Annotated in this window: 63 protein-coding genes and 6 pseudogenes (2 of these 69 running past the window's edge); 20 read left to right on the top strand and 49 right to left on the bottom strand. The window is 34.2% G+C overall.

Annotated elements, in window-relative coordinates:
• The 10 genes from PSA_RS06590 to PSA_RS06540 all read right to left on the bottom strand — a co-directional run.
• Positions 1–556 carry the start of a zonular occludens toxin family protein gene (locus PSA_RS06590; protein WP_052380156.1) on the bottom strand. It extends 824 nt beyond the left edge of the window, so only the first 556 of its 1,380 coding nucleotides appear in the window; it begins with the start codon at positions 554–556; its stop codon lies beyond the left edge, outside the window.
• On the bottom strand, positions 557–949 hold the full coding sequence (locus PSA_RS06585) for a hypothetical protein (RefSeq protein ID WP_042149489.1): 393 nt from the start codon (positions 947–949) through the stop codon (positions 557–559).
• Between the two features lies 1 nt (position 950).
• Entirely contained in the window at positions 951–2,903 is a 1,953-nt protein-coding gene (locus PSA_RS06580) for a collagen-like protein (protein WP_059364813.1), read from the bottom strand.
• A 270-nt stretch (positions 2,904–3,173) separates the two neighbouring features.
• A complete protein-coding gene (locus PSA_RS06570; protein WP_042149676.1) occupies positions 3,174–3,389 on the bottom strand; it encodes a hypothetical protein in 216 nt (71 codons plus the stop codon).
• Between the two features lie 23 nt (positions 3,390–3,412).
• Positions 3,413–3,670: a hypothetical protein gene (locus tag PSA_RS06565; RefSeq protein WP_042149483.1), complete on the bottom strand. Its 258-nt coding sequence runs from the start codon at positions 3,668–3,670 to the stop codon at positions 3,413–3,415.
• Positions 3,670–3,921 (bottom strand): hypothetical protein, encoded by a 252-nt coding sequence (locus PSA_RS06560; RefSeq protein WP_042149479.1) that lies wholly within the window; start codon positions 3,919–3,921, stop codon positions 3,670–3,672. Before PSA_RS06560 ends, PSA_RS06565 begins: the two co-directional genes overlap by 1 nt.
• Before the next feature lie 12 nt (positions 3,922–3,933).
• Positions 3,934–4,242, bottom strand: a complete 309-nt coding sequence (locus PSA_RS06555; protein ID WP_042149476.1) for a hypothetical protein — start codon at positions 4,240–4,242, stop codon at positions 3,934–3,936.
• Positions 4,243–4,325: 83 nt separating this feature from the next.
• Complete coding sequence (locus tag PSA_RS06550; protein WP_052380153.1) at positions 4,326–6,368, bottom strand: replication endonuclease; 2,043 nt, start codon at positions 6,366–6,368, stop codon at positions 4,326–4,328.
• Positions 6,361–6,675: a hypothetical protein gene (locus PSA_RS06545; RefSeq protein WP_042149473.1), complete on the bottom strand. Its 315-nt coding sequence runs from the start codon at positions 6,673–6,675 to the stop codon at positions 6,361–6,363. Before PSA_RS06545 ends, PSA_RS06550 begins: the two co-directional genes overlap by 8 nt.
• A 25-nt stretch (positions 6,676–6,700) precedes the next feature.
• The gene (locus tag PSA_RS06540; RefSeq protein WP_042149470.1) at positions 6,701–6,946 is read right to left on the bottom strand and encodes a hypothetical protein; all 246 of its coding nucleotides are present in this window, start codon (positions 6,944–6,946) and stop codon (positions 6,701–6,703) included.
• 111 nt (positions 6,947–7,057) lie between these two features.
• On the opposite strand from PSA_RS06540, the gene PSA_RS06535 reads away from it, so the two are divergent.
• Positions 7,058–7,471 carry a helix-turn-helix domain-containing protein gene (locus PSA_RS06535; RefSeq protein ID WP_042149467.1) on the top strand — a complete coding sequence of 138 codons (414 nt, stop codon included), beginning with the start codon at positions 7,058–7,060 and terminating at the stop codon, positions 7,469–7,471.
• A 129-nt stretch (positions 7,472–7,600) separates the two neighbouring features.
• Here the strand turns inward: PSA_RS06535 and PSA_RS06530 are convergent, their stop codons facing one another.
• The 9 genes from PSA_RS06530 to PSA_RS06490 all read right to left on the bottom strand — a co-directional run bounded on the left by PSA_RS06530 (position 7,601) and on the right by PSA_RS06490 (position 14,855).
• On the bottom strand, positions 7,601–8,407 hold the full coding sequence (locus PSA_RS06530; RefSeq protein ID WP_042149463.1) for a DUF4238 domain-containing protein: 807 nt from the start codon (positions 8,405–8,407) through the stop codon (positions 7,601–7,603).
• Positions 8,408–8,677: 270 nt separating this feature from the next.
• Positions 8,678–9,724, bottom strand: a complete 1,047-nt coding sequence (locus PSA_RS06525; RefSeq protein WP_042149461.1) for a DUF262 domain-containing protein — start codon at positions 9,722–9,724, stop codon at positions 8,678–8,680.
• Positions 9,725–9,726: 2 nt separating this feature from the next.
• Positions 9,727–10,728 (bottom strand): hypothetical protein, encoded by a 1,002-nt coding sequence (locus PSA_RS06520; protein WP_052380152.1) that lies wholly within the window; start codon positions 10,726–10,728, stop codon positions 9,727–9,729.
• 266 nt (positions 10,729–10,994) lie between these two features.
• Complete coding sequence (locus PSA_RS06515) at positions 10,995–11,759, bottom strand: hypothetical protein (protein WP_052380151.1); 765 nt, start codon at positions 11,757–11,759, stop codon at positions 10,995–10,997.
• 176 nt (positions 11,760–11,935) lie between these two features.
• Positions 11,936–12,829 carry a hypothetical protein gene (locus tag PSA_RS06510; RefSeq protein WP_145987705.1) on the bottom strand — a complete coding sequence of 298 codons (894 nt, stop codon included), beginning with the start codon at positions 12,827–12,829 and terminating at the stop codon, positions 11,936–11,938.
• A 96-nt stretch (positions 12,830–12,925) separates the two neighbouring features.
• Positions 12,926–13,534 (bottom strand): DUF5677 domain-containing protein, encoded by a 609-nt coding sequence (locus PSA_RS06505; protein ID WP_042149455.1) that lies wholly within the window; start codon positions 13,532–13,534, stop codon positions 12,926–12,928.
• Positions 13,535–13,882: 348 nt separating this feature from the next.
• Positions 13,883–14,068, bottom strand: coding sequence for a hypothetical protein (locus PSA_RS06500; protein WP_042149452.1), 186 nt, complete (start codon positions 14,066–14,068; stop codon positions 13,883–13,885).
• 68 nt (positions 14,069–14,136) lie between these two features.
• Complete coding sequence (locus PSA_RS06495) at positions 14,137–14,661, bottom strand: hypothetical protein (protein WP_042149450.1); 525 nt, start codon at positions 14,659–14,661, stop codon at positions 14,137–14,139.
• Positions 14,658–14,855: a hypothetical protein gene (locus PSA_RS06490; protein WP_042149446.1), complete on the bottom strand. Its 198-nt coding sequence runs from the start codon at positions 14,853–14,855 to the stop codon at positions 14,658–14,660. The genes PSA_RS06495 and PSA_RS06490 overlap by 4 nt, the downstream gene beginning before the upstream one ends.
• 199 nt (positions 14,856–15,054) lie before the next feature.
• Between PSA_RS06490 and PSA_RS06485 the strand changes: the two genes are divergently transcribed.
• Positions 15,055–16,062 carry a tyrosine-type recombinase/integrase gene (locus tag PSA_RS06485; RefSeq protein ID WP_042149443.1) on the top strand — a complete coding sequence of 336 codons (1,008 nt, stop codon included), beginning with the start codon at positions 15,055–15,057 and terminating at the stop codon, positions 16,060–16,062.
• Between the two features lie 319 nt (positions 16,063–16,381).
• Here the strand turns inward: PSA_RS06485 and PSA_RS06480 are convergent, their stop codons facing one another.
• Complete coding sequence (locus tag PSA_RS06480; protein ID WP_052380150.1) at positions 16,382–17,353, bottom strand: hypothetical protein; 972 nt, start codon at positions 17,351–17,353, stop codon at positions 16,382–16,384.
• Between the two features lie 142 nt (positions 17,354–17,495).
• Positions 17,496–17,864: a hypothetical protein gene (locus PSA_RS06475; protein ID WP_042149439.1), complete on the bottom strand. Its 369-nt coding sequence runs from the start codon at positions 17,862–17,864 to the stop codon at positions 17,496–17,498.
• Between the two features lie 273 nt (positions 17,865–18,137).
• Here PSA_RS06475 and PSA_RS06470 point away from each other — a divergent pair, with 273 nt between their 5' ends.
• The 3 genes from PSA_RS06470 (at position 18,138) to PSA_RS06460 (ending at position 21,307) form a co-directional block, all read left to right on the top strand.
• Positions 18,138–18,857, top strand: a complete 720-nt coding sequence (locus PSA_RS06470) for an SDR family NAD(P)-dependent oxidoreductase (RefSeq protein WP_042149436.1) — start codon at positions 18,138–18,140, stop codon at positions 18,855–18,857.
• Positions 18,858–19,449: 592 nt separating this feature from the next.
• Positions 19,450–20,754, top strand: a complete 1,305-nt coding sequence (gene brnQ, locus PSA_RS06465; RefSeq protein WP_042149433.1) for a branched-chain amino acid transport system II carrier protein — start codon at positions 19,450–19,452, stop codon at positions 20,752–20,754.
• A gap of 148 nt (positions 20,755–20,902) precedes the next feature.
• Entirely contained in the window at positions 20,903–21,307 is a 405-nt protein-coding gene (locus PSA_RS06460) for a biopolymer transporter ExbD (protein ID WP_042149430.1), read from the top strand.
• 78 nt (positions 21,308–21,385) lie between these two features.
• Here PSA_RS06460 and PSA_RS06455 read toward each other — a convergent pair whose 3' ends face one another.
• Complete coding sequence (locus tag PSA_RS06455) at positions 21,386–22,204, bottom strand: hypothetical protein (RefSeq protein WP_127924188.1); 819 nt, start codon at positions 22,202–22,204, stop codon at positions 21,386–21,388.
• A gap of 231 nt (positions 22,205–22,435) precedes the next feature.
• Between PSA_RS06455 and PSA_RS06450 the strand changes: the two genes are divergently transcribed.
• On the top strand, positions 22,436–23,404 hold the full coding sequence (locus PSA_RS06450; RefSeq protein ID WP_042149424.1) for a sensor domain-containing diguanylate cyclase: 969 nt from the start codon (positions 22,436–22,438) through the stop codon (positions 23,402–23,404).
• Positions 23,405–23,483: 79 nt separating this feature from the next.
• A complete protein-coding gene (locus PSA_RS06445; RefSeq protein ID WP_042149420.1) occupies positions 23,484–23,765 on the top strand; it encodes a peptidylprolyl isomerase in 282 nt (93 codons plus the stop codon).
• A 192-nt stretch (positions 23,766–23,957) separates the two neighbouring features.
• On the opposite strand, the gene PSA_RS06440 is transcribed toward PSA_RS06445, so the two are convergent.
• From PSA_RS06440 to PSA_RS06430, 3 genes are all read right to left on the bottom strand, one after another.
• A complete protein-coding gene (locus tag PSA_RS06440) occupies positions 23,958–24,206 on the bottom strand; it encodes a hypothetical protein (protein ID WP_042149418.1) in 249 nt (82 codons plus the stop codon).
• Between the two features lie 216 nt (positions 24,207–24,422).
• On the bottom strand, positions 24,423–25,706 hold the full coding sequence (gene gabT / locus PSA_RS06435; protein WP_042149415.1) for a 4-aminobutyrate--2-oxoglutarate transaminase: 1,284 nt from the start codon (positions 25,704–25,706) through the stop codon (positions 24,423–24,425).
• Positions 25,707–25,758: 52 nt separating this feature from the next.
• Positions 25,759–27,231, bottom strand: coding sequence for an NAD-dependent succinate-semialdehyde dehydrogenase (locus tag PSA_RS06430; protein ID WP_269432777.1), 1,473 nt, complete (start codon positions 27,229–27,231; stop codon positions 25,759–25,761).
• A 109-nt stretch (positions 27,232–27,340) separates the two neighbouring features.
• Here PSA_RS06430 and PSA_RS06425 point away from each other — a divergent pair, with 109 nt between their 5' ends.
• Positions 27,341–28,267 carry a LysR family transcriptional regulator gene (locus PSA_RS06425; RefSeq protein WP_042149413.1) on the top strand — a complete coding sequence of 309 codons (927 nt, stop codon included), beginning with the start codon at positions 27,341–27,343 and terminating at the stop codon, positions 28,265–28,267.
• 74 nt (positions 28,268–28,341) lie between these two features.
• Positions 28,342–29,355: an adenosine deaminase gene (locus PSA_RS06420; RefSeq protein WP_042149411.1), complete on the top strand. Its 1,014-nt coding sequence runs from the start codon at positions 28,342–28,344 to the stop codon at positions 29,353–29,355.
• 1,547 nt (positions 29,356–30,902) lie between these two features.
• On the opposite strand, the gene PSA_RS06415 is transcribed toward PSA_RS06420, so the two are convergent.
• From PSA_RS06415 to PSA_RS06370, 10 genes and pseudogenes are all read right to left on the bottom strand, one after another.
• Positions 30,903–31,514 carry a fumarylacetoacetate hydrolase family protein gene (locus PSA_RS06415; RefSeq protein WP_042153367.1) on the bottom strand — a complete coding sequence of 204 codons (612 nt, stop codon included), beginning with the start codon at positions 31,512–31,514 and terminating at the stop codon, positions 30,903–30,905.
• Positions 31,515–31,719: 205 nt separating this feature from the next.
• A complete protein-coding gene (locus tag PSA_RS06410) occupies positions 31,720–32,307 on the bottom strand; it encodes a LysR substrate-binding domain-containing protein (protein WP_082305649.1) in 588 nt (195 codons plus the stop codon).
• Between the two features lie 171 nt (positions 32,308–32,478).
• Entirely contained in the window at positions 32,479–34,320 is a 1,842-nt protein-coding gene (locus PSA_RS06405; RefSeq protein ID WP_042153370.1) for a diguanylate cyclase, read from the bottom strand.
• 114 nt (positions 34,321–34,434) lie between these two features.
• Positions 34,435–34,617 (bottom strand): response regulator, encoded by a 183-nt coding sequence (locus tag PSA_RS06400; RefSeq protein WP_042153373.1) that lies wholly within the window; start codon positions 34,615–34,617, stop codon positions 34,435–34,437.
• A gap of 232 nt (positions 34,618–34,849) precedes the next feature.
• Positions 34,850–35,296 (bottom strand): redox-sensitive transcriptional activator SoxR, encoded by a 447-nt coding sequence (gene soxR / locus PSA_RS06395; protein WP_042153377.1) that lies wholly within the window; start codon positions 35,294–35,296, stop codon positions 34,850–34,852.
• 275 nt (positions 35,297–35,571) lie between these two features.
• On the bottom strand, positions 35,572–36,969 hold the full coding sequence (locus PSA_RS06390) for an MATE family efflux transporter (RefSeq protein WP_042153380.1): 1,398 nt from the start codon (positions 36,967–36,969) through the stop codon (positions 35,572–35,574).
• Between the two features lie 180 nt (positions 36,970–37,149).
• Complete coding sequence (locus PSA_RS06385) at positions 37,150–38,133, bottom strand: rhodanese-related sulfurtransferase (protein WP_042153382.1); 984 nt, start codon at positions 38,131–38,133, stop codon at positions 37,150–37,152.
• 372 nt (positions 38,134–38,505) lie between these two features.
• Positions 38,506–38,676 (bottom strand): annotated as a pseudogene (locus PSA_RS06380) (transposase); the annotation flags it as partial.
• A 265-nt stretch (positions 38,677–38,941) separates the two neighbouring features.
• The gene (locus PSA_RS06375) at positions 38,942–40,126 is read right to left on the bottom strand and encodes a hypothetical protein (RefSeq protein WP_042153386.1); all 1,185 of its coding nucleotides are present in this window, start codon (positions 40,124–40,126) and stop codon (positions 38,942–38,944) included.
• 11 nt (positions 40,127–40,137) lie between these two features.
• On the bottom strand, positions 40,138–40,578 hold the full coding sequence (locus PSA_RS06370; protein ID WP_042153390.1) for a phosphate ABC transporter substrate-binding protein: 441 nt from the start codon (positions 40,576–40,578) through the stop codon (positions 40,138–40,140).
• A gap of 337 nt (positions 40,579–40,915) precedes the next feature.
• On the opposite strand from PSA_RS06370, the gene PSA_RS06365 reads away from it, so the two are divergent.
• Genes PSA_RS06365 through PSA_RS27120 form a run of 3 tightly spaced genes read left to right on the top strand, consistent with a single transcriptional unit; the run spans position 40,916 to position 41,733 of the window.
• The gene (locus tag PSA_RS06365; protein ID WP_269432776.1) at positions 40,916–41,191 is read left to right on the top strand and encodes an IS630 transposase-related protein; all 276 of its coding nucleotides are present in this window, start codon (positions 40,916–40,918) and stop codon (positions 41,189–41,191) included.
• An 18-nt stretch (positions 41,192–41,209) separates the two neighbouring features.
• Positions 41,210–41,458 (top strand): transposase, encoded by a 249-nt coding sequence (locus tag PSA_RS25795; protein ID WP_197276814.1) that lies wholly within the window; start codon positions 41,210–41,212, stop codon positions 41,456–41,458.
• Entirely contained in the window at positions 41,446–41,733 is a 288-nt protein-coding gene (locus tag PSA_RS27120) for a transposase (RefSeq protein ID WP_197276843.1), read from the top strand. Before PSA_RS25795 ends, PSA_RS27120 begins: the two co-directional genes overlap by 13 nt.
• Before the next feature lie 400 nt (positions 41,734–42,133).
• On the opposite strand, the gene PSA_RS06355 is transcribed toward PSA_RS27120, so the two are convergent.
• From PSA_RS06355 to PSA_RS06345, 3 genes are read right to left on the bottom strand one after another with little or no spacing between them, the layout of a single operon-like run.
• Positions 42,134–42,928 (bottom strand): HD-GYP domain-containing protein, encoded by a 795-nt coding sequence (locus PSA_RS06355; RefSeq protein WP_052380285.1) that lies wholly within the window; start codon positions 42,926–42,928, stop codon positions 42,134–42,136.
• Positions 42,928–43,311, bottom strand: coding sequence for a DUF1987 domain-containing protein (locus PSA_RS06350; protein ID WP_042153393.1), 384 nt, complete (start codon positions 43,309–43,311; stop codon positions 42,928–42,930). Before PSA_RS06350 ends, PSA_RS06355 begins: the two co-directional genes overlap by 1 nt.
• 3 nt (positions 43,312–43,314) lie before the next feature.
• Complete coding sequence (locus PSA_RS06345; protein WP_052380286.1) at positions 43,315–43,875, bottom strand: SiaB family protein kinase; 561 nt, start codon at positions 43,873–43,875, stop codon at positions 43,315–43,317.
• Positions 43,876–44,213: 338 nt separating this feature from the next.
• Between PSA_RS06345 and PSA_RS24425 the strand changes: the two are divergent.
• A pseudogene (locus tag PSA_RS24425) lies at positions 44,214–44,711 on the top strand (ISAs1 family transposase); the annotation flags it as partial.
• Positions 44,712–44,724: 13 nt separating this feature from the next.
• Here PSA_RS24425 and PSA_RS06335 read toward each other — a convergent pair.
• Positions 44,725–45,158 (bottom strand): annotated as a pseudogene (locus PSA_RS06335) (transposase); the annotation flags it as partial.
• Between the two features lie 75 nt (positions 45,159–45,233).
• Here PSA_RS06335 and PSA_RS24420 point away from each other — a divergent pair.
• A protein-coding gene (locus tag PSA_RS24420) for an IS3 family transposase (protein ID WP_371257788.1) occupies positions 45,234–46,417 on the top strand; the annotation gives its coding sequence in 2 pieces (ribosomal slippage) (positions 45,234–45,492 and positions 45,492–46,417; 1,185 coding nt in all).
• Here the strand turns inward: PSA_RS24420 and PSA_RS26230 are convergent.
• Both PSA_RS26230 and PSA_RS06320 read right to left on the bottom strand, forming a co-directional pair.
• Positions 46,410–46,550: a hypothetical protein gene (locus tag PSA_RS26230; RefSeq protein ID WP_157575745.1), complete on the bottom strand. Its 141-nt coding sequence runs from the start codon at positions 46,548–46,550 to the stop codon at positions 46,410–46,412. The genes PSA_RS24420 and PSA_RS26230 overlap by 8 nt on opposite strands.
• A gap of 456 nt (positions 46,551–47,006) precedes the next feature.
• Positions 47,007–48,323: an HD domain-containing phosphohydrolase gene (locus PSA_RS06320; protein ID WP_042146602.1), complete on the bottom strand. Its 1,317-nt coding sequence runs from the start codon at positions 48,321–48,323 to the stop codon at positions 47,007–47,009.
• Between the two features lie 373 nt (positions 48,324–48,696).
• On the opposite strand from PSA_RS06320, the gene PSA_RS06315 reads away from it, so the two are divergent.
• Positions 48,697–48,897 carry an ISAs1 family transposase gene (locus tag PSA_RS06315; RefSeq protein ID WP_042146599.1) on the top strand — a complete coding sequence of 67 codons (201 nt, stop codon included), beginning with the start codon at positions 48,697–48,699 and terminating at the stop codon, positions 48,895–48,897.
• Here PSA_RS06315 and tnpA read toward each other — a convergent pair.
• Positions 48,894–49,148, bottom strand: a pseudogene (tnpA, locus tag PSA_RS27115) (IS200/IS605 family transposase). The gene PSA_RS06315 and the pseudogene tnpA overlap by 4 nt on opposite strands.
• Before the next feature lie 41 nt (positions 49,149–49,189).
• A complete protein-coding gene (locus PSA_RS27110) occupies positions 49,190–49,297 on the bottom strand; it encodes a transposase (protein ID WP_371257787.1) in 108 nt (35 codons plus the stop codon).
• Positions 49,298–49,377: 80 nt separating this feature from the next.
• Between PSA_RS27110 and PSA_RS06310 the strand changes: the two genes are divergently transcribed.
• Positions 49,378–49,596, top strand: a complete 219-nt coding sequence (locus PSA_RS06310; protein ID WP_052380043.1) for an ISAs1 family transposase — start codon at positions 49,378–49,380, stop codon at positions 49,594–49,596.
• Positions 49,597–50,024: 428 nt separating this feature from the next.
• On the opposite strand, the gene PSA_RS06305 is transcribed toward PSA_RS06310, so the two are convergent.
• The 6 genes and pseudogenes from PSA_RS06305 to PSA_RS27090 form a co-directional block, all read right to left on the bottom strand.
• Positions 50,025–50,435, bottom strand: a complete 411-nt coding sequence (locus PSA_RS06305) for a phosphate ABC transporter substrate-binding protein (protein WP_052380042.1) — start codon at positions 50,433–50,435, stop codon at positions 50,025–50,027.
• A gap of 9 nt (positions 50,436–50,444) precedes the next feature.
• On the bottom strand, positions 50,445–51,614 hold the full coding sequence (locus tag PSA_RS06300; RefSeq protein ID WP_042146589.1) for a hypothetical protein: 1,170 nt from the start codon (positions 51,612–51,614) through the stop codon (positions 50,445–50,447).
• A 269-nt stretch (positions 51,615–51,883) separates the two neighbouring features.
• Complete coding sequence (locus PSA_RS27105) at positions 51,884–51,970, bottom strand: hypothetical protein (protein WP_371257851.1); 87 nt, start codon at positions 51,968–51,970, stop codon at positions 51,884–51,886.
• 10 nt (positions 51,971–51,980) lie between these two features.
• The gene (locus tag PSA_RS27100) at positions 51,981–52,217 is read right to left on the bottom strand and encodes a DUF4277 domain-containing protein (RefSeq protein WP_042146587.1); all 237 of its coding nucleotides are present in this window, start codon (positions 52,215–52,217) and stop codon (positions 51,981–51,983) included.
• Positions 52,218–52,509: 292 nt separating this feature from the next.
• A complete protein-coding gene (locus tag PSA_RS27095; RefSeq protein ID WP_371257850.1) occupies positions 52,510–52,854 on the bottom strand; it encodes a transposase in 345 nt (114 codons plus the stop codon).
• A 231-nt stretch (positions 52,855–53,085) separates the two neighbouring features.
• Positions 53,086–53,328 (bottom strand): annotated as a pseudogene (locus PSA_RS27090) (IS630 transposase-related protein); the annotation flags it as partial.
• 54 nt (positions 53,329–53,382) lie between these two features.
• Between PSA_RS27090 and PSA_RS25765 the strand changes: the two are divergent.
• From PSA_RS25765 to PSA_RS26210, 4 genes and pseudogenes are all read left to right on the top strand, one after another.
• Positions 53,383–53,523: a hypothetical protein gene (locus tag PSA_RS25765; protein ID WP_193216526.1), complete on the top strand. Its 141-nt coding sequence runs from the start codon at positions 53,383–53,385 to the stop codon at positions 53,521–53,523.
• 358 nt (positions 53,524–53,881) lie between these two features.
• Positions 53,882–56,005, top strand: a complete 2,124-nt coding sequence (locus PSA_RS06280) for a SpoIIE family protein phosphatase (RefSeq protein WP_042146584.1) — start codon at positions 53,882–53,884, stop codon at positions 56,003–56,005.
• A gap of 823 nt (positions 56,006–56,828) precedes the next feature.
• Positions 56,829–57,314 (top strand): annotated as a pseudogene (locus tag PSA_RS26215) (IS5 family transposase); the annotation flags it as partial.
• A 349-nt stretch (positions 57,315–57,663) separates the two neighbouring features.
• Positions 57,664–57,671, top strand: the 5' portion of a protein-coding gene (locus tag PSA_RS26210; protein WP_231665338.1) for a transposase. The gene runs 262 nt beyond the window's last position; only the first 8 of its 270 coding nucleotides appear in the window; the start codon lies at positions 57,664–57,666; its stop codon lies off the right edge, out of view.

Below are 57,671 nucleotides of genomic sequence, written 5' to 3'. Positions count from 1 at the left end.
TTATGTCTGGCGTTGCCAGAACAACATCCCAATTAAAATGCCTATGACGCATAAATGCTTCACGTAATGTAGGCGGATATTTAATATAATCCCTATCATCAAAAAGACTTAAACCTAAGTCATCAGTGTAATCATCAACATTAACATTACTCTTAATCACCCTTTGCTCTTGATGGTATAAACTTACAACTTCAGGCGGCAATTTATCATCAAAGTACCCTTCTTCTTTATAGTCATAATCAGTAGCTTTGAATGTTTTATCATTTGGATAAATATCTTGAATTTCATCTATAAAGATAAAAGCCCCTATAGGGAGCCAATGGTAAAAATTTCGAATTAACTCTCGGCCTAAATCATTATTAGAAGAGATACGAACAAGCCTTGTAGTTTTGGGGAATACAATGTTTAACTCTCTAGATATTTCCTCAATGGTTTTGATACCTTGTAAGTTCGTAACAACTAAACGCCCCGCTTTTAAAGCCTCGAGTAATTCAAACCAACAAACAGTAGATGATTTATAAGAACCTGGCGGCCCATGAAATATTTTAGTAGCCATTTACCACCCCATCATATTTAAGATAAAACGCGTTAAACACGCTTCAATAATTAATTGTGCTGCATCGAAAAAACGAATATTGATAAGTGTTTGAACCAAATCCGAATCTAATCTACCGATAGAAGAATTTATAATTTGAGTAAGGTTTAGTGTTTGTAAAATGTCGGTTGCGATTGAGTATGCAAATTCAGTTGTATGAATAAGCGTGTTAAATTTTAAAAGCACCGTATATTTAATGATGTAAGCTAATAAACGCTCAAAAAAATAAGGTATATCTTCTGATATAAATATCCAAATAGATTCGAAAATAGACCCTATTGTTGCTATGAAATCAAAATCAGCAGCGAATACCGAAGATGAAAAAAACAGGGTAAAGATAATGAAATAACGCATTTTAAAGCCTCCCAACTAAAACAATACCAAGTGCAAAAAACCCTGCTACAGCAAAAACAATTGAGCCAATCGAGGGCATATATTCACTAAATCTAGAAATAGAAACGTCATAGGTTTTACCCTTAACATTTATCGTATTTGTTTTATAACCTGAGCCAGTAGGTCTTAATTGAAAAGCTGATAACAATTCTGATTTGTGTGTATTTATATTTTGTTGATAAGTTAATTTAGATGCTGAAATTGCATCATCTAAAGCAGAAAAAGCAGATTCATCTAGTAAGCTATTAAAAAGGGAATTATCTCTTGCTATAAATTCGCCACTAACATTTTTAGCACTGTTATTGTTAATCGCATCTACAACAGCTTGAGTATCAACATTTTGACCATCAACACCATTTATACCCGCAACACCTTGAATACCTTGAAGACCTCTTTCACCATTTAAACCATCTTCACCATTTAAACCATCTTTACCATCTGAACCATCTTTACCATCTGAACCATCTTGACCATCTTGACCATCTTGACCATCTTGACCATCAACACCATCAACACCATTTGTACCATCGATACCATCTTGACCATCTTGACCATCTTTACCATCAGAACCCGCTATTCCTTGTTCGCCTTGTTCGCCTTTTTCACCGTCTACACCATCTTGACCATCAACACCACTTTGACCGTCTGCACCTCTTTCGTGCACTTGGCGCATACCATCTGGACAATCCCAAGTTGTAACGGCTTTAATTTCATCAACATGCACAACGCGACATTGATTTGCTTTCCAATCTTCCCAAACAGGATTTAAGTCGATATCTGAGTTATTACCCTGCTTACAAGTCACATTCCAACGTAAAGAACCTGTGTTTGTAATACTACAAGATTCACCCTCTTCACCTTTTAATGACGCTTTTTCAGAACTGGTTAAATCAGAAAATTTTAATTTATCTCCCTTATCTCCTTTTATACCTTGTATGCCTTGTTCACCATTTGTTCCATCTTCACCATTTGTTCCATCTTCACCATTTGTTCCATCTTGACCATCTATTCCATCTATACCATTTGTTCCATTTCGTCCATTTGTTCCATTACTACCATCGACACCATCTTCACCATCTTGACCATCTTTTCCATCTTCTCCATCTTTTCCATCTTCTCCATCTTGACCATCTTGACCATCTTGACCATCTTGACCATCTTGACCATCTATACCATCTGTTCCATTTCGTCCGTTTGTTCCATTACTACCATCGACACCATCTTGACCATCTTGACCATCTTGACCATCTTGACCATCTTGACCATCTTGACCATCTTGACCATCTTGACCATCTTGACCATCTTTTCCATCTTTTCCATCTTTTCCATCTTCTCCATCTTCTCCATCTTCACCATCTTCACCATCAATGCCATTTGTACCATTTGCTCCATTATCGCCCTTATCTCCTTTCATATATTTCACATATTCATAAACAGGTATACCACCAGAACCACCTCCACCCGCACAATCATCACCACAATCTTTTTTCTCTGAGCATTGATATTCATAAGTATTGGCAGGACCTATATATTTGTAATTTGCAACAACTCCGCACTCTTGAGAAACATATAAAAGACATGAGTGACTATCAGTACAAGGTAAGCCGCAAACCAAAAAGCCACCTATATCAGTACAATCACTTGTGTAAGTCCACCTAACACTTAAACACGCAGTTCTTCCTGTAGAGTCGATATAACAAGGTGAACGACCTGATTTTGACAGAACACCGTAAATATGAGGCGTAGTTACATCTTTAAAGCAACCGCTATAATCTTCAGCAGAAGTAGTGCAACCTAAAGCACCACCATAAACACTAGAATCATATTGAAGCCCATAACGTCCTTGGCTTATCGTTGCACCAGATAATGTCTCAAATGATAGAAATAAAAACATAATAAATATTAAATACTTCACCTGATATACCTCATTTTTAACCATATAAGGCAATGTAATTTGATGATTAACTCTTGATATTCTTTAATATCAACTCTGTTAGGTATTGATTGAAAACACGCAATAGCCTGTCTAATTTTTATTATTTCGATTTGGATATTGGTTAAAAAAGATGTGGTATACATAAAAAAAGCTCCAAAAAAAAGCGCCATTAAGACGCTCTGATTCCAGATGTAAAACCCTCTACCATGCAATAGTAGAGGCAACATGCAAGCAGTACTGTCGTGACCATTAACGCTTAAACCAACCAAGCATTGAGCCAACACCAAAACCAAGAATAGCGATACCGATTACAGCACCAATTACAGCAAGTACATTGGTATTACCTTCAGTACTAGCCGCAGTAATTTGCGTTGTATAATCTTGAGCAAAAGCAACACTAGAAGCCGTTACAGAAGTTAAAACTAAACCTGCTTTAGCCATTTTGTTTTTTAAGATATTTTTCATAATTGTATTTCCTTGTTTCATTTTTATTTTTTGCCAAGCCATCTAACGATACGGCCCGCAAAGTGGGAGTTTAAAAACGCTAAAATTAGCGCCAGTTCTATAATTCCAAAAAGCTCATAATCAAAAGCGAATAAGAGATTTAAGGTTTCTTGCATTTGTTGTAATGAACCCGATTGAAGTTGGGTTAATTCAGTCGGTGTCATTAGTACAAAATCAGTACACGTTGTTTCAGAGGTGGCTTTTAAAAAGCCGTTAGAATCTAAAGCAACACATTTAGGCATTACAAACACTCACTAGTAAGAGCTTTGATTTGCGACTCTTTAGCAATTAACGATTCTCTAAGAAATGCAATCTCATCATTAAGTAACTCAATTTCTAGAAAATGGCTTTTTGGTACTGGTAAATACCTAGTTAGAAATTTGGCTACAGCTAAAAGTGAAGGTGTAAACACTTGAGCAAAGGCAGCACCCGCAAAAGCAGACATGCAAACAACTGTAAAAAAGTACTCAAGCTCGTTACTAGTAAGGCTCATAATATTTAATCCCTACTTAACATTCTGAGTAGCGATTGAATTAAGGCGGAAACCTTTAAAAGGATTGCCCGCAAAGTACCCCTCGTAATATTCGATATTAAGAAGTACAGGTTTTTTAGACCAAGAATCTTTAGGTGCTTCGTACTTTCTTAGTTCTTCAACTATTCCAGCTTGTACTTGTTCTGGTTTAATTTTTACGTCCCAAAATTGAGCAGGATTTTGAGTTTCAAATTTAAAAACGGCACTTTTGATAACTTCACCTTTATCATTAGGTTTATTTACAAAAGTTATTTCTGATACTGCGCCCTCAATAGATGCCATTGTCTTTTCCTTTTTCTGTGGTTGTATTGGTTGTTAATCTGTTATTTCTTCGTTAAAAATTAAATTCCGTGGGGTGGTTACACTTAATGACACAAGTCCAAGCTCGTGATTTCATCACTCGTGAAGTTAGACCCCAAAGCCTCATAGTCTAAAAACAGGCAATGATTCATTTTGTCCTCAATTGCCATTGCTTCTAAAAATTGCATATCTGATTCAGATGGGCGCATATACCAGTCGTTGTCTTCCCATTCTTCAAAGAACTCTCTTGCTCCAGTCATCATTTTTTGACGGGCTTTTAATTCTTTTTGTGAAAGTACTTCTGTATTACCTCTGCGAGTAATGACTGTGATTTGATCCCATGCAATACCTAAAACACGGTTAGATGGTGTATCACCATATTTAGTAGCGAAAAGCGGGCTTGCACCCTCAGTGCGGCTTATCTCACCTGTTATCGTGTCGACTAAATCAGGTATTTGATAATGGATTCTTACCGCTTGGTCTTTACGTTTAATTTGTACGCCACCCATTGCCAAACAAAATGCAGCCCAGTCAGAAGCATCAGCAGCTAAACGTACTTTTTCTAATGCAAAATTAGCTATCTTATCAACGGTCGTATTCATAGAATTTGCAATCTCACATTGTCCAGTTGTTCCCATACCTAAACGCCTCATTTCTCGCCACACTGTGACCGATGGCAATCCTATTGCCTCAAATTGTCTTATATTGAAAGTTGCAGCCCATGAGCGAGCGCGTTCTGCGGCATCAGCCGGAGCAATGTTTACTTTCCCCGAAATAGAATCTTCGATAGTTTTAAGGTTTGAACCCGTAACAGCTTTGGTAATGTATTTAGCGATATAACCGGCAGCGCTACCTTTTTTAGGGTTCATATAAATTGGTTTGAATCTTGTTGTATAAGTGCCAACTTCTTCTGGTGTATCTCTCATGCAAAGTTCTTTAAGGATTTTACGAATTTGTTTCGCTTCACCTTTTTGCATAAATAAAAGCATGTGCCAGTGTGGGCAACCATCATGATGTGGTTCTACAACTCTAAAGCCGTATGGTTTTAAGTTTGCTTTTGAAAAACGAGCGCGAGCTAACTTCCAAATATTATTAAAATAGTTTTGAGCATCATTAGGTGTTAGGTTTTGATATTTCTTGTTTGGAATACCTTTAGAACTGGTAGCATGAAAACGGCTTGGGCAAGTAAGGGTATAAAACTCACCAATATGACCATGCATTTTTGCAACGTCTTCAGTACCACGAATTCTAACCATTAATTCGGAGGCTTGTTGATAGCCAGAGGTATGCGACTTTTCACATACAGATTGTAAAGTTTCTAAATCATCAGAAAATGGGCTTTGGCCATCAGCTAATAGAAATAAATCAGACAGTATCTTTTGATTCTTCTGTTTTCTAATACGTCTTGTTTGAACGGTAAAGTCTGAAATATAAGGAGAAGCTTTTTTATGAACGAGTCTTAAATCACGTGCTAATTGTTCAACTGTTAAAGCTTGTTTTTTTCGTAACTGTCTACGCCACCAAAGCGGGTCAGATATACGACCAAGTGCGGCAATTAAATCAATATGAGCTTGGCGGCCTATCGAATCATTTAGTTCATCTAACTCTGCTTGCTTTTCTACTGAGTGTAAAAAGTATCTTTGGTCAAATTCAGGGGCATCAAATGTATAAAGCTTTAGGTATTCTTTTAATTCGTTATAAACTTCAAAAGTTTGACCTTTATCATTTATTTTTAATAAACAATTTCTAGCTTTAATATCAGCAATATCACAAAGGTCATTATCATCAATGCTTAAATCTATATCCCAAAGTGTTAAAACTTTATCAGCTTGTTGAATTCGCTTGTTAGCTTCATCAAAACCATAAAATCTTTCTAGCTGTTTGTAGCCATTCGCCAACATCACAGCCAAAGACGTATGCTTGCTATAAATTTCTTCTCTAAAAGTTTTAGCGTTAAACATTTTACGACTGAAATCGACCGTATTTTTATAAATGTCTTTAGCTGTTTTTGGTTCTTCAATATGAGCTGTAATATCATTAGCGACAGCAACAGGAAAAATAAATTCTTCTATTCTGCTTTGTTCTGATTTGTAAGCTAAGTTATTCATCTAAAGTACCTTGCAAAGGTTCTCTATCAAGATGACCTTTATTAACTAATTCACCAATCCAGTTCTTTAAAGATTCTTGATTTTCAGAGCTAAACTCGAAGTAAGAAACGATTTCATTTTTATTAGTTAATGTAAGATCTGAACTACCAAAACTAGGTTTTTCAAAATAGATAAAAATACAAGGAGATTTAATATCAATATCTAACTTATCCAGTGTTAGTTGGTATGAATCAAAATAACCATTTTCGTCATAGATAACTGTGAAGTGAAAAGTAAAGAAATTATCTTTTAGCGTTAAATTATTCATATCAAAAAATCCCTTAAACCAACTTTTAAGCGTTGTTTGCTATATTTAAATCAATGTCAGCTGATTTAGCTGCAATTGCATAAAGCGCCACCATGTTGATGTGCTTTTTTACATATGAGGCATTTTGCTCTGAACGGTGTGGCGGTATATAGACAGGTAATTTACCCGCAGCAATATCAGCACTTACAGCTGATGGAGTTTGACCTGTTAATTCGGCATACGCTTTAACAGTTAGAAAAGGCGCTCCGATAGATAGATTGAGTGTTTGCATGTTATGATTTCCATTAGTTATGTACCAGATAACAAAACGGATACTAGACCTATATTTCAGATAGGTCAAACACATTATTTGTTTGGTTTTTAAATTATTAGAGATGCTATTTTGAATGATGCACAGCAAGTATTTGAAAGAATTAAAGATTTATATAAATTCAAAACGTTGACAGAGCTATCAAATTATTTTGGTAAGACAGGAAATTGGGCTGCTCAAATGGGTAAAAAGGAATCTATTCCATATTCGACATGTCTAATAGCCAGTAAAGAAAGGGGAGCTAGCTTAGATTGGCTTTTATTGGGTGAGAACAACTCTGCACCCGGCACTCCTGTCACAAAAAAAGAATTTATAAACAACGTAAAAGAGTGTTTTTATGAATGCTGGGAGCTAAAACTACTACCCGACTATCCAAAAGATACTATGCCTGTAATCTCAACTTTATTCGTTAAGAACTTCAGAGATATGATAGAAATTGAAATGGATAAAGAAGATATTGAACGTAAAAAAAAGGTAATTAAATAAAGGGCTGCAAAATTAAATTTTTAATTATTCTACAGCCTCAACGACGCGTTAAAAGGACGAAAACTGTTGGTTGTAATGTGTAGCGAAGCGAAACGTTACCCACTGTTTTTGTTCAGTTTAAATGCCATGCTAGGCTTCTATACTAGGAGTACTTATCACCCAACGCTGAGAGTGTTCCATAATAATTTCATTTAGTTGGAGAGACAGTTCTTTAGGCATATCTCTTGGAATGATAATGGGATTGTTAGCTGTTAAGTTAGGCATGAACATGACTACAATGTTTGATGTAATTGCCATAGCTGCAAATGAAGCCTCATGCCTTCCTATATCATAAGCATAATTCGAATGTCCTGTGCCTCCCGCCAGCGGAATGCACGGTGCGTCTCCTGTAATTAAATCTGTTTCACTGAACAAAATAGCAATATGCATTTTTTTAAACCTTTCAAATATTGTAGATTCAAAGGCTTGCTTATTAAGAGCATAAGGGGACTCTAACTGTTTTATTGCTTTTGCCGCTTCAGGATTATTGTCTGCTTTTAGCTGTTTTAGCATTTCCTGAAAGGCTTTTGGTGTACGAAAATATGAAATGCATGCAAATTCTTTTAATATTCGTAAATGATCTGGTAATGCATTTAGTGCATTGGCTAATGTTTCTGATATAGGCTGAGACAATTCGATAGCGTTGTTTTTAATAGCAGACAAAAAATCTCTAGTTTTCCCAAACTTCCCTTCATAATCACAAAACATATTTTCAATTTCATTTGTTGGAGGAAGTTTTGGGTTTTCATAAAAGTACTTTTCAAGACAAATATTCTCTACTGCGGGGGTGAAAATTTTCCCTGTTTTTTTGTCCAGAACCTTGACCTTTCCTTTTGGACATGACCAAGCTTTTAAATAAACTCTTGGTACGTAATGTTGCCTCACCGTTTGCGACATGATTACTCCTTATGATGTCGAGAAGCCTAACGAGCCTGTAGAATTTATCTAAAGGCTACAATTAATATATAAATGGTCCCCTGTATCGCACTATAAGCGATTAACTCGTCTGTACTAACGAATTTAGAACCCTTGCTTTTGAGCTGTAAAATTATTAATTATTAATTATTCTACAGCCTCAACGCCGCACTAAGCGGACAAAGATAGTGGGTTATAATGTGTAGCAAAGTGCAACATAACCAACTGTTTTAGTTCGACTTAAACGCCTTGTTATGTTTGTTTCATATAGTTTAACAGAGCATCTATACGTCTTTTTCTTCTAGAAGAACCTTTAGTTCCACCACTCATGGTTGCCCGATAAGTTTCAATGTATTCATTTGAATCATCCTTCCGCTTATAAACTAGAAAGAACTCTGTTATCTTTTCATCGATATCTTCGATAGCTACTTCATCTTTATGTAACTTCCAAGCAAGTCCCCACAAACCATAAATATGGCTAACACCATGAAACCGCTTATCATCAAAATTAAGGTTAAAGGTAGAGAAAACATTTTCAATATTTAGTACTTGGTCTTTTATTGCATCTAATTGGTTTGTATCTAGAGCAGTATATTTTTCATATAACTCATCAATATCTTTCGGTTTATCACCTGCAATAACTTTGTCTTCAGTTATTAAAAACATTAATTCCGAGATAAACTCATGATTTTCTAGCCGATTGTTGCTCAAGCTATCTACAGTACGGCTAAATACTTCACGATCTGAAATATCTTTGATTAACTTATAAAACCCAGTATCACCATATTTTGCATTTCTTAACTCTTGGTGTGTTAACGGTTCACCATTCCTATTAAGGCGATCAAATATATGATTTACAACACCAATATCATCAGTTTCAACATATTCAATAGTTATTTCATACTTCCATAGGTTTTTTTTCCAAGCAGATATTTCTGGCGAATCCAAGTCTTTAAAATATAACCCTTCCAATTCAGAGCTACCAAAACCGTCCTCTGAAAAGTCTTCAGGTATCGCAATTTCATTGTTTAAAAAGCCAATTATTGCTCCTAACCTTTGCTTACCATCTATAACATCATAAATAGTTTTACCTGTTTGATTATCTATGTGTTGGTGTAAGAAAATAGGTGGCATAGGAAAATTTTTGAGAATGGTATCAATCAAGTAGCTTTGATCTGGACCACTCCAAACCTCACCTTCACGTTGATAACTGGGAGAAAGATTGTATTTTTTTAAGCTATAATTTTCCCAAAATGTAGCTATATTTATGTTGTTACTTGTACGTTCTAAAATATTCATAATTATGCCAATGGGTTAGAGTTTTTAAAGAATTTAACATTTTCAAATAGCGTAGTTATAACTGCATTAAAAACATCAGGTGAATTTGGGTTTATTACCTTTACATCAGAAATATCACTATTTATAGATGTAAGTATCCTGTCAATTTCAAGTCGGTCAACATGCCAGTAGGAAGTTCCGCAAATAACCAGTTCATCATTGCTTTTTAGGCTCTGAGATATTTCACTGATAGATTTTCTTATTTCACTAGCCCAAGCAAAATCAAGCCTATTAGAATCTCCAGCAGGTGGCACCATCGCATTTATAGAATTTAGAGCTGTTAACCCTTCATATTTTACGGTGAACTCACTTAACTTCCCATCTAAAACATCATGTTCATAGCTGATTTCAAAAACATCTTTTACTTTTTCAACTCCATGACTAAAGCTTATTGAACCATGTGGTTTATACAAAATAATATCTTTATCTTCTTCGAAATTAGCAATAGAAAAATCTATATTGTTCTTCTTTAGGATTCTTTCAAGCCAGATATCATAGTTTAATGTAACAATGTGAACCTTGTTAATGCTAGGGTCGTTATTTAACTTGATTAAATATTTACTCCACCCCCAATCTTCTAAATTAACATTTGGAACATTTACTTTATCGTTATAGAAAATAAACAAAGCCTTCAAATAAGTTACAAGCTCTTTATATGCCTTCATATAAATGCTATCAACATTTCTAGGTCTATTATTAAGTGCGTTTGCACATGTAATAATATTTTCTATCAAATCTATAGTCTCTTTAGCGCCTAAGTTTGGCCTTGCTCCCAAAGTCCATAGATTAGGGCAATGTTTGTACGAGAGAAATCCAGGAGTTCCATCGCCCGGCCAAGGAACTAATTCCCCATTTTCAAATAGATTAGATAGTGCAATTTGTTCTGCATTACATTCCGATTGTTTTAAATGATTTAGGAAGTCTATTGAAAACCCATTCCCTAGTATTACAAATACATCTCTCACTGATTTATGTACTCCTAAATTCGATGATAACTCGCAAACATAACGAATCTGTAGAATTTATCTAAAGGCTAAAATTGATAAAAAATGGCTCTCTGTATTGCATCGAAAGCTGAAAAACAGACTGAACTAATGCATTTGGAACCCTGCTTTAAGGCTGCTAAGTTAATTAATTATTCTACAGCCTCAACGCCGCACTAAGCGGACTAAAATTGTGGGTTATAATGTGTAGCGAAGCGAAACCCAATGTTTAAATACCTTTCCAGGGCTTAAAAATCATGAAATTCACTTTCATGTTTAATTAGGTCTGCTTTTGTCATTATTGGAGCATCAAAATATGAGTTAGGTTCTCCAACATAACCCTGACCTCTGACGTATAAATGTAAACCTAAAGCCATAGGTTTCACTTTCGCTATAGTATGATCTATTTGAAAGCCACCAGAAATCAATTCTAATGCCCTTAAATGATCAAGTTCTCTATCAATTTGATGCACATCTTGTATATCCATTATCTCTATAAGTTCACTGAGTTCCATTGAGTTCCCAAGAGCACCAATCCAACCAGCTTCTGACTTGAAAACTTTACAATTACTGCAAGCATAATCGAGTAACTTACATTGGCTGGTCGTAATTTGAGATAGCAAATTTACAAGTATTAAATTGCTCTCATCTTTTCCTTTCTCAGTACAAGATGAAGCCAATAAACCAGCCCATAGATTTTGCATAAAATCATCTTCAGCCCAAGAGCCACTTTCAATTGTAGAGTAAACTATTCTTGGATGGGCATTCAGGGAAACATTCCCAACTTGCTTTTCTAATAAAGCTTGAGCTTTATTCGTAATCTGAACTGCATTATTTGCTCTCCAACTACTAACCTTATCCTTTAGTAACAAACCAAACTCTTCAGCTGCAGGTAAACATATACGGCTTAAAAAAGCTGAAGCACCTTTAACGGAACCTGTAGTTACAGTATTTACTGAATCAGCGATAGGCTTTACACCCAAAATATCTAAACTTTTATTTTCTTCTGTCATTAATATTCCTATAACTGGACATGAGCCCTAACGATTGCCTAACGAGCCTGTAGAATTTATCTAAAGGCTAAAATTCTTAAAAAAGTGAGCCTCTCTCTATCACAATGAAAGCTCAGAACTGAAGTTAACTAATACATTTGGGGCCCTATTTTAGGGCTCTGATATTAAACTTTTAATCATTCTACAGCCTCAAGGCCCCACTCTGAGCGTAATTGCCATTGTGAGCTTTCATTAAGGCCAAACTCTTGTTTAATATGTAACTTTTTCAGGTAATTTAAAGTGCACAATGACTCTAACTTATTGCCGTAATCGGGATCACTACATAAATATGAATATCCAGCTGAGTTAAACCCGCTATTTGAGACGCTTAACATCATTTGAATATTCATTGCTGCAACTCTACTTGCATGCGCTAATAAATTTAGAATTAACCGCTTACTCTTTGGATTTGAAAACTCTAATGTATATTCAGGGTTTTCAATAATAGGGAATACAGCATGAGCAATATGATTTCTAATATTTCTTACTATTGATAAGCCATGAGACAATTCTGGATTATTTTCTAAATCAAAATCGAAGCTGACATTAAATTGTTTTTGATAGGATTTAGCTAAAGAAGTAAAGGAGTCCACTTTATGTTTATACATTTCAGGTACTTCGATATCTGGATATATTTCATCAAGAAGCCAGTGTGCCTGAGCAGAGTAATTTCTTTTTCTTTCAAGTTTTGGCTTTCTTATTATTGCAGATTTGTAGTGATGTTCGTATCGTGAACTAATAAACCGATAGGTTTCTTCTAGAGCATTGGCGATAAACATAAATTGAGTTATCGGTGTAATAATTGCCTTATGGTGTCCTGCGTCAGAATCTAGCTCATCTCCTGCAGACTCACACCAAAAATGAGCTTCTTTATATCGAAAAGGGTTCAGTTCTACAGAGTCGATTTGACTAGCTAATCTTAACCACTTTGCTATATTAATTGTGGTTGCCTCCCCTTCAGGAACAAAACCCTTAAATTTCTTAGAATACTTATAAACAATATTTGTATTATCTAAAAGTTCGCAAAACATAAACAGTTCATGAAGGTGAAGAGTTAATTCTCGGAATTCTTCACACTTTGGACATTTAAAATCACTTCCAGTTGACATCAATACTATCCTTATTTGTTACAAGCCCTTAACACAGTCAGTAGCTTCTTTAAAATCACTGTGTTTATCAGCAATAGCAATGAATGCGTTTTGTGCTTTGCTATTGCCTGACATTTCAGCTATTTGCCCAAAAGACAATAATGCATATGTATTAGTAAAACTAAGCATTTGCTGAATAAACTCTTCATTGAAATTACTTACAATTTGATCGCCTTTTACTCTTCTAGATAATTGCGCAGTACCTGAATGAGTTAGACTATTTAAATTAGGCCAATAACGTTCTTTGGCTGTTTTAATACCATTATTGTTTTTATTTTCTAGTGCATTTACCAACCTATAAAAATCTTTATTGAAACTGTCATTTCTTAATTTTACAAAATCAGCTTCTTTTGCGAACTCAGCAAACCAAAGACCTTTAATATAAGATTCAAAAACACATCGTATTAGGCTTGCAGCAGAACTATACAACTGACGCTCGCACAAAACGATAATGCTTCGGTGGTGCTCGATAACTAACGAGTGAAATAATCCTGGGAAAAGAAATTCATCACCAGCATCTGTCGTGATACCCTCTAAGGAATTACTGATATCTTTTGATAGCTCAAGAGATTCTTCGATAGTACTCAAGTTACCTCCATGGGCTTATAACTGCTTAATAGAATGATTTACTCCGTGTTTAAACAAGAACTTTTTTCGTCTATCTTGATTTTCAATGTTAACAAAATACTATTAATTTATAATTTAATCAAAACACCCTGTATTACCTTTGCGTGATAAACGGAATAATTCCGTCTATCAAAGACACATTTACAACATTAAACTTGGCTTGTATAAATATCGAGCAAGTTAATGTGTTGATTCGTTATCAAGCCAAGATACTACATTACAAATGCAACCATTAAAACAAAGACTTACAAATAAAGTAATTTTATTTAATGCTAAAAAAAAGATAACAAAGATAAGGACGTAAAAGAGCTATTTAATAGCTCTTATTTTTAAGTTTTGGTGTTGATTTTTAGTGGTATCTAAACGTTTTCTTTCAAGGTAAATATTAAACTTATCATCCCAGTGTTGTTTTGCTTCAACTCTTAAATTTACATCCATTGAATTAATTTTTTCTAATTCTAAAAGTAATATTTCAGCAAGTTCTGGTAATGGCATTTCATCCCTGTCGACATGCTGAATTTTGTTAATATTGAGAACAATTACTAAAGCTACAATACAAAGAGTTATGACAAACGGTACTTCGAAAAACATTCGCTAACACTCCACTTAATATTGAAAGCAAATAAAAATATAATAAATAATGCTGTTAAATTGACTGTGACAGAATAAACGGGATAGAACCAATGTTCTGGTAAACTTTGAAAAACAGCTAAATAATGCATAGCTAAGCAAGAAGCCATATTGATACATGACAATCTATAAGCATTAACCACACCTTCATGATGCTGTACTTTCATAGTTAAATGAATCATAAAACATAAAATAATGGTTAAAGCTTCATACATCACCCACTGCAAATAAAAAAACTCTGGGCCTACTAAGTTTCCTTCAGGTAAAACTTCTACCATTGAATAAGCAAAATTACTTAATATATAAGATGACGCATAAACAATTGCACCGATTTTTAAAGACTTGTCAGATTTATATCTGAAAAAGACAATAAACATTGTTGAGATAAATAATAATGTTATGAAATTATCGGCAATAAATGACCAATTAAATTTGTAATATGTATCAAATACAATCATTGGTTTGGCTTTTTAATTATAACGTCACCACCACCACGGTTAGGTTTTACTTCGTCTAAAAGTTCTTGTGCCTCAGCGCTAATTGTTACCGAATCAGTATTATTGGTTTTAACAGTTTCATCATCTATTTTTTGAGCTGGAGTGTGTTTGATTTGTAATGGGTTGAGAACTGGAGTACTCGATTTGATTTCCATATTAGACTCTATTAGATTAAAAAACAGTGAGGAAACTATAGCATTCTATAATTCCTTAATAGATGGAAAAACATTGTGAAACTGATATATCAGTATACAAAATAATCTTTTCTATTGTGAAATACGCATTAGTGCATATATTCTAATCAAAACATGAAGTACTGCGCTTTTATAGGCAAACGCAACAAAAGAGTTAAATATGTCGATAAAAAAAGTTGATAATAAGTTCTATGTAGATATAAGGCCGTATGAAAATACAAATAAACGTATACGCAGAACTTTTAACACTAAATCTGAGGCCGTTAGGTTTCAAAATCATGTTTTAGCTGAAGCACAGGCAAAACCATGGAACGGTGAAAAAGACGATAAAAGGCGCTTATCTCAATTAATAGAAAAGTGGTTTGAATTCCACGGGCAAACTTTAGCAGCTCCAGAAAAATCTTTAGCAAAACTAAACGCAATTTGTAATGAGTTGAACGACCCAGTAGCGGCAAAATTAACAGCAACAGATTACATTGAATATCGCGGTAAAAGATTAAAAAAAATAAAACCTAAAACAGCTAATAATGAACTTAACTTGATACGAGGTTTATTTAATAAATTAATTGAAATCGAAAATATTAAATACCCAAACCCAATAGGTTCAATAAAATTAATAAAAGTACAAGAAACGGAATTAGTATTTTTAACTAAAGAAGAAATTAACGAAGTTTTAGAAGAACTAAAAAAATCAACTAATCCACATATTCATATTGTTGCAAAAATATGTTTGTCTACTGGTTGTAGAATAAGCGAGGCATACGGTTTAAAAAGAACCAATGTAATTAAATCAGGTAATGAATTTAGAATTAATTTTGTAAATACTAAAAGTAAAAAGCGTAGAACAGTACCAATATCTGAAAAGCTATATAATGAAATACCTAAAAAATCAGGTAGTTTATTTGAAGATTGTAGAAAAGCATTTGAAAGAGCGATAAGAAAAACCGATATCGTATTACCAGAGGGTCAATGCAGCCATGTTTTAAGGCATACATTTGCAAGCCACTTTATGATGAATGGTGGTAACATAATTGTATTACAGCGTATTCTAGGCCATGCTAAGATAGAGGAAACAATGCGCTACGCTCACTTTGCACCGAATCATCTAGAAGATGCTATTAGACTAAACCCCTTAGTCGATTGTCCAAATATAGTCCATAACGGTTAGGTTTTTTCAGATTTCATCAGGGTTAGTCAGAAAGTAAGTGATTGATTTATATGTAAGTCACTGTTTTATAAAGGGGTAAGCTAATTTCGACGCTTTCCGGACGGGGGTTCAAATCCCCCCAGCTCCACCACATAATGTCGTGGTAATACAAGAGGCGACAAATTGGCGACAGCCAAAAAGAAAGGCAGTTAGGATTTTATCTTAACTGCCTTTTTTATTTATATAAATCAAAAAGGCAGTTAGGATTTTATCTTAACTGCCTTTTTTATTTATATAAATCAAACCCAATAATAATTAATATCGCATTAAGTTAATATCATTAAGATAATAACTTAAATTTCTCTATTACTTTTTGGTGTTTTTTCGCCAACGGACCTGGCTTAACTGGGGGAATTCGCATTTGGTCAGTCTCATAATTACTTTTGCTAAATTCACTGGCAAATTGTGCTGCTAACTCATGCTTTCTTGTTTGTTGAGACAAATCGGCAATCTCAGCAATATCTATAGCAGGATCAAAACGATGAAATCCCTGATAACTAAAGTTTTTGTCTACATGTAAATCACTTAAAAACACAAGTTCATTCATTAAAGCACGGCTTAATGTATTTAAAGTCAAATCTTCGGTTTGTAAAAATAGCATTTTATTTTTTATTTCAGGTAAGGTGCTTAAATCATGACTTTCAATTGCAACATCTATTAACCATAAACCGTTTTTGCGTTGCTCAACATCTTTCAAGGTTAAGTGACAGTTATCGTAATTGATACAGCTCAATACATCATTAATCTGCTGTTCAGGGCTTATTTTAGTTTGTGTTTGTTTAAATTGTATATTTTCGTAAAACTGTGCCATTAACGGTAAATCTATATGCGTATTAAATGGTGTGGTAACACTGTTATTAACTTTAAGTTTAAACAGCTCTCTTACTTCATGTTCTCGCGATTTTTTAATCGCTAAAAAAACACTTTGTATAATTTCAGATGTAGGTAACTCAGGTTCTACACGCCATTTACGACCAAATAGTAGCTTTAAATCATTTTCGCTTGAATGCTTTTTGTAATTATCATGGCCAACAACCCCTACTTGTATATAAATACACTCACCCTCTTGTGCTGCAAATACAACATAACGGGGATCATATTCAATTGCACAAATTAGCGCTTCAACACTTTGTAATGTGTGATGATAAGTTAAATAATGCTGAGGTATACAAAACTCACCATTACTTAATTTAACCATAGGTGCTTTTGGCATTACTTTCTCACCTAAACGTAACTGTACTTCTTTTTGCATTGTCGTATCCTTATTTTGTGTCTAAAAGTAATACGAAAAACAAAGTAAAATAGTTCAGTGATATTTAAAAGAATATGAAAATCCAGTTTTCATAATCAATACGATAATATATTATTTATAAAGTTTAACCCGATGTAATCCCCTAATTTGATTTAATCAGTATTAACCTTTCAATTGCATCTACTTGTTGAGTATCATCACCTAAAAGGCCATCTGTAATACTCAGTTCATCACTACGTTTGTTTGTAATAAATGCAGCTAAACATTTTTCACTTAAACTCACATCGTAATAATCATTTAAATCTTGTGAACCAATCGCAATATAACTGTTTTCATTTAGCCAGTTTAAAGTGGCACTAACCGTATTAATAAGGTGAAGTTCATCTGTTAATTCACTCTTAAATACGCGTGCGATATTAATACTCGAAAATGTTTCAGTGATAGGAAAGCCTGTATAAAGGCTTTTTAAAATATGGGCTGAGATTAGCTCAAATAATGGCGGTTTATTCATGCTCTACAGTATTACCGTTTAAATTATTATTAACGATAATACTGCCATGATTTACAAAAATAAGCGTGGCTTTTATTAAATTGTTTAGTTTCTTTCAAAGCCATAAAATGAGAAAGGTAAACTGTATCAATAAGATAGGTTTTACTATCTCAACTTATTCTTTTTAACTGAATAATACCTCACTCTATCTCAATTTAATTGAATGCAAAAGCCGATATATTTAAGGTCTAAAAGTCACATGTTATAGAGAGTTTAATTTAATAAGGTAACACAATGAAGCTTGCAATTATTACAGGCGGTTCAAAAGGTCTTGGTAAAGCACTTGTAGATATATACGCAAATGCACATTGGCAAGTCGTAGAATTTTCAAGAAGTGGTAATAGTCAAAACCATCAAACATGCGATTTTTCTGAACCAGATTCATGCACTGATACCCTCAACAAAACATTTAAACAGCTAAGCAATAATTGCTATAGTGAAATTGTTTTAATTAATAATGTGGGAACATTAGCCCCTGTCGGCCCACTAGAATCAACTCAACCAAAAGATTGGCAACAAAATATTCAAATAAACCTTAATGCTTGTGTGACAACAACGGGTTTATTTTTAAAATACTTTAGTAAGCAAGACGCCAATATAAAAATCGCCAATATATCATCTGGGGCTGCTGTTAAGCCTTTTTATGGTTGGTCGCTATATTGTGCTACCAAATCTGCAATCGAAACTTTTACGTCCTGCATAGCACTTGAAACACAAAATAATAAAAACTTACGCATTATGACTATTCGGCCAGGTGTGATTGATACGCAAATGCAACAAACAATTCGCGATCAAGATGAAGCTAACTTTACCGATGTCGCGCACTTTAATGCGCTAAAAACAGATAACAAATTACAAACACCCACCATAGCGGCTAAAAAAATGATAAAACTATTTAGTCAGTCACCTTTATCTGGACAAGTATATGACTTAAATGAAGTCACATTAAAATAAAATTAAGCTTTTTATTCTCATAAAAAATTTAATGCGATGTAATATCTCAGAGGTAAAAATGATAAATGAAGTAAATAATAAACCTGGATTTTTTAACGCCTGTTGAACGCCAACTTGATGCTTATAATGCAAAGAAAATTATTCCTTTTACTGCAAAGTTTAGTGACGATATAGAAGTTTTTAGACCGCCGAATCCAGAGTCTGTCATTAAAGAAATAAAAGATAATAAAATTGCTAAAGTGTGGTTTTATAGTGCTGAATAAACAATAAAGTAAATTTTCATTTTATAAACTGTACATGTATTAATAATAATTACATCGACAGTAAAAATAATAAAAAATGTGAGCACGACCTATATCCCCTAGTTTTAAGTACTTTATTTATTATTTTAAAACGAATACATATTGCAAATAACGCAACATTGCTGCAATAGCCCTACTTTAACTTTTAAAAATCAAGATAAAACTCCCTGTTATTTACTAGTAACACGTGATTTCAAGACTTTTAACACTATAATTTTTAGGTTGCAAACTCGCTGCAAGCCCTTACAATGCGCCCTTTTTAGCATCTGCGTTGTTATTTTAAGGTTTACATGTCTAAGTCTACACTTCTCTCTTTGGGTTTTATGACCTTTGCACTTTTTTTAGGGGCGGGAAATGTCATTTTTCCGCCACAATTAGGTCAAGGTTCGGGTGAACATTTCTTATTAGCGATGTCTGGTTTTTTAATCACTGCGGTTGGTTTGCCTGCGCTCACACTTATTGCAATTGCTTATATGGGCGGCAGTGATGCACTTACAAGCAGATTACCTAGATGGGGACATTTACTTTTTTGGAGTGTATTGTTTTTATCGATTGGTCCGCTTTTTTCTATGCCGCGTACTTTTACGGTTGCTTACGAGTTTACGGCTAAGCCTTTTATTGGTGATACTGGTTTATTACTCTGTACCTTAGCCATGGCAGCCGTCACATTATTTTTTGCATTAAACCCAGGTAAATTAATGGACCGTATTGGTAAAATACTGACACCAATTTTACTTATTATGCTGATCGCGATAGCCGTAAGTGCCTACTTATTTCCTCATGGTGAAACGTTAAGCATCGCTAAACAATATCAAGAATTTGCTTTTGCTTCTGGTTTATCTGAAGGCTATATGACCATGGATGTATTAGGTGCTGTGGGTTTTGGTTGGTTGGTAATGAATGCCATAAAAGAGGCTTCGCCTAAAAGCGCTATATTCCCAAGCATGACCCGCGTCGTTTTAATTTACAGTGTTGCGATGAGTTTAGTTTATATTGCTATCGCATATGTCGGCGCTAACTATGGCCAAGCTGAAACCAACGGTGGCGCAATATTATCAAACTATATGAATTGGATTTATGGTGTACCTGGCGTTATATTATTAGGTTTTGTGATTTTCATGGCGTGTTTAACGACAGCGATTGGCTTAACTTGTGCCAGCGCTGAATTTGTTAGTAAAAACTTTAGTAGCTGTAATTATAAGGTGAGTGCCATAGTGATTGTAGCAGTGACTACCTTAGTGGCTAATTTAGGCTTAGATATGCTGATAGCCATTACGTTGCCTTTAGTTGTTGTATTGCATCCTGTGGCAATCACTGTAATTTGTTTAGCATTATTAAATGTTAAACGCCCTGTAAGTGCTCTGACTTATAGCTTAACACTTATAACAGCAATTGCTGGCGGTATTGTAGATGCACTTAAAATATTAGAGAAAATGCCATCTGATATTCATGCTACATTTATTAAGTACTTACCTTTATATCAATATAACGCGGGTTGGCTAGTGCCTACCATGGTTAGTTTTTTATTATTTTCAAACTTATGTGGTTTAAATAAGAAATCAAACATTAACAGGGTAAATAACACCACTACATAATATTAAAATGTTACAAATCATTATATTAACAATGATTTAACGATAACCCCTTGTGAGTTCTGATAGTTTTAAATTAGGTACTCAGTTTTTAAGCGCTGCTTTGATTTATTTTTCAAAGCAGCAATCTATAAAACACAAGGAAACCAGTATGATGAAAAATAAATCTCATGAACCAAAAATTGATGCAGAAGTAGATATGAACCCAATGCTCGATGTTGTGTTTATTCTTTTAATATTCTTTATTGTCACTACCACATTTGTAAAGGCCAAAGGCATAGAACTTAGCCGACCTCAAAGTAATTCACAGAAAAATCAAACTTCAAAAAGCGTACAAATTGCAATTGATAAAGATAATATTATTTGGATGGATAACCGACAAGTAGACGCTGAACGTGTTGCAGCCAATATTGCTAGAATAGGCGCTAATTTTTCAATTCAAACAATACAAATAAATGCGGACCTTGATAGCACTCATCAAACATTAGTAACAGTTATGGATCAGGTAACACTCATGGGTGATTACCCAATAGCGCTCACTTCACAAGCCATTTAATTATTTATAAATACTCACTTGATAGTATCGAATATAAGCCATCAATGATGATTATATTCGATACTAATTCAGTATTAACTACTTAACTGAGACTTTACTCAATTTATCTTTTAGTTGAATTAAAGTTTTGATTCGATTAAACCAAAATGGTGCACCTAGTGAGATGAATATGGTTGAAATCATCATGCCAATCCAAAAAGACAGTAATTGCCATATGGTTTTGTGGCTTTGCTGCTCACCCGCCTTATAAAAATGAGACTCGCCTTTTGGTAATAAGGTAAATCCATATAAAGCCGCATTTTTTTGCTGTGATATTAAACAAGATTGAATATTTTCAAACTGAGTAAAAACACGACAATCTTCATAAGGTTTATTAATTTGTTGTTGCGCTTGATTAACTAAACTGTCTCTATAAGTCTTATCTTGAGATACCTTATTCAGTACTGAGAATGTATCTAATTGAAACAAAATCACAAATATACCTGCAACTATAAATGACCAAAAGTGGGTTTTTCGCGTAAAATGACTACTCATTTCTGTTTCTATTCTCGCAAAAAATCTATCGGCTTCATTTAATAATGTATCTAAATCAGGTTTAGTATTACAGTCACTTTGTTGATGTAAGTTTGTGAGTACCGCTTTTATTTCTTCATCATTTATATGCCCACGTTCATAGTTTCTAAATAGCTGATAAAACAAGCCGCCTCGATTGGCTTTAATAGTTGGCCTCATTAAATCCAGTAGTGAATCATTTAAAGATCTCTGCGACACCCAACTATTGTTAATTTTGAATATATGAGTAGCTAATGCTGTTAATCCTAACTTTAAATGCGCTGTTCGCCATTTTAAGTTATTTTGTAAAAACTGAATAAAAGCAGTGACTACTAAACTAAACATTAGCATGACTGAGCAAAAGGCGATTAAAATACCCAAAATATCTAAAAGCATATCTTATTGTTATTGTTAAAATTAATAATGATGATAGTTGAGCATTTTTAGGAACAAAGCTCAACTATATATTTTTTTGAAGTAAATAACGCTCATTAATAATTTTTGAATTCATAAATCGTGTTTATAAAACAAACAAACTGACCTATATTTAATATCAATAGCTGTAAAAGTTTAATTATGATTGATACTCAAGCTTGTTTAATTCAGTACCCACATCCTGAAGTTAATTATAAACAATGGCAAAATGTCGTGAATATTATTGCTGAGCTTTATAATGCTGCAAGTGGCACTATCATTCAATTTAGGCAAAATGAATTCAATGTTATTTCAACCAGTAAAAATCCAAATAATTTTTTAGAAATAAACTCATGCTGGCCCTACGACATTCAAAGTTTTTGCCGTGAAATGATGGAGACTCGAAATTCTTTATATATAAATGATGCACTTGGTTCTGAAAAATGGCGAGACTCTCCACCAGTTGCAGAAGGCGCTGTACGATCTTATTTAGGGTTTCCTATTTTTTGGCCCGATCAAAGTTTATTTGGTTCTATTTGTGTGATCGATACTAAAGCAACTGTGTACCCTAAAATATTGGTCCATCTACTGTCACAATTTAAAGAAATAATAGAAAGTGATCTAAAGCATCTGATTAATTATGAAAAAATAAGTGCCCTAGCTTTAACCGATGAGTTAACACAACTATACAACCGTAGAGGATTTGAAACTCTCGCCCATCAAAGAATAAAAGATGCGATAAGGTTTGAAAAAAAACTCGCTTTTATATATTTCGATATTAATAACTTAAAGTTTGCCAATGATAATTTAGGTCATGACATAGGCGATTTATTAATAAAAGAGTTCGCCAATACGATACAAACGCATACTAGAGATTCAGATATCAAAGCAAGGCTTGGCGGTGATGAGTTTATTGTGATGATACTGAGCAATAGTGAAAGTTTTATAGATGAATGGAGTCAGGATATTGTTCAGAGTTTTAATCGGTTTTGTAAAACAATTTCAACAGATGCCGGTTTAGGTGTCAGCTATGGTGCTGAAGTATTTGAATACGACAGTCAATACACACTTCAAGAAATGATAAATATTACAGATAAAAAAATGTATATACATAAAAATGAGAGTAAATAACAAACTAATCCGCAAAGCCTTTAGCGACTTAATCATGACTCATGATATAATTTAAAACGTAAATATTTATGAGGTTAACATGGCACGTACAGCATCGGCTTTACACATTTTAGTAAAGCATAAAGAACAAGCAGAAGACATTATCAAGCAGTTGAATAAAGGCGCTAAGTTTCATGTGTTAGCCAAAAAACATTCAACGTGTCCATCAGGTAAAAAAGCAGGTGGTAGCTTAGGTGAATTCGCAAAAGGCACTATGGTTCCTGCATTTGATAAAGTGGTTTTTAGTAAAGAGGTTCTAACACCTCATTTAGTTAAAACTAAATTTGGCTGGCATGTTATTAAGATTTTATATCGCACTTAGGGTTTTTGTTTTTTGTGATTTAAAAAACTAAAATAGCTCTAACATCATGCTAAAATCCATCATTCCCGAGGGGTTTATATCGGGAATCTTATTTTAGCTAGATCTCCGATAAAACATTAAGAAATAACTAAAGTGCAGCTCCAGTTCTGACCAAAGAGCACAATTTAGCATTGGTTGAGAGTGATAAGAAAGCTAGGCTTTAACTGTTACTAAAGTAATTGAACCTAACATACTTAATATTAAGCTAGTTCTAAATCTTAAAATTTTACGTTGTTCACGTTTTATTTCTGCAACTGTCATTTCGCCTTTTTCTAGGCTATCTTTTTCAAGTCCCAACATAAATGCAAAAAGAACTGCCGAGCCAAACATGAAAAAGCTTACTAATGCTGGTATATCAAATCTTTGATATAAGGCGTAAATTAGTATGCCTACTTTTAGCATCTAAATTACAATCTAGTTTATTTGTTTATAAAATAAAGCTTTAATTTCAAAATATTAAAAGTTTAATAAAACATTATTAATCAAATAAGAAATAGATGCTTTATTCTAAATCAAATTATACGCTAATTAATAAATAAAAAAGCCAATATCGATACCGATATTGGCTACAACACGCATTAAATGGTGTTTATACAGTATATTAATGCATTAAATTATTTATGCATCTACTAAGCTTTTAAATAAATCATTAAAAATATCAAGCCCTTCGTTGGCTAATTCATCGCTTATTGTTAAGGCTGGTAAAAAACGAATTACATTGCCATAAAAACCACAGGCTAGTAGCACCAAGCCATATTGGGCAGCTTGACCGATAATAGCCTGTGTTAGCTCAGTATTAGCTTGTTCTGAATCACCACCAACAATTAGCTCCATCGCAATCATAGATCCTTGATTTCTCACATCTAAAATTAAATCTGGATACTGTGATTTTAATGCTGATAATCGTTCATTAAATAAAGCACCTATTTGATTAGAACGCTCAATTAAATTTTCTTCTTTAATCACATCTAATACTGCAATTGCTGCAGCACAGGCAACTGGCGAACCACCATAAGTCCCCCCTAACCCACCTGGTAATGGCGCATCCATTATGTCACTTTTACCAACAACTGCAGCAATTGGGAAACCACCAGCAATACCTTTTGCCATTGTCATCAAATCAGCTTCAACAGCGCTATGTTCAAAGCTAAACATTTTACCAGTACGGCCAAAGCCTGTTTGAATTTCATCAGCTATTAATACGATGCCATGTTCATCACATATTTTACGTAAAGCTTGTAAGAATTCAGTTGGAGCGGCATAAAAACCGCCCTCACCTTGTACTGGCTCTACAATAATGGCTGCGACATCAGTTGGTGCAATATCTACTTTAAATAAGTTCTCTATCGCCTTTAAAGATCCCTTAACAGTAATATCGTGGCATGCCACAGGAAAAGGTGCATGAAAGATATCACCAGGGAAAGGCCCAAATAAGTTTTTATAAGGTGTTATTTTACCTGTGAGTGCCATGGTTAAATTTGTGCGACCATGAAAACCACCGTTAAAGGCAATGACACCACGACGACCTGTATGTGCGCGTGCTATTTTCACACAGTTTTCAACGGCTTCTGCACCTGTTGATACAAAAATAGCTTTTTTATCTGAATCGCCAGGGGCTGCTTCAACTAACTTTTCAGCAAGCTCAACCGCTACTTCGTATGGATTTACCATCACACAAGTATGACTAAATTTATCTAACTGTTCTTTTACGGCATTCACAACTTTTGGATGACTATGACCTGTATTACATACGGCAATACCAGTGCCAAAATCTATGTAACGTTTACCTTCAACATCCCAAAGCTCTGAGTTTTCAGCGCGCTCTACATATACTGGATATACATTGCCTTGGCCACGGGCGATCACTTTGGTTTTTCTTGCTTGTAAATTTGCGTTTGTCATTTTTATTTACCTAAATTCTATTCGTATAATTAATACGTGATAAAAAGTTTTATTACTTATCAAGACCGCCCATGCATAGATATTTGATTTCTAAATAATCATCTAAACCATATTTAGAACCTTCTCTACCGTTACCAGACTGTTTAACACCACCAAATGGCGCTGCTGCATTTGAAATAATGCCTTCGTTAATACCTACCATGCCGTACTCTAAACCTTCAGCGACACGCCAAATACGGCCAATATCACGCGAGTAAAAATAAGCAGCTAAACCATATTGGGTATCATTTGCCAATTGTATTGCTTGCTCTTCGCTATCAAATGCAATGATAGGAGATACAGGGCCAAATATTTCGTTATTAGCAATTGGCATATCATTTGTCACGTTAGTTAATATGGTAGGTTTATAAAAGTTTTCGCCTGCCTCCGTAGCTTTGCCGCCAATTTTTAATTGTGCGCCTACTGCAATAGAATCATTTACCAGTTTTTCAACATCACTCACGGCATTTTTAGAGATCATAGGGCCAATATTAATACCCTCGTTTAAGCCATTACCTAATGATAGTTTTTCTACTTCTGTCGCAAACTTTTCAGTAAATTCTGCTAATACTTCTTTTTGCACTAAAATACGGTTAGTACAAACACAGGTTTGGCCTGCGTTTCTGTATTTAGAAACTAAAGCACCTTGTACTGCTGCATCTATATCTGCATCGTTAAAAACAATAAAGGGTGCATTGCCACCTAATTCCATAGATACTTTTTTAACTGTGCTTGCACATTGACCAATAAGCGTTTTACCTACACCTGTAGAACCAGTAAAAGTAAATTTAGCGATATCAGGATGTTGAGTGAGTACTTTTCCCATACCACGAGAGTCTTCACCGACTACAACATTAAATACGCCTGCGGGTATGCCTGCGCGCTCTGCTAATTCAGCCATAGCAAGTGCCGATAAAGGTGTTAATGTTGCAGGGCGTACTACAAATGTACAGCCAGCCGCTAAAGCAGCAGCAGCCTTACGTGCAATCATTGCATTAGGAAAATTCCAAGGTGTAATTGAAGCCACAACACCTACAGGTTGTTTTACAACAATAATGCGTTTATCGCCTGAAGGACTAGGGATCACATCGCCATAAACACGTTTACCTTCTTCAGCAAACCATTCAATAAATGCAGCACCGTAGGCAATTTCGCCTTTTGCTTCTGCTAATGGTTTACCTTGCTCTAGCGTTAATATGCGACCAAGATCATCTTGATGCTGCATCATCAAATTAAACCAGTTTCTTAATAAACCAGCACGCTCGTTTGCCGATTTAGCAGACCATGCTTTTAATGCATCTTTTGCCGCTTTAACAGCAAGCTCAGTTTCAACAATGCCAGCATTATTTACGCTTGCTACTAATTCACCATTTGCAGGGTTAGTTACATCAAACTCACTCTCACTGCTATGCCAACTACCATTGATATAAGAAAACGTTTTTAATAGCTTTTCATCTTGTAAGCCATGATCTTGTAAAATGCGCACATTAGTCTCCAATGCAAAATGTTTTATCTATTGAATAACAAATTCAACTCAGGTTAAATACAAAACATTAAACCTTAAGTTTTATAATGATAAAACATAGAGCCGAATTTTGAATAAATCTTCTATCATTCCCAAACCGATCACTGAGTATGATTTACGTTTATTACGTATTTTTGTATGTGTTGTAGAGCATGGCGGTTTTGCTGCTGCCGAAACTGCACTAGGCGTTACTCGCTCTACCATAAGTGTTCATATGTCTAATCTTGAGTCTAGAATGAAACTCAAACTTTGTTTAAGAGGTAGAGGTGGTTTTTCACTTACTGAAGATGGACAAGCCGTATATCGCGCGGTAATTAGCTTATTTGATTCATTAAATGATTTTTCATTACTTGTAGGCACGTTAGGCAAAGAATTAAGTGGTGAACTGGTTATTTTATGTGCCGACCAATTAGATCATGCAAAACAACAAAAAATGGCGCAAGTAATTCAAGAAGTTCACGACAGTTCGCCCAATCTACATTTAGTATTAGATGGTGATTCAATTTCTAATATTGAAAAATCATTATTAAAAGATAAAACACATATTGGTATTTTCCCTGATTATCAACAAATTGAAGGCTTAAGTTATACGCCTTTATGTAATGAGCCTATTTATTTATGTTGTGCACATTCTCATCCATTTTTTAATAAAGTTGATACCCTAATCACAGATGAAGACTTAGCTTCTGCTTTAGCGATTCACCCTGGTATTGATATTGATATGTCAGGCAAAAATCAGCTCATTAAATTAAATTTAGCAGCTAAGGCTTATCAGTTTGATACTCGTAAATCTATGATTTTATCCGGGCGTTATATCGGTTATATGCCTCAAAGTTATATTCAGCATGAGCTTAATATGGGACTTATGCGAATAATCCAACCTAGTTCTTTAACCTATCAATTTAATTTATCTTTAGTGAGTAAAAAGTCACCTAGAGAAATCAATAAGGTCAAATTACTGAGCGATGTATTTAGCCGGGTTTTTGAACTTAACTAACTATAGCGTTTCCTCGTAAATGAATTTTAGGTATATACTTAAAGGTAAGCTTTTATCCTTTTGAGTACTTGCCTATGCATAAAGCCTTTATAACTGGTTTACCTAAAGTAGAGTTACACCTTCATATTGAGGGCTCTCTGGAGCCTCAACTCATGTTCAAACTCGCCAAACGTAACAATGTTGATATTCCATTTAATAACCCTGAAGAAGTCGCTAAAGCGTACGAGTTTGAGGACTTACAGTCTTTTTTAGATATTTATTATCAAGGCGCTAATGTACTTATTCATGAGCAAGATTTCTTTGAGTTAACATGGGAATATTTATTACGCTGTAAGCAAGATAATGTAATTCACACAGAGATATTTTTTGATCCGCAAACCCATACCGACCGCGGTATTGCTTTTGCTACTGTCATAAATGGCATTGATAGAGCATTAAAAAAAGCAAAACAACAACTTAATATTAGTAGCCATTTAATTATGAGTTTTTTACGCCATTTAGATGAAGATTCCGCTTTTAATACTTTAGAGCAAGCAAAACCCTTTCAAGATAAAATCATTGCTGTTGGATTAGATTCATCAGAGTTAGGCAATCCGCCAGAAAAGTTTGAACGTGTTTTCCAACAAGCAATTAAGCTTGGGTTTTTAACTGTTGCCCATGCAGGAGAAGAAGGCCCTGCGAGTTATATTTCAGATGCCTTAAACTTACTTAGCGTATCACGCATTGATCATGGTGTGCGTTGTATTGATGATCAAAAATTACTTGAGCAATTAATTTCACAACAAACGCCCTTAACTGTATGTCCGTTATCTAATGTGAAATTATGTGTATTTAAAAATATGACACAACATAACATAGTTAAGCTTTTAAGAATGGGTGCATGTGTCACTGTTAATTCTGATGATCCTGCATACTTTGGTGGTTACATGAATAGTAACTTTTTAGCCTTAGCGCAAGCACATGAAATGAACAAAAGTGAGATCGCGAAGTTTACTTACAATGCCATTGAAGCAAGTTTTATTAGTGATGCTGAAAAACTAAGATTAAATAAAATTACTTCTGAGTATGTATCTGGATTTGATGATTGATATGAACAGTTATAATAAATAGCTCTGGAATAAACATTATGATATCCACTTGTCATTCTCTTAGTATCTTTATCGGGAATCTTGTTTTGTACTTATATAGCTCAAACTAAATAACTTAAAAAATAAGTAGTTTTAAAGAGAAGATCTCCGATTGAACTCTTGGGAGATGACGCCTGTGGGAGCTTTTTTGAATTTAGCTTCGAGTTTGCTTATTTAAATTATACAATCTATTAAGTTGAGCTTTTCTAATAAGCAAATGCTAAACCCCGTCATTCCCGAGGGGTTTTGATCGGGAATCTTGTTTTAGGTTTATGTCGTTCAAACTAAATTATTTAAAATATTAAGTAGTTTTAAAGAGAAGATCTCCGATAAAACACTTCGGAGATGACGTCTGTGGGAGCTTTTTTGAATTTAGCTTCGAGTTTGCTTATTTAAATTATACAACCTATTAAGTTGAGCTTTTCTAATAAGCAAATGCTAAACCCCGTCATTCCCGAGGTTTATTTATCGGGAATCTTGTTTTGTACTTATATAGCTCAAACTAAATAACTTAAAAAATAAGTAGTTTTAAAGAGAAGATCTCCGATTGAACTCTTGGGAGACGACGCCTGTGGGAGCTTTTTTGAATTTAGCTTCGAGTTTGCTTATTTAAATTATACAACCTATTAAGTTGAGCTTTTCTAATAAGAAAATGCTAAACCCCGTCATTCCCGAGGGGTTTTGATCGGGAATCTTGTTTTAGGTTTATGTCGTTCAAACTAAATTATTTAAAATATTAAGTAGTTTTAAAGAGAAGATCTCCGATAAAACACTTCGGGGACGACGCCTGTGCGAGCTTTTTTGAATTTAGCTTCGAGTTTGCTTATTTAAATTATACAACCTATTAAGTTGAGCTTTTCTAATAAGCAAATGCTAAACCCCGTCATTCCCGAGGGGTTTTGATCGGGAATCTTGTTTTAGGTTTATGTCGTTCAAACTAAATTATTTAAAATATTAAGTAGTTTTAAAGAGAAGATCTCCGATAAAACACTTCGGAGATGACGTCTGTGGGAGCTTTTTTGAATTTAGCTTCGAGTTTGCTTATTTAAATTATACAACCTATTAAGTTGAGCTTTTCTAATAAGAAAATGCTAAACCCCGTCATTCCCGAGGGGTTTTGATCGGGAATCTTGTTTTAGGTTTATGTCGTTCAAACTAAATTATTTAAAATATTAAGTAGTTTTAAAGAGAAGATCTCCGATAAAACACTTCGGAGACGACGCCTGTGGGAGCTTTTTTGAATTTAGCTTCGAGTTTGCTTATTTAAATTATACAACCTATTAAGTTGAGCTTTTCTAATAAGCAAATGCTAAACCCCGTCATTCCCGAGGGGTTTTGATCGGGAATCTTGTTTTAGGTTTATGTCGTTCAAACTAAATTATTTAAAATATTAAGTAGTTTTAAAGAGAAGATCTCCGATAAAACAACTCGGAGATGACGTCTGTAAGGTTATTTCTTAATTTTGCATTGAGTATATTTTTATAGCTCAAGTGATTCATTAAGTTAGATTAAACAGCAATCCAAGTTTTACTAATTAGCTCAATTTCATCTTGTAAAACTTTAGCTTCAAACTTGGCTCCAGATTTAATCACTCCGACCCCTTTTGGTGTGCCTGTCATAACGATATCGCCATCTTGTAATTCCATGAATGATTGAATTTCTTTTAAGATATCATCTGGCTTATACATCATGAGTTCAATGCCACCAGCTTGTATTAATTCATTATCAATTTTAAGCGCTAACGTTAAATCAGGGCTAATATTATCTATTGATACAAAATCACTAAAAACAGCAGAACCATTAAACGCTTTTGCACGCTCCCAAGGTAACCCTTTGCCTTTAAGCTTGCTCTGTAAACCACGCTTAGTTAAATCTAAACCAAAACCAACTGCACTAAAATGCCCTTGCTGATAAATAAAGCTCAACTCACCTTCGTAATGTAATTCTTCTTGATGAAAAGCTGATAATTGTTCTGATATTGCAGAATTAGGCTTTAAAAATATCACCATTTCATCTGGTACTTCATTGCCAAGCTCTGCAATGTGATCAACATAGTTTCTACCGATACAAATAATTTTATTAGGTGTGATGGTCTTATTATCAAGCTGAACTGTTTTCAAATTTAATACCTGCTATTGGAAAGAAAGGAGTAAGAAAATCAATTATCATTTTACATAATAAACGCGGGTATTTTTGATTGTATTTGCAATGCTGAATATTCATCAGGTTAATGTGATTTTAAGTAAATCTAACCTAGCGTGACTGAAGCCTCACCTACGGATAAATGAACTCCAGTAGTAATACTCCGCAACGCTAAAGCCGATCTTACAATATTGTTTTAATCCAAGCTTCAAAACGTTTTACTTTATCCCATTTAAAATGGTGTGGTGGTGCTATTAAGTAAAGTGTACGAGGGCTATCAAATACATAGTTAAGCGGATTAATTAAATGACCGTTTTTAATATGTTCATCAACTAATACCTTACTCAAAAAAGCAACTCCTTGACCTGCGATTGCACTTTGAATAATAGATAACGCATCTGTTGTTTTAAGGCCTGATTTAAGCTGATTTGAATGAATATGATATTGTGCACAACAAGCTTGTATTACTTCTTGGATATCTGAACTGCTATCTTCTAACAAGGGATGTTTAAAAACATCTTTTGTATTTATCTTTTTCAAGAAAAGCAAAGGGCTAGCGATCATAATAATAGTATCATTTAATAACTTCCGGCTTTCTAATCCTGGGTAGTCTCCTAAACCCCTTTTTATAGCAATATCAACATCTTGATTTTCAAAAGTATCCAATTTGTTACTGGGAGAAAACTGAACACTTAAATGAGGATTTAAATCTTGAAACTCACTAATTTTTGGAATAAGTCTTGAAGAAGTTACTGAATGCAGAGTTGAAATTTTTAACTCTTATTTTCATGGTTACTCTTTTGAAGTTCATATTGCGACTAGACTGAATATGGATAAAAAAACATTTAAATTAATAGATAATGCTTTTTCTATTGCACAAAATGAAACATCTTATGAGTACTTTTTCACTCAAAAATAAACTAGCTTTAGCCTATTAATAGTTTATTCACTAACAATGCAATTTCTCCCTAGATTTTTTGCTTTATATAAATATTCATCCGCATGTTGAAATAAGCTAATAAAGTCTTCTTTATCAGGGCTAAATTGCGCCACACCAAAGCTCGCAGTGATATTAATTGTTTCATTTTCAAAGGAAACAGATTGCGCTTCAATAGCTTCTTGGATCCTTTGTGCTACCTCTAAGGCCTGCGATAAAGATGTGTTTGATAATATAGCCAAAAACTCTTCCCCACCTATACGCCCTAACACATCTTGCTCACGAATAAATTTATTTGCTGTTTTAGCCGTATTTATTAATACCTCATCACCACCTGCATGACCATAGGTATCATTTACTTTTTTAAAGTGATCAATATCAAAAATAATAATAGAAAAAGCTTTGCCGTTATTGATTGATTTTTTTAATTCTAATTCAGAGTGAGAGAAAGTATATCTGCGGTTAGCAAGCTGCGTTAATACATCTGTATTGGCTAACCGGTTTAGTTTTTTGCTTGTACGTATTTGTCGGTAAATGAAAAAAAACAAAACAGCGATAAACAAAGCTGCCGTTATAATTATCATATTTTTCAATTGCTGCTCTTGTTTGGCACTTTCAAGGGCGACAGTTGATAACTGCTTATCTCGTTCTAATAGTTTATTGTTTAAAAGTGTTTGTTCAGTATCAAACATCACTTTATATTTTGAGCGCGCATCTTCTCTTACGGCATTTTGATATTTATCGTTTAATCTTTTTTCTTCTTTTTGTAACTCAAAAGCGGTTTTATAATCTTCCTCTAATACTGCAATATCTATTTTTACATCATAGAGTAAAATATACATATCAAGATTTTTATCTTGCTCTAACGTAAATATTATTTCCTGCGCTTTGGAAACAGTATTAAATGCTAATTTAGTATTTTTGTCATTTACTTCCAGCTGTGCTTTTACTAAATAATGATGTGCTTTTGAGTATGGTCCCTCTATATCTGAGAATAGTTGCTCTGCTTGCAACCAATACTCCAGTGCTTTTTTAAAGTTTTCTAACTTTAAATACAGCATACTAATGCCTATGTTAGCAAAATAAACTTTACTTGGTTCATTAAATTCAAGCGAAAGGTCTAACATTTTATTGTAACTGACTAATGCTCTTTCAAATTGTTTATCTCTTTTATAAATAACAGCTTGGCTATAGTGGGCTAACATTTCATCGTATTTATAATCATTATTTTTAAAATACGTTATCGCTGTATTTTGCAAAGAAATTGCTTTATTAAAATCCTTTAAATTTGCATAAACACTTGCCATATTTGTATTTAAATAAGCCATATCTAATTCATCATTTAACTCTTGCACTATTACATAGGCTTTTTGATAGTACTTAAGTGCCTCAACATCATTGTGGTTTAAATCATACATACCAGCTAACCCTGCATAACTATTAGCTAGAATCTCTAAATCCTCAATTTCTTTTGATATTTTTATAGCTTGATAAAATAGGTCTTCACTTTCACTGGCTTTGCCTGTTGAATCAAGCAGCATGCCATGGGTTAATAAAATACTTACGCCAATTCTATTATTTAAAGTTTTTAGTAGTTTTTTTGATTTGTTCAACAGCTTTAAACTTTGCTCATATTGTCCAAAATAAAAATGATAAGTACCTAACCGGCTATATAAAGCAGATAAATCATAGTCACTCAGTTCATTTTTATGATCAGCTAAAAGTTTTTTTACAAAATTTAAAGAAAGGTTAGGATTTCTATCATTAAGGTTGTCGGCTTTATCTAGCTCAGTTTTCAACCAACCTGGATGTACTTGATTGGCTAAAAGTTGACTACAAACGCACATAAAAACACTGAAAAGAAACAATTTCAGTACGGTTGGAAACCTTTTCAATTTTTTAGTATTCACCAGCTTAACTCTATTAATCACATCTACTAACTATAGCTATACTTTCATTAATTACAACCACTTAGAAGTAGTTTTATGGATTTTATCTTTATCAAAAGGTTTAGGTATATAATCATCCATTCCCACTTGTTTGGATTGCTCTTTAGTTGATTGAAGTGCACTTGCTGTTAAAGCGACAATGGGAGTTGTTATGCCTAGCTTTCTTATTTCTTTAGTTGCAGTAAAACCATCCATTGTAGTTATTTTATTCAAGTATAGATTAATAATGTTAGAGGCTAATATTTCTTACAATAACAGCTGTAAACCCTTTTTTTTAATCAAAATAGCGCCTATATTTTATTTATCCTTTTAAAAATCTATTTCGGCTACTGCAATTGTTTTATTTCATTAAAATTAAAGTATTTTTAGCCATTACTTTTTTATTTATTTCAGCCCTATTACTTTCATGTACTTTAGTATTTGGTGCTTAGTCTCTATCTAAGATAACCGCACCAGTTCCTTCTTGGGCTAATTCATCTTCAGGATTATAGATTGGGCAATTCTCCATAGATAAACACCCACAGCCGATACATCCTGTCACTGAGTCTCTCAGTTTTTGCATATAAGCAATTCTCGCATCTAACTGCTTTTGCCAATTAACAGATAAATTAGCCCAATCTCCTTTGCATGGCGTACGTTCATTAGGCAAATCGGCAAAATTTTGTTTTATATCATCTAATTTAATACCAATTTTTTGAGCTGCTTTAATGACAGCAATACGCCTTAAAACATCTCTTTTATAACGCCTTTGGTTTCCTTGATTACGCCAACTTCTAATAAGCCCCTTTTCTTCATAAAAATGTAATGTAGACACTTTTACACCGCATCGTTTAGCCACAAAACCTACGCTAAGGTTTGCTTCTTCTAATTTCATAATGATCTCTAAAGCTAATTATTATTTTAATAGTTTAGTAAAACAATTTCTTGACCTCAAGTTTACTTGAGATTTTATAGTTTCAGCATCAAATCAACTATAGGAAATAGAAAATGAAAATAGTTAACGCTAAAATGATATTCATACAAACTAATGAAGGTTTTTTTAATAAGCTTTTTCACTTAATCAATGAAACCATGGATCGGAAATAGTTAACATAATAAAAGCCACTGTAATATAACGAGTGGCTTTTAACCTAATTAACTTTAAAATAATTAAGCAGAGTCTTCAGCAATATTTGCTTGTTCTGGATCAGCATTAAGCTGACTTTCATCACCTTTAGGCAAACGTAATCTAAATTCTCTCCGTAATAAATAAAAGCTTACAGCAGCTTGGATACATACAGTAATAACTGACAAGTGCCATAAGTTTTCAATCGTAAAATCTCTTTGTTGTGATAACCATAAAGCAGGGATTGCAAAGCTAATTAATCGCGTTCCTGTGCTTATTAATGCAGGCCAAGTATTACCTAAAGATTGAAACATGCCTGAACAGGTAAAAGTGACTCCTGATGGCATAAAGTTCCAGCAAATCATTTTTAAAAACATTGCACTGATCAATATCACTTCAGGTTCCTCAACAAAACCCTGTACTAAAAGCTCTGCTTGAAATAAACATAAAATTGTCAGTAGCGACATTAATGAACAAGTTAAAATAGCCGACCACTTAAAGGTTTCTCTGACACGATCATATTTTTTAGCTCCAAAATTTTGTCCAGCGACAGCTGGGGCTGCAAATGCTAACGCCATGGCAGGTAAAAATAATGACTGCATAATACGAGAGCCTAAACCAAAACCCGCTTGCGCATCAGCGCCAAAACGTTGAATTAGCCAATAAATCATGCCCATATAAATAAACATTAAAAAGAACTCTCCACCAGCAGGTAAACCGATAGATGAAATTTTCTTTAAACTTGCTGTATTAGGTCGCCATAAAGCAAAGTCGACACTGATATATTTTTCTGATTTTTTAAAATACAAACATAAAATAATCACTGCACACACGACAGAAATTGAACTGGCAAAACCCGCTCCGGCTATGCCCATTGGATGTCCAGTGCCCCAACCTTCAATTAATATTGGCGACAAAATAATATTGATTATGATAGAAATCATTTGCACTAACATGGTTGGTTTAACGACCCCAGTACCACGTAATGCGGCGCTGATAGATACCATTACAAACTGCAAAGCCATACACGGTATAAACCAATGTAAATAGCTTAAACCTGCGGCCACTGTTTGTGGGTCTTGTGACACCATATTTAAATATGAACTGGCTCCAAAGTAGCCAGCAATACACACTATAAGACCGACTATGCTTGAAGCCATCATAGATTGATTGAATATTAAATTAGCATCTACTTTATCTTTTCGCCCTACCGCATGAGAAATTGCCGCGGCCGTGCCCACATTCAAAATTTGCGTTAAAGCAAAAACCAAAAACATGGCATTACCCGCAAGACTTAACCCTGCGAGTGCCGCACCGCCTAACTTGCCTACAAAATATAAATCAACTAAAAAATATAGCGTTTGCACAAACATGCCTACCATCATAGGTATGGCCATAGTGATCAAATGTTTAGGTATGGAACCTTGGGTAAGATCTTTCATTATTATAGAACTCGAGTTTTAATTTTGGAGGAGTTTGAAGTGGTATATTTAACATACAATGCAAACTAAAGCGGTACTTTATAGGCAACTAAGTTGAACTACAATGATTTGAGATTATTTAATTGTTACAAAATAAAAAGGCCGCTTTATTAGCGACCTTTTTAAAAACGTGATAAGCAATTAGCTAGCTGACTGTTCTGCTTTTCTATCTGCTTTTTCTTGGCGGCGTTCGTTGATTAATCCTTTAACTTCACCACCGATATGCGATTCACCACGTTGCTCAGCTAAAGCAATTTGACGTTCACGTTCAGCAAAACGCTCACGTTGTTTATCAGTTACTTTTTCATGACATCTATGACAACTCACACCTTTAACATAATGCTCACTTTCTTTTTCAGCTTCAGTTAAAGGGAAACGACATGCAAAACATTGGTCATATTGACCTTGCTCTAAATCATGGTTAACCGCTACACGGCCATCAAATACAAAACACTCGCCTTGCCATAATGTTTCATCACTTGGCACTTCTTCAAGATATTTTAAGATACCACCTTCTAAGTGATAAACTTCTTCAAAACCTTGATCTTTTAAGTATGCAGTTGATTTTTCACAACGTATGCCACCAGTACAATACATAGCTACTTTTTTATGTTTATTTTTATCTAAGTTGTTTTTCACATACTCAGGAAATTCACGGAAAGTTTCTGTATTTGGATTTACTGCGTGCTTAAATGTACCAATTTCTATTTCATAATCGTTACGTGTATCTATTGTGATCACTTCAGGATCAGAAATCAGTGCATTCCAATCTTTCGGTTTTACATATGTGCCGACAACTTGGTTAGGGTCAACACCTTCAACACCCATAGTCACGATTTCTTTTTTCAATTTAACTTTTGTACGATGAAATGGGTTTTCATCATTAAATGCCACTTTGTAAGAAATTTTACTTAAACTTGGATCTTCAGCCAAAAACTTTAAAACTTGTTCAATACCCGAATGAGATCCAGCGATTGTGCCGTTAATGCCTTCATTAGCTAGTAATAAAGTGCCTTTAACATCTAGGCTTTCCATTTTTGCTAATAGTGGCGCGCGTAAAGCTTCAAAATTTTCTAAACGAACAAATTTATATAATGCACAAACAGTTATTTGTGATGCTGACATTGTGTGTTCTCCATTGAACGAACTGGAACGTAAAACCAGTGCTGTAGATGATCTCAACTCCAATAAATACATGAGCAATCTAAATAATCCAAATTTATATTGGTTCACTAACTTAATAGAATTGATATAGCCTCATAAGGGTGATTAATATACTTAACTTGATCTAGGTCAAATTAAGTTGGGCGCATATTTTATCAGAGAATATACATATTGAATACCATCACTCAATTAATATCAGCAAATGTCGGTGATTTAGCCAGGGTGGGATCACCCATTTATGATAAAAAGTACGGTATAATACCAATAAGATATTTAAACACCCAAATTAATCCAGTCTCTCATACACATTAATTTTACTCGTTCTAAATCACTAACGAAGCTATTCCAAGCATCGCAACATGAATTAACAATATCCTCATAACCATCAAAGCATTTATTGGCTAGTTCATTTTGGCGTAACCATTGCCAAATCTGCTCTACAGGGTTGAGTTCAGGAGAATATGCAGGCAACCTAACCAATGTAATATTATCAAAACAAAGTGCTGTATCCTTAGTCTGCCAGCAGGACGAAACTAAAAAAGCGAGCATAAAGGCCGAAAAGAAAATAGCAGGGTTAGACGATGAATATCGTTCAACCCTGTTGGAGTCTGGGATTAAAATGCGCTAGACGTACCTATTAAAGGATCAGAAACCCCAAATTTTCGCTACGCTCTTTTAAAATATGCTAGCACTAGCGTGTGCAATGATTTGGCTATCAATGTGAAATCAACAGCCCCTAGTTAAGATTAATAGTTACAATAAAGTTAGCTTAGAAAATAAAATCTATACCAATCGTTAAGGTTTGCGAATCACCATGATAGCGCCACCCAGAGCCAGCAGGAGCTTCATCTACAAAATTATCATATTGAATTTTAAGTGATGCACTGGGGTGAAAGTCATAACGAATACCATAACTGAGCATCTTATGCTCTTCAAGATCTTCCCTAGGTACATTGATTTCCTCATGGTCTGCTTTCGAATATGAGAAATATGGATGAAAATCATCAATGTGGTATACTAAAGATAATAAGTATGTTGGAAATTTAGTGCCAGCTTCATCATTTCGTGTTACTAAGTTCCAATCAAATAAAATTGTGAAATCTGATAAATCAATTGTGCCACCAAATCCCATAAATTTTTGTACCACGGCAGGAATAATAACTGTATCGGCTTCGGTATAATACCTATTTCGGGCTAAATCATGTTGAAAATAGACGAACCTTAAATCAAAATAATCACCTGATAAATTCCAGTTCATACCTGCGATGTCTGTCCATAATTCATCGACATGTGTCGCATTACCTCCATACAATTTATCATAATAATTCATTTCTTTGTTGTCATAAGAATACTCGTTACCGTAAAATACGGTTAAGGTATTTGAATAGTCGGCAATGGTAAAATCATACATAGCATGAAAGCCATTAAATTGAGTGATTTGCCACCAATACAGGTTTGATGGGGGTCTCACCCAAGGGTATGCATAACCGACCTCAGAAAATTCAGAAAAGTAATACATAGGGAGGTTTCTACGTCCAGCCATTAAAGTCCAGTCGTCTGTCGCTTGATATGTTAAGTAATACCAATCAAACTGGGGATTGAAATCATCCACGCCTTTGGCGACTAATTGACCTGTCGCTTTTAGCTTCTCTCCCAAATCAGCCGTAAATTGTAATGCAAATACAGTTTCAGGTTTAAAACTAAAATCATTGTTATATTGACCGACATCATAAAAATCTGCTGTTAAAATTTGTTCTCTAGTTTTTTCTGGTGGATTAGAAGCACTCGGAGGCTTACCCCAGTCATAAAGAACGTTATCTAGCGTCACATCCCCTAAGGTGCGACCAGCAACAATAGAACCATAGCCTGAAATATTGACATCAGCGGCGACATAACTAGAAAATAAAATACATGGAGCAAGTAAAGCTGATATAGGTTTATTTAAGTATTCCATATTGTCCTCACTTAAAATTTAGCGATTACTTTTACATCACTCGTAACCGAGCCTGAATCTATATACCCTATTGCCCCTTGATTAGCAGCAATTGTTGAAATGATTTCAGCATCTGATGAAAGTTCTTTGGGCATACTGCCTTTACCTGTAAAAACAAGTTTTGACCAGTATGCATTCACTTGGCTGCTTGAGCGTCCAATAACAGCTTTATTAAATTCATCTCGTGATTTCATACCTTTTGCTGCGTTCATAGGTAGTGTTATTTGACCATTAGTGAACTTTTTCATTTTTCCCATAAAAATTCTTTCTATGGTATTTTTATCAAATACGGAAGTATTGTCAGGATTCACAATTACCGCTATTTTTGCCGAAACAGATAAACTTGAAATGAGTCCAAAGAATAAGATGATTACGTTTATAGATAACTGCTTTTTTGACTGTACTGTATACATTACCAATGCCTCATTGTGGGGGTTGAAAATAAACGCTTTAAACCAGTATAAAAACATAAAACATAAAACATAAAACATACTTAAATATAGAAGTAATTTCATTATATACAAGTATTAACATGACAAAATCAATAGAATAATCACGGCAAGATCATTATAAATTGAACCTTTTACTTTAGTCACGATCAGATCTCAATATAATACATTGAGGTAATTAACATGAGCGCGACTTTCTTGACACACTTTGATTCGATTTCAGATCCACGCATAGAGCGTTGTAAAAAGCATAACCTGATGGACATCTTATAGCTAAATCAAAATAATATGCCATAATACTTTGCTGACTTATAGTATCGATTTTCGCCAACACGTATTGGCTTACAAAGAAAGTTATAACCGCACATTTGAAAACACCAGTGAGCAAATCGCTATCAGCTTAAGAACATTATTTCGCTGGCATAACAACATCACCCCATGCTCTACACGCCAAAAACCGGCAACTAAGCTTGATATGGACAAACTTGCAAAAGATGTAGAGAACTATCCTGATGATTATCAGTGGGAGCGTGCCAAACGGCTAAATTTGGGCAACCTGCCATTCATTACGGTCTAAAACGACTCAAGATTACCTATGAAAAAAGCATTGAGCCACCCCAAAGCGAATGATGAAGCTCGCGTATGTTTTAGGGAAAAAATATCCGCTTATGAAAAAGCAGGTAATCAAATCGTTTATTTGGATGAAAGTGGCTTTGCTCAGTGTATGCAACGCCTTTATGGGTATGCAAAAGTGGGTTCCCGCTGCTATGGCAACCATGACTGGCATGCTAGAGGTCGAGTAAATGTTATCGGGGCAATTATCGGTGCTACATTGTCACGCTGAGTGTTTTTTCTTGCTATATCAACTCAGAAGTATTCTACGCATGGCTAACCCAAGATTTACTCCCTAAAATATCTAATAATGCAGTGATTGTCATTGACAATGCTTCGTTTCATAAAAGAGAGGATATGTTGGATGCTATTGATGAGCATGGATGCACATTGGAATTTTTACAGCAATACAGTCCTGACTTGAATCCAATAGAAAAGAAGTGGGCACAAGTTAAAGCTATAAGAAGAGCTAAACGCTGTAGTCTTGATGACTTATTAACGACGTAAATGGACCATGTCAATTTATATTGATCCGGCTATACTTGTTTAGATGAACTTGCCAAGAGCCTGAAAGTATTGAGTACCTTCTACCTTGGAACATTATGTAGGCTAGATGCATTTCACCAGACGCTTACTTTACATCCCAAGAAATGCAGCATGAATTCAAAGCTAAAACAGGCTGGTTGAATCGATGCCATTCGGACGGAAATATTGTTTGGTTAAATAATTGGCTAAGAGCATGATTGCCCTGACGAGCTCACCGAAAAAGGGACTTGAAGATTGGACTTTATAAACTTAGTGTTGTTTCATTTGTTAAAATCACTCGCCTGATTGAAAATTAGGCTTAAGTACATGTGTATGATATTCGGCTAACTATTGAAAGTAATTATTATGCTATATCGAGCTCTTAAAAAACATCTTTATATTTTTCTCTTATCCTATAGAAGTCGTCAAGATTACTCATAAATATATCGATTAACAAAGGATCAAAATGTAATCCTTTTTGCTTGTTGAAAAAATCGAGTAACTTCTCATCTTCCCATGCTTTTTTATATACTCGTTCACTTCCTAAAGCATCAAAAACGTCAGCAACAGCTGTTATTCGACCATAAATGTGGATTTCCTCACCTTTAAGCCCTCTAGGATAACCAGTACCATCGAATTTTTCATGGTGTTCGCGTGCAACTATTGATGCAGCTTTCAATAATTCACGTTCTGAATTTTTTAACATACCATAACCCAATTCAGCATGTGTTTTCATAATTTCAAACTCTTCTTTAGTCAATTTTCCAGGTTTATTTAATATTGAGTCAGGTATACCTATTTTCCCTATATCATGCATAGGTGATGCTAGTTTTATTTTTTCCGATTCTTTTTCGCTTAAGCCATAATTTAATGCGAGTATTTCAGAGTAAGCTGCAACCCTTTTTACATGGTTTCCAGTTTCTTTACTTCTACTTTCACCAACTGCACCCATAGTAAATATTATTTCTATTTGCGTATTAACTATTTCATCTTGTAAGGACTGTATTTCATTTAACTGCTTTTCTAAGGTGTCATATTCAGCTTTTTGTCTTTTATCACTCCTAGCCATTATTTTATCTTGTCTTTGTATATCTTTGATTAATTTATCACTCACAGATAAAAAATTAGTTTTCAGTATATCGATTTCATTTATAAGTTTGTTTTCTTTATTACTCATTATTCACCTTCTCTCATAACGAGTTTGATATTTAGGTTTTCGAAATCTTCAGCAAAGTCTTCTCCAGCTTCTTCCGCACTTTCGTTTTCTTCATCATACATCCAATTTATGTTTATTTTAAAATTGTTATTATTTGCTTCTAAAATGTCAAAAAGGTCGAAAAATAGTTTTGAACTACTTGAATTAAAGTATGAAATATCAAATACAATGTTCAATTCTCTTGAAACTGATTTTGAAAAGAATTCTTCCAACCAATTAATTACTTGAGAGTAAAATTCGAATGTGTTTTCGGGATAAGATTTACCTATAAATGATACTTTTCCACAAGCATCCATATTTATATCTGGAGTGTACTTACTTGCTTCTATGATCAAATTGTTCATATTTTAAACCTCTTTTTTAGCGTAAGATATGTTAGCTTCAAAATAAAATATATAAATATCTTCATCAAGTTTGATAAATTTATGGCTAAAAGAGCTACAGCGTTTTGCTATTTCATAAAAACCTATTCCAGCGCCTTTACTATGCTTACCTCTTCCAGATCTGCGCAGTTCTCTATACTTCTTTTTTATTTCGTCTTTATTTAGGGATTTGATTTCAGTTAAGACTTTATCTATTATATTTTTATCATTTTTCGATACAATATTCTGGCTATCAATATAGAATACAGTGTCGCTTTTTTTTCCGACAACAATGATCCCTTCCGTTTTAGAGTTTTCATCTTCTATTGATTTAGAATAGTTCATCATATTTTGAGCGAGCTCTATAAATATAGTGAATATATTACTTGCTAAGCCACTGTTAAGGTCATGACAATCCGCTTCATATTCCAACGTTTCAGTAATTCCTGAGATCAGGGTTTGAGTTAAGAAACCTCCATATGTCAGAAATATAATACCATTTTTATCTACTAAATTTTGTATTTCTGTTAAGGTATTTCTCTGCATATTATTCCCCTGCTTATAAGAGTGTCTTTAAAAATATTAAATAGTACCAACCAAAAAAGTTTAAATTTGTTTTTTTATTTCAAGCTTCATTTAAATTTTCAGCCTGCCATTATCAATCGATAGTCCAAATAAGACTTAATTCAATAAAAAATCAAATGATAACTTTTAATATATAAATATTGTTATAGTTTATAAACTTGCATACCGCCAGTTTTAAAACTTTTCAAATGCATTTATTAAAAAATATCGGATATGAAACACACAGCAAGATCATTATAAATTGAACTTTTAACTTTAGTGACGATCAGATCTCAATATAATACATTGAGGTAATTAACATGAGCGCGACTTTCTTAACCCACTTTGATTCGGTTGTTGATCCACGTATAGAACGTTGTAAAAATACAGGCTGCAATGTCATTGCAGTTGACGGTAAAACTGAACGACGTTCTTTTTCTACCAAAGATAGAAAAAGTGCCCTTCATACGGTTAGCGCTTGGAGCTGCTAACATCAGCTAGTTTTAGGGCAAGTGGCTGTCGACAATAAAACGAATGAAATCACTGCGATCCCAGAGCTGCTAACGATGTTAGATATTGAAAATACTATTATTACACTTGACGCCATGGGCTGCCAAAGTGAAATAGCGAAACAAATTATCAAACAAATAGCGGATTATATTCTAGCGCTTAAAGGTAACAATTCGGGTATGCAGGCTGCTCTTGAGGCATGGTGGCATAAAATGGTGAGAGAAGGTTTATCGGATGAGGTATTTTCCCAGCACAGTGATGTCAGCTCAGAGCATGGGCGATTAGAAACAAGAGCTTGCCAGCAATTATACCCATCACCATTCAAAGTGCAGGTTTTAAAATTTGAAAATTGTCATTGATCCAACTACCAAGTGTATCGGCAATATCAGGTAATGTTGTTGTAAAAAAGTCACTAATTCTCCGTCGAAACTCTTTAGTCGAAGAAAAATATTTACCATTTCTAGCATGTTCATTCATGACTTTCCAAAGTCGTTCAATCAGATTTAAATTGGGGCTGTAAGGTGGCAAGTAGATTAATTCGATATTTAAGTTTTTAGCTTCATTTTTAACGGCATCTGAGCGATGATAACCTGCGCTATCTAGCACTAACTTTATCTTGCCTGTTTTGGCATAGGTATTACGCACAATGTTCTTTTAGTAGCTTGTGTTGGATGGAATGCATCCATCAATAGCAAGACTTCATCAGCCGCTAGCGTTGATTTCATTTCTTCATACTCGCTAATAAAGAGTGCTTGGTTTGTAGTGGTACAGTAGTTTTGGCCACCTAATAAGAAATGTTATGATTATTTCATAACCAATTTAGGTGACATATGACAAAGAAAAACCGTGTAACATATTCTGCAGCGATCAAACTTGAAACAGCTCAGTTAGTAATTGACCAAGGCTACACTCAAGAAGAAGCAGCAAAAGCTATGAATGTGGGTAAATCAACTGTGAGTAAATGGGTTGCCCAGTTAAAGGTTGAGCGAAGCGGAAAATCACCTTCAGCATCACCTATGACGCCTGAAAAAATTGAAATTCGAGAACTGAAAAAGCGTATACAGCGAATTGAATTAGAAAAGGATATATTAAAAAAGGCTACAGCTCTATTGATGTCGGACTCTCTGAACAATTCTCGATAATCGAGAAACTCAATAAGAGCAATAGTCACCCAGTTAAAACATTATGTGATGTATTTGGCGTACATCGCAGTAGTTATAAATATTGGGTTAACAGAGATAAATCAGTATCAACTGATGATTTAAGGTTATCTATTGAAATCAAAGCAATACATAAAGAAAGTAATGGCTCTGCGGGTGCCAGAACTATCTCTGATATTGCATCTTATCGTGGTTTTAATTTAAGTCGGTATCGAGCGGCTAAATTTATGAAAAAATTAGGACTGGTTAGCTCTCAACCGCCAAATCATAAGTACAAAAAAGCAAAGAAAGAGCATATTTCAATACCCAATTTATTAAACAGACAGTTTGATGTAATTGAACCCAATCAGTATTGGTGTGGTGATGTGACCTATGTTTGGATTGGTCACAGGTGGGCATATTTAGCCGTTGTAATTGATTTATTTGCAAGGAAGCCAATTGGTTGGGCTATCTCCTTGTCTCCAGATAGTGAATTAACAATAGCCGCTTTAGATATGGCTTATGAAAGCAGAGGAAAACCTAAAGGTATCATGTTTCACTCAGATCAAGGCTGTCATTACACAAGCTTAAAGTATCGTCAGAGGCTATGGAAATATCAAATAAAGCAAAGTATGAGTCGACGAGGAAATTGTTGGGATAATGCGCCAATGGAAAGGTTTTTTAGGAGCTTTAAAACTGAATGGATGCCGAAAAAGGGTTACATCGATTTTAAAGAAGCCAAAGGTGCAATTACTGATTACGTAATAGGTTATTACAGCGAGATCAGGCCTCATCACTATAATGCAGGCTTAAGTCCAAATGAATCAGAGCGAAGGTTCTGGTTAAATTCTAAAACTGTGGCCAAATTTAGTTGACCACTACAGTTTGTTCATTCGTTAAATATCCTTTTGAGCCGCCACTATTAATTGTGAGCTTTTCATTTTTCACATAATCATCAATATAACGAACAACACAGGTTTCATGTATACACAATGCTTGTGTGATCATGGGCGTTGACCAATCTTCATCACGTAACAGAATAGCTTTGATCCGATGACTCTCTCGCTTGCCACATGATTTCTTGTGGCGAGATTCTAGTTTGTTTTTGTGCCAATGTGAGGTTAATATTTTTCATGGGGCTATCATGATCCCATTAAGAAAAAAATCAAGCACTTTCAATGATCACAGGTATAGTGATTGATAAACAATATCAATGGGAAGGTCTAAAAATTATCATCAGATGTTATTGAAAAGAGCACAGGTAAAGAAACCAGCAAAACACGCTGGTAAATAAGTTCATTAGGCTTAAACGCCAAAAATAAAATGGCAGGGCTAGACGATGAATATCGCTCAACCCTGTTAGAGTCTGGGGTTTAAATGCGCTAGCCGTGGGCTAAAATACACCTAAAAAAGTCCAGAATTTTGATTCGGTTATAAAAAATCAAGGATGAATGATTAAAAAACCTAACATTCTTTTGAATCTTGCTTTTCAGGCATAAAAATAAAGACTAAAAAAGAAAAGTTATGTTCAAATTCATAATGCTCCATCCGTTCTATTAATGATTGTGTTAACGTTGTAGATTGAGTAACTAGTACATTACCATTAGCAAGTTTGACATCTTCAGCGATTATCATTCCTGGTTTTAGCATATCTAATGAATAACAAAACTCAGTATCACTACCTGAAGGAATATTATTAAATAAATTATCAAATTGTGTTAATATATCAGGATCATATATCGTATTTTTATAAGACATTAATTTAGTCAACGCTTGTTGGGGCTGAATACACTCTTCCTCCATACAGCCTGAAATATAATAATCATAATCTCGTACCACAGCTAAAATCCTTGAAAATAATGGTATGTCCTTTCCTTTTTTCACTCCAGGATAACCATTTCCATCAAAATGTTCATATTGAAAACGTAATGCATCCGAAATGATATTTAAAGAAGGTACTACATGAAGTATGTCAGCACCAATTGTGGACTGAGAATAAAGCTCGTTGAGCTCTTTTTTACTTAATTGTGATATAGGCTTATTAAGTAATGATTCTGGTAATGAAATTTCACCTAATGCATAAAGCTGTGCAGCTAGATATAAATAAGTGATATCTGTTTTAAGCAAGCCTAAGTTATGACCTAATAAGCGACATTGTCTTGCTATTCTCATATCCTGATTGTGATGTTCTTTTCTATGTGTAGCTGATATAAGGGATATCATTCCGATAAAGTGCTGGAGCTGTGATCTTTGATGCTTCAATGAATTTTTTAACTTAGAAATTTTATCATTTATTGAAATTGTTTGATCTAAAACTTGATTATTAAGCTCCTCGTTAACTCGTTTTAATTCTATATTGGTGGCACTTAACTCATCGTTCAGTAATTCATTTTCAATCTGGAGACCAATTGTTTTTATTGAATCTTTAACAATTTCCTTTAAATTATCGATATCCCATGGTTTTATTATATATTTATGAAATATAGATTTATTGATTCCATTAATTATCTCCGTTATGTCAGAATCTGCTGTAAGCAATATTCTTCTTGCATTTGGTTGGTAATTCTTAACTTGTTCAAGTATCTCATAACCTGAAATATTAACCATATCCATAGCGCAAATGATTATTTGTATGGTTGTTAATTTAGTAAACTCAATAGCTTTTTCAGGATCATAAAATGCAATAATTTCGCACTCTTGATTAAATATTTTTTCAAGGGACTGTAGCACTTCAACATCATGATCAACCAAAATCATTCGAGGCTTTAAAAATTTATCCATATACATACTAAACCTACTATATTTATTAATAATGAATTCTGATTATTTAAATCAGTTATATATTTTATCACTATCGAACACAAGGATAACCTATTGTAGGCCTCGTTCAAAAGTAGATACTCGCAAAACTAAGGTATATTGTGAAGTTTTTTAAGACTATTTAGGGGCAGTTGATCTTTCCCATTGGCAGCAAAATCATTGCACATGCTAGTGCTAGTATACTTTGAAACTTTAACTTCAATTTATCACATCTTTTAGCTTTAGCACAGAGTGTTTCAGTCTTGCAATGCACTTTCACGGCAAGATCATTATAAATTGAACTTTTTACTTTAATCACGATCAGATCTCAATATAATACATTGGGGTAATTAACATGAGCGCGACTTTCTTGACATACTTTGATTCAATTTCAGATCCACGCATAGAGCGTTGTAAAAAGCATAACCTGATGGACATCTTATTACTCGCGATAAGTGCTGTTATGTCTGGCTCTGAAGAATGGGAGGATATTGAAGACTTTAGTCACCTAAAAGTTCATTGGATAAAAGAATCGGCCGCAAGCGACCGAGTTTAAAAGAGTCCTAACTGATTTCCGTGAGCTTCTTTTTTATCCAATTCAACCAATTGGTTTTGCACATATTTTCGAATTGTATCTTCCGTTGCATTTCCAATTGTTTCAACGAAATAACTCTGAGTCCAAAGTTTACCTCCCCAGGAATAACGTTTTTTGATATCTGGCTATAATTTGAAAAACTCTCTGGCTGAAATACTTTTTATCACCTGCATTATCTGACTTGGTGACATCTTTGGCTCACTTCTTACCATCATATGAATATGGTCTTCAGGTATTTCCAATTCGACTATATCTATATCGTAGTCATAGCCATTTTTTTAGTTATAATTTTCATCGCTTCACGGTAAGGCTCAGAAAAAACTTTACGTCGATACTTAGGTATCCACACAAAGTGATACATTAGTCTGAAAACATGATGAGAACTTCTTTAAAGTTCCATGTAGTGGATACTTCAGACTGAGACAAGCTCAGTCTACACTATTGAGCACGGGTGCAAGCCCCCGGGATTTTGGCTACGCTCTATTAAAAAGAGATGGCTCTTTCAAAGCCGGAATTCCAAGTCATGACAATATCGCTCGTGTCATTTGTCGGTTAAAAGCTGATGAAATAGAAAGTGCATTTCAATCTTGGGTATCATCACTTATTGAAACCACAGGTGCTGACATCATCGCCATTGATGATATAGCTAAATCAAAATAATATGAAATAACACTTTGATTTAGATATATTTGCTCGCAAAATAATATCGATAAGTTCATGTTTTTTACAACGCTCAATCCGAGGTTCTGTAATTGAATTAAAGTGTTTCAGAAAAGTAGTACTCATATTATGTTACCAAAGAGGGATTATGCCTTGATCTGATCGCTACTTGTTCTATAAGTTCAATTGAACAACCTTGCCGTGCCAGGCAAGGTTGTTCAATTGATGTAATCGATAAAAAAATGCTTGATATCTGCACTCTTAAAAATATGGAAAAAACGATTTTTTGTCAAAACACGCTCGAAAAGCGAATCCGACAGAGGAGATAAGGATAAAGGACGATTAAAATTGCCATAAATCCGATTACCTCTAGCTTAGCCTACAAAATTCAAACACACTATCTAAACGCTTAGTATTTAAGGTAAGAGCTAAAAAGTGGTTACAGCCTTTACTTTATCATTGACTATATCAGATCTTATATAGCCTATAACATTAGGGTTTTGTGCAACAATATCCAAAACAGCTTTGTTGTCTTCAGCGTTTTTAGGAGGTGTACCTTTTCCTGTAAAAACTAGCTTTGACCAATAAGCTTTTAATTGACTTGAAGATTTCTTTAAAGCCTTAGAATTGAACTCTTCAGTGATGTTTTTTGATTCATCTTGGTTTAGAGGTATTGCAATAGTGCCGTCAGGAAACTTCTTAGTTTTTCCTAAAAACAACCGAGTAATTGCAGATTTATTTAAATCATTGTTATTTGAAGGGTGAACAATAACTGTAATACTTGCTAATGTTGATTGACTACAACACATAAGTGATATCAGTAATAATTTAATTCTCATAGTAGTTCCTTAAAATACTAAATCGATTGCTACAGAAATATTTCCAGAAGTTTCTGGATCTGAGATACTACCTAAACTATCATTATCAATTATATCAAAGTAGCTATTATATTCTAATTTTAAAGCTGCACTTGGATGAAAATCGTACCTTACACCTACAGTATATGCTTTATATTCAAAGATCTGAGAATCTAATATACCCTGCAGAAACATATTTAAAGGAGGTTGAGCAGGATGTATCTGGGCAGGTATTCGGTTATTTGAAATAGACGCTTTCTCTCTTTTTGTTTCAGTTGTTTGATATGTAATGTATGGCATAATATTGTCAAACCTGTAAGCTAAACTAGCGTACCATTGAACACTATCAAGAGTTATATTATCTTCAATCGCAACATTTGACCATTCTGAATTAAAAAGCCAATTTTCATAGTCAATCGTAAAACCGATTCCTAGAAAATCTGCGTAATCATTATCTAATTTAATACTAGTACCATCGCCAGGAGAAACCAAGTCGACAATCTGCGAAATACTTTCAAAATCAGACCTAGGTATATCAACTTTTGTTCCTAAATAAGCAAAATACATACTGAACCATTCTTTGCTCAGTTGTACATTAATTCCCATACTATCAGTTAACGTACCATCGGTTGGTAATGTGGTTTCGAAAAAAGTACCTTCCACATTGCCGTACATTAGATTGGATGATATGTCCCAATCACTTAGTGAAAAATTGCTAATTAAGCTCAACCCCTCGTAGGTACTAAAAGTTAGGCTATACATGGCTCTAGGTGGCCTGATCCAAGGGTACGCATACCCGACATCTAAATAATCAGAGTATTTATAAAAAGGAATTCTTAGTTTCCCAGCTCTGATAGTGTAATTTTCGTTAATATCATAACTTAAATAAGCCCATTCAAACTCTGCATCAAAATCATTTGCCCCCCTGGCCATTATTTGTGCAACCGCAGTTAAATCATCAGATAAATCGGTACTAATTTGTAATGCAAATTTACTTTCTGGTTTAAAACTCATCTCATCGGTATAAGGAGTATTAACAAAGTTTTTATCATCAGTATCTAGACCAGCTACAATTGAAGCAAAACCATTTATTCTAGTTTCTGATGAAACATGTGTTGTCAAAAAAAGACATACGAAGTAGATACAGTGTTTTAATTTCATGTAATTTACCTTTAAATTCTAAAGTATTATGAGCCTAGTTCAATAATTCAGAATTATCAAAAATAAAATAACCGGTCGCAAGCGGCCGATTATTTTATCTGGTATCAGGTCTGCTTTTGAAAAATCGAAAGTTCAACACATGGCAACTATTAAGCCAGATGAATTACCTGAATTCATGAGTGCTCTTAATAATGCAAATTTAAAACAATACTTCTCGAGTCTAAATTAATGCCCTCGCAAGGAAGCTCTATGTGCTTAACAACACTCGCTTATAACGTTTGGTTAATATATGACACACCAGTTTCATAAAGCTTATCAAGGCAGCGCCCCAGAGCATCGTCGTTAATATACTCCACCTTGCTCCCTTTACTTATAGGGGCTCAATATGGCGTTATTTAGGTATTTCCGATATATATGCAAGGTACGCCCAACAAAACCAAACCCATTTAAAATCATGGCTTCAACAAGCTGACCGTAATAAATAAACTTGTCATCACTGTGCTCAGGGAGTGTGTTATCAATTAACTTGGCAATACTAAGCTTTTTGTTCATGCCAGAAATCAAACCTAAATAACCAAGACCTTTTGTTGAATACGACGCCATTATTTTTTTCATCACCCAAAGATAAGTAGTAGATCAAATGTGGAGATCTGCATTAAGCTTTTTGAATTAAATTTTTTAGGTTCGAAAAGACAGCTACAAAGAAGATGATTGTAGAATACGTAAAGATGATGAAGAAGATGTGGGGGTCATTCGCAGATTTTGCCTCAATATGGCACGACTACATCCAAAAAGAGCCAGCATGAGGCGTAAACTTAATCTAAATCAACTTTTTGCCCTGGCGTAAGTCTTACTTCTTTCATGGGGCATATCATGATCCTCATTTTTGTATAAATCAAGCATCTTCATTGATCACAGGTATAAGTTTAGAGCAGAGCTTATTTTTGGTTATAGCCGGATCAATATAAATTGGCATGATCCATTTGCGTCGTAAATAAGGCATCAAGACTACAGCGTTTAGCTCTTCTATAACTTTAACTTGTGTCCACTTCTTTTCTATTGGATTCAAGTCAGGACTGTATGGCGGTAAAAATTCCAATGTGCCTCCATGCTCATCAATAGCATCAAAAATATCCTCTCTTTTATGAAACGAAGCATTGTCCATGACAATCACTGCATCATTAGATATTTTAGGGAGTAAATCTTGGGTTAGCCATGCTTGGAATACGTCTGAGTTGATGTCGCAAGAAAAAACACTCAGCGTGACAATGTAGCACCGATAATTGCCCCGATAAGATTTACTCGATCTCTAGCATGCCAGTCATGGTTGCCATAGCAGCGGGAACACAATTTTGCATACCCATAAAGGCGTTGTATACACTGAGCAAAGCCACTTTCATCCAAATAAACGATTTCTTTACCTGCTTTTTCATAAGCGGATATTTTTTCCCTAAAACATACGCGAGCTTCATCATTCGTTTTGGGGTGGCTCAACGCTTTTTTTATAGGTAATCTTGAGTCGTTTTAGACCGTAATGAATGGCAGGTTGCCCAACATTTAACCGTTTGGCTCGCTCCTACTGATAATCATCAGGATAGTTTTCTACATCTTTTGCAAGTTTGTCCATATCAAGCTTAGTTGCTGTTTTTTGGCGGGTAGAGCATGGGGTGATGTCGTTATGACAGCGAAATAATGTTCTTAAGCTGATAGCGAAGTGCTCACTGGTGTTTCCAAATGTAAGGTTATAACTTTATTTGTAAGCCAATACGTGTCGGCGAAAATCGATACTATAAGTCAGCAAAGTATTATGTCATATTATTTTGATTTAGCTATAGAAGTATACGGTTGCCCTGCCATTAAGGTAATAAATGGTCAAGAAACCATAGACATCACAAAAAAGTTTAATTAGTTTATTCATCTGCCCACAGTTATGCTTTCAGATTTTTTGTTCAAAAGAACTGAACGCTAAGCTAGGTGAGCAATTAGTCTAATTCTTATCCTGAATTTAGGTTGAGTAAGCCTGAAAACTTACATATGAACTGTTATTAGATGATCGCTGTATATGGTTTTTATAGGGAAATAAAAAACAAATTTTAGCTCCATACAGGCTGAAAAAAATAAAATTAACATTTTAATTTATATTTAGTTATGAAAAAACAATATCTTGAAGGTTTTTTTTTACAAATTTATAGTTCAATAGTTTGATAAATACTTTATTTAACAACTATACTTTTTTTAATTGTTTTTAAATGAGGTAAAAACCAACTATGCGTCTTTTAATTGCTTATAAAATTTTATTTATTGGGTTAGTTGGAGTAATAGGAATTTTAATAAACATACTATTTAATTACCAAGTCAGTGAATCTAACAGAATTAGTTTGTCAAATATTTCTAATCTACATATACCAATTGTAGACAATATAAATCACTCAATATTAAAACTTAAACAAATTAAAGGTTCATTGACCATCGCAGTATCAACTGGAGAAGTTGAATTAATAGGAGATATAGAAGAATTACAAAATCCATTAGAGCAAGGATTATTTAGAATTGCTGAAATTGATGCATCATATAAAGAATATATCGATAAATCGGTAATTGATTTACGTCGTTATATATTATTGGCGACAGAAGTGTCAATTAAAATCATTAATGAAGAAGAGTTTACGTCAGTTGAAGAGCAAATGATTCTTGAAATGAATGATTTATACAATGAATTATTGGGTTCTCTTGAGGAATCAAGGCATGTTTTAAGTAATCGTTTTTCTGATGTCGTTGAAGAAGCAAGCGTCGCAACTAAGCGCTCTATTTATATAAATTTATTTATAGCTGTTATCTCGGCAGTAATTATTTTCATCACTGCCCTCGCTATTTCTAAATCTATTTCTACTACCATTCAAAGAGTGATTAGTAGTATGAAAAAATTAACTGAAGAAAACTCAGGCTTTGAATCTAGAATAGAGAATAAAACGAGTGATGAAATTGGCGATTTAGTTAAGTGTTTTAATTCATTTGTTGTAAGTATGAGCAAGATTTTTATAAAAATAGAACAGGAAAAGTGGCTTAAAACAGGGATTGCAGAACTCAATGCAAATATTAGTGATGAACGCGATACAACACAATTTGGAGATCGCGTTTTGCAATTTATGGCTAATTATATTTCAGCAAACATAGGCTGTTTTTATATAAAAAAACATAGTGAAGAACAGGACTTTTATCAATTAGTGTCATCTTATGGATGTAACGGTGAAAAAGAATTATTACCTAAATTTAGTGATGGAGAAGGTGTTATCGGGCAAGCTACTTTTGATAAGGAAGTTAAGATTATAGATGACGTACCTGGCTATAATATAAATGTGAAAACAGCAACCATAAAAAGTGACAACCTGACTGTTGTAATAATCCCATTACTTTTTCAGAACAGTGTCATAGCAGTGATTGAATTTGCTTTTCTGTCACGACTTTCAAAAGATCAAAAGCTTTTTATTAAAGCTTCTTTAGAGCCGATAAGTCAACGTTTATATGCGTTAACATCGAGAATTAATACAGAAAAATTGTTAGTGAAAACACAGAAACAAACGGATGAACTTGAGTCAACCCATAAAAAAATGACTGATAGTATTAATTATGCATCATTAATTCAGCACTCAATAATCCCTGAAGAAAAAGAGTTTAAATCAGTTTTTACCGATTATTTTACCTTGTGGACGCCTAGGGATGTGATTGGTGGTGATATATATCTTTTTAGTGATATTCCCAATCGGCATGAATATCTTTTAATGGTTATTGATTGTACTGGTCATGGTGTACCAGGGGCATTCGTGACTATGCTCGTCAAAGCTATTGAGAGACAAATTATCGGTAAAATCAGTCAAGACCCTAATATAAAAATTAGTCCAGGTTGGATATTGGGTTATTTTAATAAAACATTAAAAAAACTTTTACACCAAGAAGATAGTAAAAGCGTTAGTAATGCAGGTTTTGATGGCGGTGTACTCCTCTATAATAAAGATGATAATTCAATCAAGTATGCGGGTGCAGAGTTACCATTGATGTATATCCAAAACGGTCAAATGAATCAAATTAAAGGCGATCGACAATCTGTTGGTTATAGAACCAGTGATACTTCATTTATATATAAAGAACATGATATTAAAATAGATCAAGATACATTTGTTTATCTCACAACTGATGGTTATATAGATCAAAATGGCGGTGCAAAAATGTTTCCTTTTGGTAAGAAAAAACTTCAAAAAGCATTGCTAGACATATATCAACTCCCATTTAATGAGCAAAAAAATATATTGATAGAAAAAAATATAGAATATAAAAAATCAGAGGAAACAACCGATGACTTGACAGTAATAGGGTTAAAGTTTTGTCCTTCTTAATAAACACAATATTTTAATCTTAATAGATTTTAAGGGACTTTCTGTGTGAAACTGTAAAAAATACTAATCAAGTTATTTAATAGGTTATCTTTGAACTATAAAGCGTCTGAAAACTAATTTTTATCGATGAGGTATTATTTAAAAAATATCGTGACATTTTCGCATAATGAATATTAGCGTAATTCGCGTTAAATGTGTATCTCAAAAGTTGTACTATACTTATTTGAGTACAGGTCATGTGTGGCACGACTATGAAGAAAAACCTGCTTAACTATATCATCAAATAAACCCCAAAGCTGACAAATAATCGGAAGCATTTGATCGGCACTAAAATCAATGCAGAACTAAACAGTGATGAAACCGGCAGTTTGATTGATGTAAAAATGAAAATGAGATCAGTTGTCCTCACACTGGTTCGCTAACCATAGGAAAGTGGACTTTTTTCGAATATCCAGCGCTAAAAATGCAAAGAAGACGTTTATAGTAAAACTTTCAACGCACTGAGAGGAACCCCTGTAGCAAGATTAAGATATAGAGAGAGGTGGCAAGTCAATCTTGATTGCATTTGAGATGCCTTACCTATTTGGCGTGTTGCTTAAGAGTTGTGTGTCGCAGTATCACCGCCTTCAGGTGGCTTCATCGTTTTATCAAAGCGCCCACCCAATTTAAAGTTTCTGAGGTCGCTGGAGTGTTCGAAGCAGATGAGATGTTCTTTCCTACTAGGGGCTGTTGAACTTTGTTTGAATTTTGTGCGTAAGTGACAATCTCGTATAATTCACTTCGCCAAAACCAAACTAAACGAGATTGTCATGCCCCGATTAATTATCGCTGTTTTCTTCTTTGGTCAAGAAAAGGAATATTAATCAGACTGTTCAAAAGGTTATCACAAGATAATGATACAGAGTGTGAATTTATTGATGGTAGTATGTTAAAGCACACCAGCACAGTACAGGTGCTGCATCTAAACAAGAGCAAGCGATAGCATTAAGTCGTGGTGGTAAAACCAGTAAAATTCATTTAGCTGTTGATAGTTATGATTTAGCGATTGAATTTATTATTACAGGTGGTGATGTTCATGATAGTAAAGTAGCAAATGAGTTGATTGAATTATTGCCTCAGGGTGATTTTGTTATCGGTGATAAAGGTTATAATAGTGAAGATATTAGAAATAAAGTACGAGAGAAATTCAAGCCCTGTCATCCCGAGAAAGTAAAACTCAAAAACGGGTAATGGTGATATAGATTGGTGCTTATATAAATATAGGCACTTAGTTGAAAATGCATTTGCAAGACTGAGGCAAGCTCAGTCTAGAGTATTCAGTACAGGTGCAAGCCCCCCGAGATCTTCGCTGCGCTCTGTTAAATAAAACCCAAACAAGTGATTTAGTCGTTTATGACAGAGGTTATTCTGCCGTTTGGTTTTATATACCATATACTAAAGAATGTTGATTTCTGCATGCGTATCGTTAAAAGCTCTAATATTGTTAAAGCCTTCTTAGAAAGTGGGAAATATAGTTATATAGTAGATTTCCCCGGTACTGAGAAGTCTCTTCGTCGATGTAGAAAAGATAAAATATCGACAGAAACATTACGCTTAAGGTTAGTGCGAGTTGACCTGCCATCAGGTGAGCCAGAGGTTTTGTTTCATCATTAACAGATCTGAAAGC

This window comes from Pseudoalteromonas sp. '520P1 No. 423', assembly GCF_001269985.1.
In the GTDB taxonomy this organism is placed as follows: Bacteria; Pseudomonadota; Gammaproteobacteria; order Enterobacterales; family Alteromonadaceae; genus Pseudoalteromonas.
This window is presented reverse-complemented; position numbering and strand designations above follow the sequence as displayed.

Excerpts from the sequence above, each read along its gene's own strand:
- PSA_RS06515 (WP_052380151.1), bottom strand. The coding sequence starts at position 11,759 with ATGACAGAAGAAAATAAAAGTTTAGATATTTTGGGTGTAAAGCCTATC.
- PSA_RS06320 (WP_042146602.1), bottom strand. The coding sequence starts at position 48,323 with ATGGATAAATTTTTAAAGCCTCGAATGATTTTGGTTGATCATGATGTT.
- PSA_RS06370 (WP_042153390.1), bottom strand. The coding sequence starts at position 40,578 with ATGTATACAGTACAGTCAAAAAAGCAGTTATCTATAAACGTAATCATC.
- PSA_RS06475 (WP_042149439.1), bottom strand. The coding sequence starts at position 17,864 with ATGAATAAACCGCCATTATTTGAGCTAATCTCAGCCCATATTTTAAAA.
- PSA_RS06485 (WP_042149443.1), top strand. The coding sequence starts at position 15,055 with ATGTCGATAAAAAAAGTTGATAATAAGTTCTATGTAGATATAAGGCCG.
- PSA_RS06565 (WP_042149483.1), bottom strand. The coding sequence starts at position 3,670 with ATGCCTAAATGTGTTGCTTTAGATTCTAACGGCTTTTTAAAAGCCACC.
- PSA_RS06350 (WP_042153393.1), bottom strand. The coding sequence starts at position 43,311 with ATGAACAATTTGATCATAGAAGCAAGTAAGTACACTCCAGATATAAAT.
- PSA_RS06490 (WP_042149446.1), bottom strand. The coding sequence starts at position 14,855 with ATGGAAATCAAATCGAGTACTCCAGTTCTCAACCCATTACAAATCAAA.
- PSA_RS06455 (WP_127924188.1), bottom strand. The coding sequence starts at position 22,204 with ATGTTTAGTTTAGTAGTCACTGCTTTTATTCAGTTTTTACAAAATAAC.
- PSA_RS06345 (WP_052380286.1), bottom strand. The coding sequence starts at position 43,875 with ATGCAGAGAAATACCTTAACAGAAATACAAAATTTAGTAGATAAAAAT.
- PSA_RS26230 (WP_157575745.1), bottom strand. The coding sequence starts at position 46,550 with ATGATCACACAAGCATTGTGTATACATGAAACCTGTGTTGTTCGTTAT.
- PSA_RS06460 (WP_042149430.1), top strand. The coding sequence starts at position 20,903 with ATGATGAAAAATAAATCTCATGAACCAAAAATTGATGCAGAAGTAGAT.
- PSA_RS06530 (WP_042149463.1), bottom strand. The coding sequence starts at position 8,407 with ATGTCGCAAACGGTGAGGCAACATTACGTACCAAGAGTTTATTTAAAA.
- PSA_RS06560 (WP_042149479.1), bottom strand. The coding sequence starts at position 3,921 with ATGAGCCTTACTAGTAACGAGCTTGAGTACTTTTTTACAGTTGTTTGC.
- PSA_RS06525 (WP_042149461.1), bottom strand. The coding sequence starts at position 9,724 with ATGAATATTTTAGAACGTACAAGTAACAACATAAATATAGCTACATTT.
- PSA_RS06510 (WP_145987705.1), bottom strand. The coding sequence starts at position 12,829 with ATGTTTTGCGAACTTTTAGATAATACAAATATTGTTTATAAGTATTCT.
- PSA_RS06375 (WP_042153386.1), bottom strand. The coding sequence starts at position 40,126 with ATGGAATACTTAAATAAACCTATATCAGCTTTACTTGCTCCATGTATT.
- soxR (WP_042153377.1), bottom strand. The coding sequence starts at position 35,296 with ATGAAATTAGAAGAAGCAAACCTTAGCGTAGGTTTTGTGGCTAAACGA.
- PSA_RS06480 (WP_052380150.1), bottom strand. The coding sequence starts at position 17,353 with ATGCAAAAAGAAGTACAGTTACGTTTAGGTGAGAAAGTAATGCCAAAA.
- PSA_RS27100 (WP_042146587.1), bottom strand. The coding sequence starts at position 52,217 with ATGGCGTCGTATTCAACAAAAGGTCTTGGTTATTTAGGTTTGATTTCT.
- PSA_RS25795 (WP_197276814.1), top strand. The coding sequence starts at position 41,210 with ATGAAAAAAGCATTGAGCCACCCCAAAGCGAATGATGAAGCTCGCGTA.
- PSA_RS06585 (WP_042149489.1), bottom strand. The coding sequence starts at position 949 with ATGCGTTATTTCATTATCTTTACCCTGTTTTTTTCATCTTCGGTATTC.
- PSA_RS06300 (WP_042146589.1), bottom strand. The coding sequence starts at position 51,614 with ATGAAATTAAAACACTGTATCTACTTCGTATGTCTTTTTTTGACAACA.
- PSA_RS06450 (WP_042149424.1), top strand. The coding sequence starts at position 22,436 with ATGATTGATACTCAAGCTTGTTTAATTCAGTACCCACATCCTGAAGTT.
- PSA_RS06315 (WP_042146599.1), top strand. The coding sequence starts at position 48,697 with ATGAGCGCGACTTTCTTGACATACTTTGATTCAATTTCAGATCCACGC.
- PSA_RS06500 (WP_042149452.1), bottom strand. The coding sequence starts at position 14,068 with ATGCCATTACCAGAACTTGCTGAAATATTACTTTTAGAATTAGAAAAA.
- PSA_RS06550 (WP_052380153.1), bottom strand. The coding sequence starts at position 6,368 with ATGAATAACTTAGCTTACAAATCAGAACAAAGCAGAATAGAAGAATTT.
- PSA_RS06385 (WP_042153382.1), bottom strand. The coding sequence starts at position 38,133 with ATGTCAGCATCACAAATAACTGTTTGTGCATTATATAAATTTGTTCGT.
- PSA_RS06420 (WP_042149411.1), top strand. The coding sequence starts at position 28,342 with ATGCATAAAGCCTTTATAACTGGTTTACCTAAAGTAGAGTTACACCTT.
- gabT (WP_042149415.1), bottom strand. The coding sequence starts at position 25,706 with ATGACAAACGCAAATTTACAAGCAAGAAAAACCAAAGTGATCGCCCGT.
- PSA_RS06305 (WP_052380042.1), bottom strand. The coding sequence starts at position 50,435 with ATGAGAATTAAATTATTACTGATATCACTTATGTGTTGTAGTCAATCA.
- PSA_RS27110 (WP_371257787.1), bottom strand. The coding sequence starts at position 49,297 with ATGTATCACTTTGTGTGGATACCTAAGTATCGACGTAAAGTTTTTTCT.
- PSA_RS06405 (WP_042153370.1), bottom strand. The coding sequence starts at position 34,320 with ATGTGCGTTTGTAGTCAACTTTTAGCCAATCAAGTACATCCAGGTTGG.
- PSA_RS06440 (WP_042149418.1), bottom strand. The coding sequence starts at position 24,206 with ATGCTAAAAGTAGGCATACTAATTTACGCCTTATATCAAAGATTTGAT.
- PSA_RS06555 (WP_042149476.1), bottom strand. The coding sequence starts at position 4,242 with ATGGCATCTATTGAGGGCGCAGTATCAGAAATAACTTTTGTAAATAAA.
- PSA_RS06390 (WP_042153380.1), bottom strand. The coding sequence starts at position 36,969 with ATGAAAGATCTTACCCAAGGTTCCATACCTAAACATTTGATCACTATG.
- PSA_RS06495 (WP_042149450.1), bottom strand. The coding sequence starts at position 14,661 with ATGATTGTATTTGATACATATTACAAATTTAATTGGTCATTTATTGCC.
- PSA_RS06470 (WP_042149436.1), top strand. The coding sequence starts at position 18,138 with ATGAAGCTTGCAATTATTACAGGCGGTTCAAAAGGTCTTGGTAAAGCA.
- PSA_RS06280 (WP_042146584.1), top strand. The coding sequence starts at position 53,882 with ATGCGTCTTTTAATTGCTTATAAAATTTTATTTATTGGGTTAGTTGGA.
- PSA_RS06445 (WP_042149420.1), top strand. The coding sequence starts at position 23,484 with ATGGCACGTACAGCATCGGCTTTACACATTTTAGTAAAGCATAAAGAA.
- PSA_RS06400 (WP_042153373.1), bottom strand. The coding sequence starts at position 34,617 with ATGGATGGTTTTACTGCAACTAAAGAAATAAGAAAGCTAGGCATAACA.
- brnQ (WP_042149433.1), top strand. The coding sequence starts at position 19,450 with ATGTCTAAGTCTACACTTCTCTCTTTGGGTTTTATGACCTTTGCACTT.
- PSA_RS06545 (WP_042149473.1), bottom strand. The coding sequence starts at position 6,675 with ATGAATAATTTAACGCTAAAAGATAATTTCTTTACTTTTCACTTCACA.
- PSA_RS06540 (WP_042149470.1), bottom strand. The coding sequence starts at position 6,946 with ATGCAAACACTCAATCTATCTATCGGAGCGCCTTTTCTAACTGTTAAA.
- PSA_RS06355 (WP_052380285.1), bottom strand. The coding sequence starts at position 42,928 with ATGAGTAATAAAGAAAACAAACTTATAAATGAAATCGATATACTGAAA.
- PSA_RS06570 (WP_042149676.1), bottom strand. The coding sequence starts at position 3,389 with ATGAAAAATATCTTAAAAAACAAAATGGCTAAAGCAGGTTTAGTTTTA.